59 protein-coding genes (2 of these 59 only partly in view) are annotated in these 56330 nt (G+C 71.6%); 17 read left to right on the forward strand and 42 right to left on the reverse strand.

Translation table 11 applies throughout. The annotated features are described in order from the left end of the window. Positions 1-1183: the 3' portion of an aminotransferase class V-fold PLP-dependent enzyme gene (locus ACFHWY_RS04875; RefSeq protein ID WP_416578864.1), read on the forward strand. 2 nt of this gene lie to the left of the window's left edge; 1183 of the gene's 1185 nt are visible here — the last part of the coding sequence; only part of the start codon is in view: it crosses the left edge, with 1 base visible at position 1; its stop codon occupies positions 1181-1183. Here the strand turns inward: ACFHWY_RS04875 and ACFHWY_RS04880 are convergent. Further along, positions 1071-1799 (reverse strand): murein hydrolase activator EnvC family protein, encoded by a 729-nt coding sequence (locus ACFHWY_RS04880; RefSeq protein ID WP_416578865.1) that lies wholly within the window; start codon positions 1797-1799, stop codon positions 1071-1073. The genes ACFHWY_RS04875 and ACFHWY_RS04880 overlap by 113 nt on opposite strands. 132 nt (positions 1800-1931) lie before the next feature. Between ACFHWY_RS04880 and ACFHWY_RS04885 the strand changes: the two genes are divergently transcribed. After that, entirely contained in the window at positions 1932-2585 is a 654-nt protein-coding gene (locus tag ACFHWY_RS04885; RefSeq protein ID WP_416578866.1) for a methyltransferase domain-containing protein, read from the forward strand. Positions 2586-2693: 108 nt separating this feature from the next. Here ACFHWY_RS04885 and ACFHWY_RS04890 read toward each other — a convergent pair whose 3' ends face one another. The 19 genes from ACFHWY_RS04890 to ftsY all read right to left on the reverse strand — a co-directional run bounded on the left by ACFHWY_RS04890 (position 2694) and on the right by ftsY (position 20495). After that, complete coding sequence (locus tag ACFHWY_RS04890; RefSeq protein ID WP_007075222.1) at positions 2694-3017, reverse strand: DUF2469 domain-containing protein; 324 nt, start codon at positions 3015-3017, stop codon at positions 2694-2696. Continuing rightward, a complete protein-coding gene (locus tag ACFHWY_RS04895; protein WP_416578867.1) occupies positions 3014-3826 on the reverse strand; it encodes a ribonuclease HII in 813 nt (270 codons plus the stop codon). The genes ACFHWY_RS04890 and ACFHWY_RS04895 overlap by 4 nt, the downstream gene beginning before the upstream one ends. Beyond that, positions 3820-4308: an NUDIX hydrolase gene (locus ACFHWY_RS04900; protein ID WP_416578868.1), complete on the reverse strand. Its 489-nt coding sequence runs from the start codon at positions 4306-4308 to the stop codon at positions 3820-3822. Before ACFHWY_RS04900 ends, ACFHWY_RS04895 begins: the two co-directional genes overlap by 7 nt. A 46-nt stretch (positions 4309-4354) precedes the next feature. Beyond that, positions 4355-4990 carry a signal peptidase I gene (gene lepB / locus ACFHWY_RS04905; RefSeq protein WP_416578869.1) on the reverse strand — a complete coding sequence of 212 codons (636 nt, stop codon included), beginning with the start codon at positions 4988-4990 and terminating at the stop codon, positions 4355-4357. Further along, complete coding sequence (gene lepB, locus ACFHWY_RS04910) at positions 4987-5871, reverse strand: signal peptidase I (protein ID WP_416578870.1); 885 nt, start codon at positions 5869-5871, stop codon at positions 4987-4989. Before lepB (ACFHWY_RS04910) ends, lepB (ACFHWY_RS04905) begins: the two co-directional genes overlap by 4 nt. Positions 5872-6055: 184 nt before the next feature. After that, on the reverse strand, positions 6056-6412 hold the full coding sequence (gene rplS / locus ACFHWY_RS04915) for a 50S ribosomal protein L19 (protein ID WP_416578871.1): 357 nt from the start codon (positions 6410-6412) through the stop codon (positions 6056-6058). 144 nt (positions 6413-6556) lie between these two features. Beyond that, positions 6557-7330: a tRNA (guanosine(37)-N1)-methyltransferase TrmD gene (gene trmD / locus ACFHWY_RS04920; RefSeq protein ID WP_416578872.1), complete on the reverse strand. Its 774-nt coding sequence runs from the start codon at positions 7328-7330 to the stop codon at positions 6557-6559. Between the two features lie 17 nt (positions 7331-7347). Continuing rightward, positions 7348-7914, reverse strand: a complete 567-nt coding sequence (rimM, locus tag ACFHWY_RS04925; RefSeq protein ID WP_416579025.1) for a ribosome maturation factor RimM — start codon at positions 7912-7914, stop codon at positions 7348-7350. Positions 7915-7916: 2 nt separating this feature from the next. Next, entirely contained in the window at positions 7917-8150 is a 234-nt protein-coding gene (locus ACFHWY_RS04930; RefSeq protein ID WP_416578873.1) for an RNA-binding protein, read from the reverse strand. A 1-nt stretch (position 8151) separates the two neighbouring features. Next, the gene (gene rpsP / locus ACFHWY_RS04935) at positions 8152-8613 is read right to left on the reverse strand and encodes a 30S ribosomal protein S16 (RefSeq protein ID WP_416578874.1); all 462 of its coding nucleotides are present in this window, start codon (positions 8611-8613) and stop codon (positions 8152-8154) included. 245 nt (positions 8614-8858) lie between these two features. After that, the gene (locus tag ACFHWY_RS04940) at positions 8859-9506 is read right to left on the reverse strand and encodes a DUF402 domain-containing protein (RefSeq protein ID WP_416578875.1); all 648 of its coding nucleotides are present in this window, start codon (positions 9504-9506) and stop codon (positions 8859-8861) included. Positions 9507-9613: 107 nt separating this feature from the next. Then, positions 9614-11020 carry a proline--tRNA ligase gene (gene proS, locus ACFHWY_RS04945; protein ID WP_416578876.1) on the reverse strand — a complete coding sequence of 469 codons (1407 nt, stop codon included), beginning with the start codon at positions 11018-11020 and terminating at the stop codon, positions 9614-9616. Positions 11021-11161: 141 nt separating this feature from the next. Further along, on the reverse strand, positions 11162-12241 hold the full coding sequence (locus tag ACFHWY_RS04950) for an amidohydrolase family protein (protein ID WP_416578877.1): 1080 nt from the start codon (positions 12239-12241) through the stop codon (positions 11162-11164). 114 nt (positions 12242-12355) lie between these two features. Continuing rightward, the gene (ffh, locus tag ACFHWY_RS04955) at positions 12356-13909 is read right to left on the reverse strand and encodes a signal recognition particle protein (protein ID WP_416578878.1); all 1554 of its coding nucleotides are present in this window, start codon (positions 13907-13909) and stop codon (positions 12356-12358) included. 259 nt (positions 13910-14168) lie between these two features. Further along, on the reverse strand, positions 14169-16517 hold the full coding sequence (locus ACFHWY_RS04960; RefSeq protein WP_416578879.1) for a [protein-PII] uridylyltransferase: 2349 nt from the start codon (positions 16515-16517) through the stop codon (positions 14169-14171). A gap of 12 nt (positions 16518-16529) precedes the next feature. Next, positions 16530-16868, reverse strand: a complete 339-nt coding sequence (locus tag ACFHWY_RS04965; RefSeq protein WP_170147604.1) for a P-II family nitrogen regulator — start codon at positions 16866-16868, stop codon at positions 16530-16532. Between the two features lie 25 nt (positions 16869-16893). Continuing rightward, a complete protein-coding gene (locus ACFHWY_RS04970) occupies positions 16894-18156 on the reverse strand; it encodes an ammonium transporter (protein WP_416579026.1) in 1263 nt (420 codons plus the stop codon). 281 nt (positions 18157-18437) lie between these two features. After that, on the reverse strand, positions 18438-19301 hold the full coding sequence (locus ACFHWY_RS04975; protein ID WP_416578880.1) for an aminoglycoside phosphotransferase family protein: 864 nt from the start codon (positions 19299-19301) through the stop codon (positions 18438-18440). 6 nt (positions 19302-19307) lie between these two features. Then, a complete protein-coding gene (gene ftsY, locus ACFHWY_RS04980) occupies positions 19308-20495 on the reverse strand; it encodes a signal recognition particle-docking protein FtsY (RefSeq protein WP_416578881.1) in 1188 nt (395 codons plus the stop codon). 169 nt (positions 20496-20664) lie between these two features. Here ftsY and ACFHWY_RS04985 point away from each other — a divergent pair, with 169 nt between their 5' ends. Together ACFHWY_RS04985 and ACFHWY_RS04990 are read left to right on the forward strand one after the other, a co-directional pair. Further along, positions 20665-22368, forward strand: coding sequence for an alkaline phosphatase D family protein (locus ACFHWY_RS04985; RefSeq protein WP_416578882.1), 1704 nt, complete (start codon positions 20665-20667; stop codon positions 22366-22368). Between the two features lie 75 nt (positions 22369-22443). Further along, the gene (locus ACFHWY_RS04990) at positions 22444-22965 is read left to right on the forward strand and encodes a DinB family protein (protein ID WP_416578883.1); all 522 of its coding nucleotides are present in this window, start codon (positions 22444-22446) and stop codon (positions 22963-22965) included. 6 nt (positions 22966-22971) lie between these two features. Here the strand turns inward: ACFHWY_RS04990 and ACFHWY_RS04995 are convergent, their stop codons facing one another. From ACFHWY_RS04995 to ACFHWY_RS05005, 3 genes are all read right to left on the reverse strand, one after another. Next, complete coding sequence (locus ACFHWY_RS04995; protein WP_416578884.1) at positions 22972-23592, reverse strand: HAD-IA family hydrolase; 621 nt, start codon at positions 23590-23592, stop codon at positions 22972-22974. Then, a complete protein-coding gene (smc, locus tag ACFHWY_RS05000; protein ID WP_416578885.1) occupies positions 23592-27206 on the reverse strand; it encodes a chromosome segregation protein SMC in 3615 nt (1204 codons plus the stop codon). Before smc ends, ACFHWY_RS04995 begins: the two co-directional genes overlap by 1 nt. 254 nt (positions 27207-27460) lie before the next feature. Next, the gene (locus tag ACFHWY_RS05005) at positions 27461-27655 is read right to left on the reverse strand and encodes a hypothetical protein (protein WP_092373577.1); all 195 of its coding nucleotides are present in this window, start codon (positions 27653-27655) and stop codon (positions 27461-27463) included. 357 nt (positions 27656-28012) lie between these two features. Between ACFHWY_RS05005 and ACFHWY_RS05010 the strand changes: the two genes are divergently transcribed. Both ACFHWY_RS05010 and ACFHWY_RS05015 read left to right on the forward strand, forming a co-directional pair. Further along, positions 28013-29383: a CAP domain-containing protein gene (locus ACFHWY_RS05010; protein ID WP_416578886.1), complete on the forward strand. Its 1371-nt coding sequence runs from the start codon at positions 28013-28015 to the stop codon at positions 29381-29383. Positions 29384-29532: 149 nt separating this feature from the next. Then, positions 29533-30372, forward strand: a complete 840-nt coding sequence (locus ACFHWY_RS05015; RefSeq protein WP_416578887.1) for an endo alpha-1,4 polygalactosaminidase — start codon at positions 29533-29535, stop codon at positions 30370-30372. Between the two features lie 24 nt (positions 30373-30396). On the opposite strand, the gene mutM is transcribed toward ACFHWY_RS05015, so the two are convergent. The 8 genes from mutM to rsmD all read right to left on the reverse strand — a co-directional run bounded on the left by mutM (position 30397) and on the right by rsmD (position 35772). Continuing rightward, a complete protein-coding gene (gene mutM, locus ACFHWY_RS05020; protein WP_416578888.1) occupies positions 30397-31254 on the reverse strand; it encodes a bifunctional DNA-formamidopyrimidine glycosylase/DNA-(apurinic or apyrimidinic site) lyase in 858 nt (285 codons plus the stop codon). Further along, a complete protein-coding gene (gene rnc / locus ACFHWY_RS05025; RefSeq protein ID WP_416578889.1) occupies positions 31247-32068 on the reverse strand; it encodes a ribonuclease III in 822 nt (273 codons plus the stop codon). The genes mutM and rnc overlap by 8 nt, the downstream gene beginning before the upstream one ends. Next, positions 32065-33018: a phosphate acyltransferase PlsX gene (locus ACFHWY_RS05030; RefSeq protein ID WP_416579027.1), complete on the reverse strand. Its 954-nt coding sequence runs from the start codon at positions 33016-33018 to the stop codon at positions 32065-32067. The genes rnc and ACFHWY_RS05030 overlap by 4 nt, the downstream gene beginning before the upstream one ends. Positions 33019-33147: 129 nt before the next feature. Then, positions 33148-33321, reverse strand: coding sequence for a 50S ribosomal protein L32 (rpmF, locus tag ACFHWY_RS05035; protein WP_091435485.1), 174 nt, complete (start codon positions 33319-33321; stop codon positions 33148-33150). Positions 33322-33326: 5 nt separating this feature from the next. Then, positions 33327-33890, reverse strand: coding sequence for a YceD family protein (locus ACFHWY_RS05040; protein ID WP_416578890.1), 564 nt, complete (start codon positions 33888-33890; stop codon positions 33327-33329). 124 nt (positions 33891-34014) lie between these two features. Then, a complete protein-coding gene (locus ACFHWY_RS05045) occupies positions 34015-34512 on the reverse strand; it encodes a hypothetical protein (RefSeq protein ID WP_416578891.1) in 498 nt (165 codons plus the stop codon). Between the two features lie 217 nt (positions 34513-34729). Further along, entirely contained in the window at positions 34730-35212 is a 483-nt protein-coding gene (gene coaD, locus ACFHWY_RS05050) for a pantetheine-phosphate adenylyltransferase (RefSeq protein ID WP_416578892.1), read from the reverse strand. Then, a complete protein-coding gene (rsmD, locus tag ACFHWY_RS05055; RefSeq protein ID WP_416578893.1) occupies positions 35209-35772 on the reverse strand; it encodes a 16S rRNA (guanine(966)-N(2))-methyltransferase RsmD in 564 nt (187 codons plus the stop codon). The genes coaD and rsmD overlap by 4 nt, the downstream gene beginning before the upstream one ends. Before the next feature lie 201 nt (positions 35773-35973). Here rsmD and ACFHWY_RS05060 point away from each other — a divergent pair, with 201 nt between their 5' ends. Both ACFHWY_RS05060 and ACFHWY_RS05065 read left to right on the forward strand, forming a co-directional pair. Next, positions 35974-36201 (forward strand): hypothetical protein, encoded by a 228-nt coding sequence (locus tag ACFHWY_RS05060; protein ID WP_416578894.1) that lies wholly within the window; start codon positions 35974-35976, stop codon positions 36199-36201. Positions 36202-36575: 374 nt separating this feature from the next. After that, a complete protein-coding gene (locus ACFHWY_RS05065) occupies positions 36576-38078 on the forward strand; it encodes a cell wall anchor protein (RefSeq protein ID WP_416578895.1) in 1503 nt (500 codons plus the stop codon). 93 nt (positions 38079-38171) lie between these two features. On the opposite strand, the gene recG is transcribed toward ACFHWY_RS05065, so the two are convergent. Beyond that, complete coding sequence (gene recG / locus ACFHWY_RS05070; RefSeq protein WP_416578896.1) at positions 38172-40376, reverse strand: ATP-dependent DNA helicase RecG; 2205 nt, start codon at positions 40374-40376, stop codon at positions 38172-38174. Next, positions 40373-42040, reverse strand: coding sequence for a DAK2 domain-containing protein (locus ACFHWY_RS05075; protein ID WP_416578897.1), 1668 nt, complete (start codon positions 42038-42040; stop codon positions 40373-40375). The genes recG and ACFHWY_RS05075 overlap by 4 nt, the downstream gene beginning before the upstream one ends. A 225-nt stretch (positions 42041-42265) precedes the next feature. Between ACFHWY_RS05075 and rpmB the strand changes: the two genes are divergently transcribed. After that, entirely contained in the window at positions 42266-42457 is a 192-nt protein-coding gene (gene rpmB / locus ACFHWY_RS05080) for a 50S ribosomal protein L28 (RefSeq protein ID WP_416578898.1), read from the forward strand. A 97-nt stretch (positions 42458-42554) separates the two neighbouring features. Here rpmB and ACFHWY_RS05085 read toward each other — a convergent pair whose 3' ends face one another. Both ACFHWY_RS05085 and ACFHWY_RS05090 read right to left on the reverse strand, forming a co-directional pair. Continuing rightward, a complete protein-coding gene (locus ACFHWY_RS05085; RefSeq protein WP_416578899.1) occupies positions 42555-43022 on the reverse strand; it encodes a GNAT family N-acetyltransferase in 468 nt (155 codons plus the stop codon). A 53-nt stretch (positions 43023-43075) separates the two neighbouring features. Beyond that, positions 43076-44014, reverse strand: coding sequence for a thiamine-phosphate kinase (locus tag ACFHWY_RS05090; RefSeq protein ID WP_416578900.1), 939 nt, complete (start codon positions 44012-44014; stop codon positions 43076-43078). Positions 44015-44158: 144 nt separating this feature from the next. Here ACFHWY_RS05090 and ACFHWY_RS05095 point away from each other — a divergent pair, with 144 nt between their 5' ends. Both ACFHWY_RS05095 and ACFHWY_RS05100 read left to right on the forward strand, forming a co-directional pair. Next, positions 44159-44392, forward strand: a complete 234-nt coding sequence (locus ACFHWY_RS05095; RefSeq protein ID WP_013284547.1) for an Lrp/AsnC ligand binding domain-containing protein — start codon at positions 44159-44161, stop codon at positions 44390-44392. Further along, positions 44393-45016, forward strand: coding sequence for a DUF3515 family protein (locus ACFHWY_RS05100; RefSeq protein WP_416578901.1), 624 nt, complete (start codon positions 44393-44395; stop codon positions 45014-45016). A 48-nt stretch (positions 45017-45064) separates the two neighbouring features. On the opposite strand, the gene ACFHWY_RS05105 is transcribed toward ACFHWY_RS05100, so the two are convergent. Next, a complete protein-coding gene (locus ACFHWY_RS05105; protein ID WP_416578902.1) occupies positions 45065-46171 on the reverse strand; it encodes a D-alanine--D-alanine ligase family protein in 1107 nt (368 codons plus the stop codon). Positions 46172-46317: 146 nt separating this feature from the next. Beyond that, the gene (locus ACFHWY_RS05110) at positions 46318-46548 is read right to left on the reverse strand and encodes a hypothetical protein (protein ID WP_416578903.1); all 231 of its coding nucleotides are present in this window, start codon (positions 46546-46548) and stop codon (positions 46318-46320) included. Positions 46549-46822: 274 nt separating this feature from the next. Between ACFHWY_RS05110 and ACFHWY_RS05115 the strand changes: the two genes are divergently transcribed. After that, complete coding sequence (locus tag ACFHWY_RS05115) at positions 46823-47668, forward strand: helix-turn-helix domain-containing protein (RefSeq protein WP_416578904.1); 846 nt, start codon at positions 46823-46825, stop codon at positions 47666-47668. A gap of 4 nt (positions 47669-47672) precedes the next feature. Continuing rightward, a complete protein-coding gene (locus ACFHWY_RS05120; protein WP_416578905.1) occupies positions 47673-47873 on the forward strand; it encodes a DUF397 domain-containing protein in 201 nt (66 codons plus the stop codon). Positions 47874-47934: 61 nt separating this feature from the next. Here the strand turns inward: ACFHWY_RS05120 and ACFHWY_RS05125 are convergent, their stop codons facing one another. Genes ACFHWY_RS05125 through ACFHWY_RS05145 form a run of 5 tightly spaced genes read right to left on the reverse strand, consistent with a single transcriptional unit; the run spans position 47935 to position 52745 of the window. Next, positions 47935-48999 (reverse strand): ROK family protein, encoded by a 1065-nt coding sequence (locus tag ACFHWY_RS05125; protein WP_416578906.1) that lies wholly within the window; start codon positions 48997-48999, stop codon positions 47935-47937. Positions 49000-49037: 38 nt separating this feature from the next. After that, a complete protein-coding gene (locus ACFHWY_RS05130; RefSeq protein ID WP_416578907.1) occupies positions 49038-49856 on the reverse strand; it encodes a putative protein N(5)-glutamine methyltransferase in 819 nt (272 codons plus the stop codon). Next, entirely contained in the window at positions 49856-51013 is a 1158-nt protein-coding gene (locus ACFHWY_RS05135; RefSeq protein ID WP_416578908.1) for a cystathionine gamma-lyase, read from the reverse strand. Before ACFHWY_RS05135 ends, ACFHWY_RS05130 begins: the two co-directional genes overlap by 1 nt. An 8-nt stretch (positions 51014-51021) precedes the next feature. Beyond that, complete coding sequence (locus ACFHWY_RS05140) at positions 51022-52020, reverse strand: NAD(P)H-dependent glycerol-3-phosphate dehydrogenase (RefSeq protein WP_416578909.1); 999 nt, start codon at positions 52018-52020, stop codon at positions 51022-51024. Further along, complete coding sequence (locus ACFHWY_RS05145) at positions 52017-52745, reverse strand: lysophospholipid acyltransferase family protein (RefSeq protein ID WP_416578910.1); 729 nt, start codon at positions 52743-52745, stop codon at positions 52017-52019. Before ACFHWY_RS05145 ends, ACFHWY_RS05140 begins: the two co-directional genes overlap by 4 nt. Positions 52746-52872: 127 nt before the next feature. Here ACFHWY_RS05145 and cofC point away from each other — a divergent pair, with 127 nt between their 5' ends. The 4 genes in view from cofC to ACFHWY_RS05165 are tightly spaced (at most 53 nt apart) and all read left to right on the forward strand, a layout consistent with a single transcriptional unit that may run on beyond the window. Beyond that, the gene (gene cofC, locus ACFHWY_RS05150; protein ID WP_416578911.1) at positions 52873-53502 is read left to right on the forward strand and encodes a 2-phospho-L-lactate guanylyltransferase; all 630 of its coding nucleotides are present in this window, start codon (positions 52873-52875) and stop codon (positions 53500-53502) included. Between the two features lie 23 nt (positions 53503-53525). Continuing rightward, on the forward strand, positions 53526-53723 hold the full coding sequence (locus ACFHWY_RS05155; RefSeq protein ID WP_416578912.1) for a cold-shock protein: 198 nt from the start codon (positions 53526-53528) through the stop codon (positions 53721-53723). A 53-nt stretch (positions 53724-53776) separates the two neighbouring features. Beyond that, a complete protein-coding gene (locus tag ACFHWY_RS05160; RefSeq protein WP_416578913.1) occupies positions 53777-56068 on the forward strand; it encodes an RNA degradosome polyphosphate kinase in 2292 nt (763 codons plus the stop codon). Positions 56069-56091: 23 nt separating this feature from the next. Beyond that, positions 56092-56330, forward strand: the 5' end (the start) of a protein-coding gene (locus ACFHWY_RS05165; RefSeq protein WP_416578914.1) for a CHAD domain-containing protein. It continues 811 nt past the right edge of the window; the window shows 239 of its 1050 coding nt (coding positions 1-239); it begins with the start codon at positions 56092-56094; its stop codon lies off the right edge, out of view.

The raw sequence follows: 56330 nt of genomic DNA on the forward strand, positions 1-56330 counted from the left end.
GAGCGTCCCGCCGCCGCCCGAACCGATCGCGGGTGCCCGCCTGCTCTTCTCCCTCGACGCGGCGGTCAGTCACCTCAATCACGGCTCGTTCGGCGCGGTGCCGATCGTGGCGCAACGGGCCCAGCAGCGGTTGCGTGACGAGATGGAGGCCGATCCGCTGCGGTTCTTCACCCAGGGGCTGGTCGACCGGATCGGGCACACCCGCCGGCATGTGGCGAGTTTCCTCGGCGCCGACCCCGACGGCACGGCCCTGACCGCGAACGCCACCACCGGTGTGGCGGTGGTCCTTCAGTCGCTCGGGTTGCGTCCCGGCGACGAGGTGCTCACCACCGACCACGGCTACGGCGCGGTCGACCTGTCGGTACGTCGTGAATGCCAGCGCACGGGGGCGACGCACCGGGTGCTGCGGGTGCCGCTGGCCGCCACCGACGCGGAGGTGGTGCAGATCGTACGGGCCGGGCTACGCCCGGGCCGTACCAAGCTGCTGGTGGTGGACCAGCTCGCCTCCGCCACGGCCCGGCTGTTCCCGGTCGCCGCGATCGTCGGCGTCTGCGGAGAGCACGGCGGCATTCCGGTGCTGGTCGACGCCGCGCACGCGCCCGGCATGCTGGCGGCGTCCGTGCAGAGCATCGGAGCCGACTTCTGGGTGGGCAACCTGCACAAGTGGGGCTACGCCCCGAGGGGCACCGCCGTGCTGGTGGTGGCGCCGCGGTGGCGGGAGCGGATCGAGCCGCTGGTGGTCTCCTGGGAACAGGGCTCCGGATTTCCCGGCCGCCTGGAGTGGCAGGCCACCGCCGACTACACGTCCTGGCTGAGCGCCCCGGCCGGGCTCTACACGCTGCGCAGCCTCGACGTCGACCGGGTCCGCGCGCACAACGCCGCCCTGGCCGCGTACGGGCAGCGGGTGGTGGGGGACGCGCTCGGCGTGCCGCCGGCCGATCTGCCCGACCCCGGCGGGCCGACGGTCGCCATGCGGATCGTCCCGCTGCCGACGGGCCTGGCCACGACCCTGGAGGGCGCTCGGGCGCTACAGGCCCGGATCGCCGAACGCCTCGCCACCCAGGTCGCGGTCATGGCCTGGCAGGGGCGCGGTTGGTTGCGGGTCTGTGGCCAGGTCTACAACTCGCCCGACGAGTACCAGCGACTCGCCGTCCGGCTGCCGACGCTGCTCGCCCGGGGCTGAGCGGACCGGGTGCCCCGGCGGTGATCTCACCGAGCGGGAGCAGGCGAGCCCGACCGAGGCCGAGCAGGGTCAGCGGGTCGAGGTATTCGGGCCCCCGGCGCAGCCCCCAGTGCAGGCACGCCGCGGCGGGGCAGCCCGCGTGGCCGGGCAGCAGAACACCCAGCGCCGCACCGGCCGGTACTGTCGAGTCCACCGTTACGGCCGGCTCGACCGGCTCGTAGGTGGTCCGTAATCCGTCGGCGTGCCCCACGGAGATCACCGGTCGGTCGGCGACCATGCCGGCGAACAGGATCGTGCCGGCACCGGCCGACCGGACCGTCGCGCCGGTCGGGGCGAGCAGGTCGACCCCGCGGTGCCCGGCCAGCCATGGTCGAGCCGGCGGGTCGAACCGGCGTACCAGCTGCGGCACGCCGTCAATCGGCCACCGGAAGGGCCCTTCGGTGCCGGCGGTCGGCGCGCCGGCCAGGACGGCCGGGCGCGCCCAGACCGGCGCCGCCACCGAGGCCGCCACCACCACAGACGCCACCGCCGAGGCCACCGCCGGCAGCACTGCCGGCAGCACTGCCGGCAGCCGGAACAGTATGAGGCCACCGAGTGCCCCGATCCGGGTTCGCATGCCTGGAGCCTGGCCGGCCGGACGTCTGCACACCACCCCGTGCGACTCGGTTGTGGACAACGCGGCGCCCTGTGGACGATCCGCGCAGAAGCGGGTGATCTGCTATCGGGTGCGATCCCCTAGGCTCGGGGCGTGACGCGGGACTGGTACGCCTGGCACCACCACTACGAGGATCCGACCTCGTCGTTGTCGCGGCGGCTGGTGGAGGTACGCCAACGGATCGGCGCCGCGCTGGACGAGGCACCGCCGGGGCCCCTGCGGGCGGTCAGTCTCTGCGCCGGACAGGGACGCGACCTGATTCCTGTGCTCGCGTCCCACCGGCGGGGCCGCGAGGTCCGGGCCCGACTGGTCGAACTGGACCCCCGCAACGTCGAACTCGCCCGTGCGGCGGCCCGGGAGGCCGGCCTGTCCAGCGTCGAGGTGGTACTCGGCGACGCGGCCCGAACCGACGCCTACGCCGGGCTGGTACCAGCCGACCTCGTGTTGGCCTGCGGCATCTTCGGCAACATCTCCGACGCGCACGTGCGGGACCTGGTGCGCCACTGCGCGTCGCTCTGCGCCACCGGCGGGACCGTCCTCTGGACCCGACATCGGAAGCCGCCGGATCTGGTTCCGGTGATCTGCGAATGGTTCGCGGCAGAGGGGTTCGAGCCGGTCGCGGTGAGTACCCCGGCGGAAGACATCGGTGTGGGCGAACACCGGTTCCTCGGCCCGCCCCGACCGTTGCCGGCCGGCGCGACGATGTTCGAGTTCACCATGGGCCGGCAGGACACCCAACCGGGCTGACCCGGCACCCCACTGTGGACGTCGGGGGCGTGGAGTGCGTCTGCCGCTCAGCAGCCATCCGGCGGTGGGGGTTCCGCCGTGGCCCTCGGCTGGAGGACGGTACGCGGATCAACCGCCGAAACCGGAGTCGGCGGGCAGGGAGATGTCGGGCTTCTCCAACTCCTCGACGTTGACATCCTTGAACGTCATCACCCGTACATTCTTCACGAACCTGGCGGGGCGGTACATGTCCCACACCCAGGCGTCGTGCATCTCGACCTCGAAGTAGACCTCGCCGTCGGAGTTGCGCACATGCAGATCGACCTGGTTGGCCAGGTAGAACCGGCGCTCAGTCTCCACCACGTAGGAGAACTGGCGGACGATGTCGCGGTACTCCCGGTAGAGCTGAAGCTCCATCTCGGTCTCGTACTTTTCGAGATCTTCCGCACTCATCGCACTCCGCCTTCCATGACCACATCTTCCCCCACCGGCGCCTGAGGCCTAGGCTGCTCGCCCAACGCCACGCCGACGGTACCCCGTGCGGCGGCTGAACGCTCCATCGGCTCGTCCAGGCGTGCGCCGACTGGTCGCCGCGACCGGGGTGGACGGCCGGCGAGACCGGAAACGGCGGCCACGTTGACGTAGGAAAACCGGTGTTCCCGGCACGGCCCGCGCTCCCTCAGCGCCGCACTGTGCTCCGCGGTGGCGTACCCCTTGTGGTCGGCAAAACCGTAGCCCGGATACACGGCGTCCAGGTCGACCATGATCCGGTCCCGGACCACCTTGGCCAGGACGCTCGCCGCCGCCACGCAGGCGGCCACCCGGTCACCCTTCCACACCGCCAGTCCGGGCACGCCGAGGCCGTCGACGCCGAACCCGTCGGTCAGGACGTACTCCGGCCGCACGGTCAGCGAGGCCAGCGCGCGCCGCATGGCGGCGAGGTTGCACACGTGCAGCCCTCGGGCGTCGACCTCGTCGGCCGGGATGACCACCACGGCGTACGCCAGTGAGCGCGCGACGATCTCGTCGTGGATGCGTTCCCGGCTGGCCGGGGTCAGCAGCTTCGAGTCGGCCAGTCCGTCGATCTCGCCCCGCCGCCCCGCCGGCAGCACCGCGGCGGCGGCCACCAGCGGCCCCGCGCAGGCGCCCCGGCCGGCCTCGTCGGCGCCGGCCACATGCCGGAAGCCGCGACGCTGTAGGGCTCGCTCCAGCGCGTAGAGCCCTGCCTCACGACGCACCACGGTGCGTGGCGGGGTCAGCACGGGGAGCCTCCCGTCACGACGGCCGAATCGGACAGCACCCGGGTCAGTAGCTCCGCGAGATCCGGCGGATAGCACCGCTCGTCAGCGCCGGCCAACTCCTGCCCGGACCACCAGCGGTACCCGTCGACGCTGCCCCGCTCCGCCTCGCTGAAGCCGGCCGTGTCGACCTCGTGCGCCGCCACCCGCACCAGGAAGAACTGCTGTTCCTGCCGGTACCACACGCCGTCGAACGGAAACTCGATCATATCGGCGTGGACGGGCTCACCGATCTGGGCCGGAGTCAGCCGCAGACCGGTCTCCTCGGCCAGTTCACGTGCCGCGCCCTGCGCGTACGTCTCACCCGGGTCGAGCCCGCCGCCGGGGGTGAACCACCAGCGGCCGTGCCGGGGACGGGCCGGGTCGAAGCCGCGGAACAACAACAGCCGGCCGGCGGCGTCGACCAGGAGCACGCGAGCGGCGCGCCTCGGGGTGTAGACCGTCACCGCCCCAGACTGCCAGACGCCACCGACTTCGCCCACGCCCCGGGGGTCACGGAGTCGGGATCGCCTCGAACTGCTCCGGCACGGTCAGCAAGGTGGCCCGGTCGAACGGCCAGAAGATCGTGAAGGCCCGCCCCACCACCTCCTGCTCGGGGATGGTGGCCGTGGCGATGTTCTGCCCGGACTGCTGGTAGTGCTCCAGCGAGTCGCCGGAGGCGGAGCGGTGGTCGCCCATCACCCAGAGCCGCCCCTCGGGCACCTGCACGTCGAACTCCTGGTCTGCCGGCTTGTCCCGCTGGCCGTCTATCGAGAAGATGTACGGCTCGTCGAGCGAGGCACCGTTGACCATCAGGCGGTCCTGGTCGTCGCAGCAGACCAGGCGGTCGCCGCCCACTCCGATCACCCGCTTGATGAAATCCTCCCCAGCGGGGTTGCCGCTCCACTCGACCGGCGCCTTGAAGACGATCACCTCGCCCCGGTGGGGTGATCGGAAGTTGTAGACGAGCTTGTTGACCAACACCCGATCGTCGATCTGAAGAGTGTTCTCCATCGACGGCGAGGGGATGAAGAAGGTCTGCAAGACGAAGGCGCGTACCAGTACCGCGACCACGATCGCCACCCCGAGAAGGATGGGCAGTTCCTTCCAGAAGGAATGGCGCGACTTGTCGGTCTGCTCGTCAATCACGGAAGGAGCCTACGTTGCCCGGCTGGACGCCACCGTCCGGAACGCGCGAGAAGAGACAGCGTGGTCGCGATCGGGAGCAGCAGGACCACTCCCCCGTCGGTCGTGGGCTGGACCGGAGCGGCCCCACCGGTCGCCGCGGGCGGCGGCGCGACGGTGGCGAAGGTCTCGGGCACCGGCAGCGAATGCCATCGACTCGACGGCCAGACCACCGCGAACGCGCGGCCGACCACGTTGTCGATCGGTACCGTCCCCTGGCAGCGGGCGTCCTGCGAGACCAGCCGATGGTCGCCGAGCACGAACATCTGGCCGGGCGGGACGACGATCTCCTCGAACCGCCGGGACCGGCACTCCTGCGCGTTCGGTGGAAGATCCAGTGGCGAGTCACGCAACACGTACGCCGACTCGTCCAGCGGGGTGCCGTTGACCAGTACCCGCCCCTGGTCGTCGCAGCAGCTCACCCGGTCTCCGGGCAGCGCGATGACCCGCTTGATGAAGTCCTTCTCACCGGGACGGCCCACGCCGACCAGGTCTCCGACTGTGCGTCCGAGCTTGTCGACGAACCCGGTCGGCGGTTGTGTGTCGACCTGTGGGACCCACTGGTCGGTGCCCCGGAAGACCACCACCTCGCCGCGCTCGGGCTCCCGCACGGTGTAGACGACCTTGTTCACCACGACCCGGTCACCCACGAGCAGGGTGTCCTCCATCGACCCGGAGGGGATGAAGAACGCCTGGAGCAGGAAGGTGCGGATCAGCACCGCGAGGCAGAAGGCGACGACCAGCAACAACGGCAACTCCTGCCAGAGCGGCATCTGCGGCCTGGTACGCCGGGTCTTACGGCGCCACGGATCGGCCGCGCCGCTGTCGTCAAGCGCCTGTACCACGCCCACTCCCCGGTCCGCAGATACGACTACCGCCCGGGAGCCTCGTCGAGACTCCCCGGGCGGTAGTGGAGGTCACCCGCCACGTCGGGCGGGTCGCCGCACCTCTACGCCCGTACGACCAGGGTAGTGCGGACTGGCCGGTACGACATACGCGCAGTTCGGGCGGCGTGGCGGGAGTGCGAGGTCAGCTTGGCTGCTTCTCGCGGAGCTCCTTGATCTTGGCCTTCTTGCCCCGCAGCTCACGCAGGTAGTAGAGCTTGGCGCGGCGCACGTCACCACGGACCACGATCTCGATCCGGTCGATCGCCGGGCTGTTGATCGGGTAGGTCCGCTCGACACCGACGCCGAAGCTGAGCTTGCGGACCGTGAAGGTCTCGCGCAGTCCGTCGCCCTGGCGACGGATCACGACGCCCTGGAAGATCTGGACCCGGGACCGGTTGCCCTCGACGACCCGGGCGTGCACCTTGACGGTGTCACCGCCACGGAAGTCGGGAAGGTCGGTGCGCTTCGACTGGGCGTCAAGGGCGTCCAGGATGTTCATCGCTGTGTCCTCGTGAAGCTCACGGCGCACCGTCACTCGGCGCGCGGGCGGGTGATACTGATCCCCGGATGGCGGCCGATGTTGGTCGACCCCGGTCGGGAACCCTCGCAGCCGTCCACGGCGCAGACGACTGCGGCAACCTCCCTACTTTGCCACACCCGGTCCGGGCACCTGAAATCCGGCCCGCTCCAGGGCAGTGACATCCTGTTTGTCCAAGCGCCCCGGGTCGAGCGCGGCGAGCATGTCGGGCCGGCGCAGGGCGGTCCGGGTCAGTGCCCCGTCCCGGCGCCAACGAGCGATCCGCCCATGATCGCCCGAGCGGAGCACCTCCGGCACCTCCAGACCGCGCCAGGTCGCCGGCTTCGTGTACATCGCCGCCTCAAGCAGCCCGTGCGCGTGCGACTCCTCGGCCAGCGAGCCGGCGTTGCCGAGCACTCCGGGCAGCAGCCGGGCCACCGCCTCCAAGATCACCAGCACCGCGACCTCACCGCCGAAGAGCACGTAGTCACCGAGGCTGACCTCGGTGACCGGCATCCGGGCCGCCGCGTGATCGAGGACCCGCTGGTCGATCCCCTCGTACCGGCCGCAGGCGAACACCAGATGTGGCTCCGCGGCCAACTCGTACGCCAGCGCCTGGGTGAACGGCACGCCGGCCGGGGAGGGTACCAGTAACCGCGGCGGCGGCAGCACCCCCGGAGCGAGGGCGTCCAGGGCCTCACCCCAGGGTTCGGGCCGCATCACCATGCCGGGGCCGCCGCCGTACGGGGTGTCGTCGACGGTGCGGTGCACGTCGTGCGTCCAGCTGCGCAGGTCGTGGACAGCCATCAGTAGCGTGCCGTTGGCCCGGGCCCTGCCGACCAGCGACAGATCCAGCGGGGCCAGGTACTCCGGGAAGATCGACACGATGTCGACGCGCATCAGGGGTGCTCCGCGGGCTAGAGGTCGAGCAGGCCGCTGGGCGGGTCCACCACGACACGGCCGCCAGCGAGATCCACCTCGGCGACGATCGCCTTGACGAACGGGATCAGCGCGGTACGCCCCTGCGGGCGGCTCAGCACCAGCAGGTCGGAGGCGGGACCGTGGTCGATCCGGACCACCTCGCCCAGCCGCTCACCGGCCGGGGTGACCACGGCCAGCCCCACCAACTGGTGGTCGTGGAACTCCTCCGGGTCCTCCGGCGGGTTGACGTCTGCGCTGTCGACCGTGAGCAGGGTGCCTCGCAGCGCCTCGGCCACATTCCGGTCCAGCACCCCCTCGAAGGCGACCAGCAGCCGCCCCTGGTGCCATCGGGCGGACTCCACGGCCAGCCCCTCCGGCACCTGGAACGGCACCTCTGGACCCGCTGCCGAGGGCGGTGCGCCGCCGGCGGCGCCGTTCACCCCCGACATGGTGCGCAACACCATGCCGGGAGCGAACCGCGTGTCGGGCTCGTCGGTACGCACCTCGACGGTGACCTCACCGCGGATGCCGTGCGGCCTGCCGATCCTGCCGACGATGAGCAGCATCAGTACGAGTCGACGATGTCGACGCGTACCCCACGCCCACCGATGGAGCCGATCACCTGGCGCAGCGCCTTGGCGGTCCGGCCGGACCGCCCGATCACGGTGCCCAGGTCCTCGGGATTCACCCGGACCTCGAGCCGCTTGCCCCGACGGGAGTCGACCATCCGGACGCGTACGTCATCGGGGTGGTCGACGATGCCCTTGACCAGGTGCTCCAATGCCGGCCGCAGCGCCATGTCAGGCCTGCTCGCCGGAGTCCGCGGCGGGCTGCTCCTCAGCCTTCGGAGCCTCGGCGGCCTTCGGAGCCTCGGCGGCCTTCGCGGTCTTCTTCGCGGGCCTGGCCGGAGTGTCGGCCACGCCCGCTGCGGCCTTCGCCTCAGCCTCGTAGGCCGCCTTACGGTCGACCCGCTCGGGCGCGACCTTCAACGGCGGCGGGGCAGGCAGACCCTTGAACTTCTGCCAGTCACCGGTCAGTTCCAGCAGCCGCTGCACCGCCTCGCTCGGCTGGGCGCCGACGGACAGCCAGTACTGGACCCGCTCCGACTTGACCTCGATAACCGAAGGGTCCTCCTTCGGTTGGTAGATCCCGACGAACTCGATCGCCCGGCCGTCGCGCTTGGTACGCGAGTCGGCGATGACGATGCGGTACTGCGGGTTGCGGATCTTGCCCATCCGCAGGAGCCGGATCTTTACGGCCACGGTTGTTTCGCTCCTGTTGCGATCTCACCAGCCCAGTACGGGCGGTGCACGGGTGAACGCCAACCGGCACAGTGGGGTTGGGCCGGACGGCAGCTCGGGTGGACTGGCGACGCACCCGGGTTAGAGGGCGCCGGGCGCACGCCGGATACCAGCCAATCATTCTGCCAGATCCACCCCGGAACGCTCACACCGGACCGCCTCGGATCACCCGGAGCGACCCTGGCGTGACGAACGACACACCGAACTCAACGGACCGGTGGACGATCCCAGCCGCCGGGCATCCGCTCTGGCGTGATCCACTCCAACGGAGGGACGAACTCGCACCAGGTGCCGTCGAACGGGAAGACGCCCGCCTCGGCGAGCGCGATCACTCGCTTGCCCTCGGCACGTACGGCGGCCTCGTCGGTCACCCAGTAGCTCTCCGGAAAGGCGAGCCGCTCGACGAACTCGTCCTCGTCCTTCCACTCCCAACTGCGGTCCGGACGGACCCACACATCGAGATCCTGGTCCACCATGTCGACGCCAGCCAGCTCACCGTCGTCCCAGCGGACGCCGGATTCCTCCAGGTTGACGTACCAGCCGGTGAAACGTCCCCGCGCGTCACGGAACCACCAGACCGAATGTGCCGCGCCGGTGGGCAGGAACGTCAGCAACGGCGGACCGTTCCAGCGACCCAGCACGAGACGGTAGGTCGGGGTGAGCCACTCCCGGAACGGCACCGCCCGCATGCCCAGGCCGGCCTCGTTGACCTCGGCGGCCACCGGCGACCCCTCGGCCACCCACAGCAGCAGACCCCGTTCGTCGTCGCTGATCACTCGGGCGGGCCGTACCCAGCCGATTCGTCCTCGCCGCACGTTACGGTGCACGACCAGTCGGCCGGTCTCGAATATCACGCCCCGACCCTACCGGTCACCCCCCGGACGCCCGCCGCCGCGACATCCGCCCGCCCCGGTTGGGTACCAACTGGACCGGTGTGTCAAGCAGGGGCCCCGCCTGCATCTCAGTAGGCGCGGGCGAGGATGGCGGTGAGGTCGGGCTCGTCCTCGGTGTCGGGCACCGACCCGTCGGCGCGTACCAGGCAGCGCACGGTGACACCCTGACCGTTGGCCTTCGTCTCGCCGTCGACGCCGACGGCCGACCACGGCACCCGGGCCCAGCCGGCGGTCGCCGCCTCCAGCGCCTCGTCCAGGGTCGCCACGTCGGTCGTGTGCGACTGCCGGAAGGCGAGCGCCTGGTCGTGCAGGGCCCGCTGGTCGGCGGCGAGGGCGGCACGGACCGCCTCGACCACGTCCACCACCGGTGTGGGGACCTTCGACCCATCCGTACGCCGGACCACGACCGCGTTGCCGACGGCCAGGTCACGGGGGCCCACCTCGACGCGTACCGGGTAGCCACGCAGCTCGGCGTCGACGGCCCGGCGGCCGAAGGCGGTGTCGGTGCGATCGTCGAGCGCGACCCGCACTCCCGCGTCGCGCAGCGAGTCGCGGAGCTCGGCCGCCGCCTCGGTGACGCCGTCGCCGTCCTTGACCACCATGACGTACGCCTGCACCGGCGCCAACCTCGGCGGCACCCGCAGTCCGCTGTCATCGCCGTGGCACATGATCAGGCCGCCGAGCATCCGGGTCGAGGTGCCCCAGGAGGTCGTCCAGGCGTGCTCCCGGGCGCCCTCGGCCGAGGAGTAGCTGATGTCGAACGCCTTGGCGAAGTTCTGCCCGAGCTCGTGGCTGGTGCCGAGTTGCAGGGCCTTGCCGTCGCCCATCATGCCTTCGCAGGTGTAGGTGGCGGTCGCCCCGGCGAAGCGCTCCCGGGTCGTCTTGAGCCCGACCACCACCGGGATGCCGAGCACGTTGACCATCAGGTCCTCGTACGCCTCGTGCAGGATCTTCCGCGCGTAGGCGCGGGCGTCCTCACGGGTGGCGTGGGCGGTGTGCCCCTCCTGCCAGAGGAACTCGCTGGTCCGCAGGAAGATCCGGGGCCGCAGTTCCCAGCGGACCACGTTGGCCCACTGGTTGAGCAGCAGCGGCAGGTCCCGGTACGAGTCGATCCACTTGGCCATGAACTCGCCGATGACCGTCTCGCTGGTGGGGCGCACCACGATCGGCTCGGCTAGCTGCTTGCCGCCACCATGGGTGACCACCGCCAGCTCGGGCGAGAAACCCTCGACGTGCTGGGCCTCGCGCTTGAGATAGCTCTCCGGAATGAACAGCGGGAAGTACGCGTTCTCCGCGCCGGCGGCCTTGATCCGGTCGTCCATCTCGGCCTGCATCCGCTCCCAGATGGCATAGCCGGCGGGTCGGATCACCATGGTCCCCCGCACCGGCCCGTTGTCGGCCAGCTTCGCCTTGGCGATGAGGTCCTGGTACCAGCGGGGAAAGTCCTCCGCCCGGGGAGTGAGCACGCGCGCCATGACCGCATATCCTATGCGCCGCACCACCACCTCCCACGCCCGCCCCACCACCCCCACCCGACGTTGATCACGAAGTTCGCGGCGCCGGGAACCACGAATTCCGACGCGACTCTCGAACAACGCCGCCGGCGCCGGTGGGGGCTAAGGCCGGGGGTGGCCGCGAAGGATGAGGCGGGTGGGGGTACGGAGGGCGTTCAGGTCTTCGCGGGGGTCTTCGGAATAGACGGCCAGGTCGGCCAGACCACCCTCGACCAGGCCCGGGAAGCCCAGCCAGGCGCGGGCCGCCCAGGAGGCGGCGGCCAGCACGTCGAGCCGCGACATGCCGGCCTGCTCGTGCAGCAGCAGCATCTCCTCGACCGCGAGCCCGTGATCGATTCCCCCGCCCGCGTCGGTACCCACGTAGATCGGCACCCCCGCCTCGTACGCGGCCCGCACCACCTGCGGGAAACGGTCACGCAGGGCGAGCATGTGGTCGGCGTACCCGGGGAACTTCGACCGGGCCTGGTCGGCTATGCCACCGAAGGTACGGATATTGATCATTGTGGGGATCAGCGCAGTGCCTTGACGAGCCATCAGGTCGATCAGGTCGAGGCTGAGGCCGGTGCCGTGCTCGACCGAGTCGACCCCGGCGCGCACCATGATCTCCACGGCCGACTCGCTGAAGGTGTGCACGGCGGCACGTACCCCGGCGGCGTGCGCGGCGGCCACGGCGGCGCTCAGCGTCCCCGCGTCCCAGGCGGGCGCCAGGTCGCCGACCCCGCGGTCGATCCAGTCCCCCACCAGTTTGACCCAGCCGTTGCCCGCGGCGGCCTGCTCGGCCACGGCCGCGTCGACCTCGGCCGCGTCGACCTCCACCCCGATGTCGCGCAGGTACCGCCTCGGCGGCGCCACGTGCCGCCCCGCGCGGGCCAGCCGGGGCAGGTCGGGTTCGTCGTCGAGCTGCGGGTACGGGAAGGGCGATCCGGCGTCCCGGATCGCCAGCACGCCCGCGTCCCGGTCGGTACGGGCCAGCACGCGGGCCTGGTCCAGGGAGGTGATCGGCGCCCCGCCCCGGGCGATGCCGATGTGGCAGTGCGCGTCCACCAGCCCCGGCAGGATGAAGCCGCCGTCGGCGACCGTCTCCGCGCCGGGTACCGGTTCGAAGGTCACCCGGTCGCCGACCAGCCACAGATCCCGGACCTCGTCGTCCGGCAGGAGCACACCGCGCACATGCAGAGCCATGCGCACAGTCCTACCGCATCCACCCGGTTCCACGCCCGGCACCTGCGTGCACGGTCACACTCCCTGTACCGCGACGCTCCACGTGGACGGCAGAACCTCGGTCGTACCCGGTGCTCAGCGGGGCGGTTGGCCGCCCTTGCCGAACTTGTTGAAGTCGATCTTCGGCAACTTGAACCCGGGCGGCAGACCCTGCCCGGCCGCCAGGTCGTCGGGGTTCATCCCGGGGGGAAGTTGCGGCATCCCGCCCGGGAAGCCGCCCGCCACCCCGGCGCCGGCACCGGTACGCGGCCGGTTGCCGCCCTTGGTGCCCTTGCGCTTGTTCTTCGGCGACTTGGTCGCCTTGCGCCGGCCGCCGGGCATACCCATCATGCCGCCCATCTGCTTCATCATCTTCTGCGCGTCGGTGAAGCGGTTGAGCAGCTGGTTGACATCCATCACGGTGACGCCCGAACCGCTGGCGATCCGGGCGCGCCGGGAACCGTTGATGATCTTCGGGGTGGTGCGCTCGGCCGGTGTCATCGACCGGATGATCGCGGTGATCCGGTCGAAGTGCTTGTCGTCCAGCTCGGCGAGCTGGTCCTTGACCTGCCCCATACCCGGCATCATGGCCAGCACGTTGGCGATCGGCCCCATCCGGCGTACCGCGATGAGCTGGTCGAGGAAATCCTCCAGGGTGAACTGCTCGCCGCCCATCAGCTTGGCGGTCATCTTCTCCTTCTGATCGGAGTCGAAGGCCGCCTCGGCCTGCTCGATCAGAGTGAGAACGTCGCCCATGCCGAGGATCCGGCTGGCCATCCGGTCGGGATGGAAGACGTCGAAGTCCTCCAGCTTCTCGCCGGTGGAGGCGAACAGGATCGGCTGCCCGGTCACCTCTCGGACCGAGAGCGCGGCGCCACCACGGGCATCGCCGTCGAGCTTGGCCAGCACCACGCCGGTGATGCCGACGCCGTCGCGGAACGCCTCGGCGGTGCGCACCGCGTCTTGGCCGACCATCGCGTCGATGACGAAGATGACCTCGTCCGGTTCGACCGCGTCCCGGATGTCGGCGGCCTGCTGCATCATCTCCGCGTCGATGCCGAGCCGGCCGGCGGTGTCGACGATGACGACATCCCGGGCGGCCCGCCGGGCGTGCTCGATGGAGGACTTCGCCACCTGCACCGGGTTGCCGACACCGTTGCCGGATTCCGGGGCGTACACCTCGACACCGGCGCGGCCACCGAGCACCTGGAGCTGCCCGACGGCATTGGGACGCTGGAGGTCGGCGGCGACCAGCAGCGGCTGGTGGCCCTGGGCCTTGAGCCAGCGGGCCAGCTTGCCGGCGAGGGTGGTCTTGCCGGAGCCCTGGAGGCCGGCGAGCATGATCACCGTCGGCGGCTGCTTGGCGAACTGGATCCGGCGCCCCTCGCCGCCCAGGACGGCGATCAGCTCCTCGTTCACGATCTTGATGATCTGCTGGGCGGGGTTGAGCGCCTCGGCGACCTCCGCACCACGCGAGCGCTCCTTGACGTTCGCGATGAAGCCCTTGACCACCGGCAGGGCGACGTCGGCCTCCAGCAGCGCGAGACGGATCTCGCGCGCCGTGGCATCGATGTCGGCGTCGGTGAGGCGCCCCTTGCCGCGGAGCTTGGTGAAGATCCCGGAAAGGCGGTCACTCAAGGTGTCAAACACACGAACATCCCGTTTGTCAGTGTTCCGGCGAGCACGATGCGGCCGGCAGGCACAAGACCGGCCACCCGCAAGGGTAACCGTCCCACCCGACCACCGCCTCCTGCCCGCCGGGGGGCAACCAGTGCGGCCGTCGCGGAAACCGCGCGCCGACCCGGCGACCGAGGGTTCCTTCTCGTCCACGCCGGCCGCTGCCGGCGGTTGGGGACGGCTGCTGCTGAGCGGGCCCTCTACTACCGGAGGCGCTAACAGGGCGCCTTCCCTACACGGCGGCCAGGACGGCGGCCTCCAGACGGGCCCGTTCAGGGTCGGAGGGCCACGCGCCGACGAGGTAGAAGGCATCCACCACATCGCCGCCGAGCGTCGCGATCCGGGCCGCCCGGACCTGGGCGCCGGCCGCGTCCAGCGCGCTGGTAACCCGGTACAGCAGGCCGGCGGCATCGGCGGCACGCAACTCCAGCAGCACCGCGTCGGTGGCGGCGTCGCGGTGCCAGACCACCCGCGGCCGGGCCCCGGCTCCCCGCGCCGCCAGGGCCCGGCCACGCAGCCGCTGGGTCACCGAGACGTCGCCGCCTACCGCACGGCGGAGGTCCGCGCTGAGCGCCACCGGGTCCGGCGGCAGCCCGTAACGCGGCTGCACCCGGCACTCGACCAGAGCCCGGCCGTCCACCGTCGAAGCGTCGGCGGCGAGCACCTCCAGCCGGTGCAACGCCAGGCAACCGGCCACCGTCGCGAGCAGGTTCCGCCGGTCGGCCGCGGCCACCGCAACCCGGTCCCCGGTCAGGTGTACCACCGGCAGTGGCCCGGCCACCAGCGCCGGATCCGGTGCCGGCGGCGCGGGTACGGCGCCGGTGTCGAGCGTGGTGCGGACCCGGGCGACCAGTTCGGCGACCAGCCGCCCCTTCCAGTCCGACCAGGCGGCAGGCCCGGTGGCGGCGGCGTCGGCGCGAACCAGCGCGTACAGCAGGTCGAGGGTGGTCACGTCACCGACCGCCTCCGCCACCCGGCCGATGGTGACCGGATCGGCGAGGTCCCGTCTGGTGGCCACCTCGGGCAAAAGCAGGTGCAGCCGGACCAGGATGGCGATCAGCTCCGCCTCCGCCGCCGGCAGGCCGATCCGGGCGGCCATCGCCTCGGCGATCGGCGCGCCCACCGTCGAATGGTCGCCGGGCAGACCCTTGCCGATGTCGTGCAGGAAGGCGGCGAGCAGCAGCAGGTCGGGCCGATCGACATCGCGGGTGTGCCGGCTGGCCTCGAAGGCCGTCTGCACCAGGTGCCGGTCGAGGGTGAACCGGTGCACCGGATTGTGCTGCGGCAGGCTGCGTAGTCGGGTCCACTCGGGCAGCCAGCCGTCGATCAGCCCGTACCGGTCGCAGGTCTCCCAGGCCGGGATCAGTCCCACGCCGGCGCCGAGCAGCGTGGTCAGGGCGTCCCGGGCCTCAGCCGGCCAGGGCGTCGGCAGAGGCGGGCAGTACGCGGCCAGCCACTCGCAGGTGGCCCGGGCGATCGGCAGTCCGGTGGCCGCCCCGGCGGCCGCGACCCGCAGCGAGAGGCTGGGATCGGGGCGGGCACCGATGGCGGTACGGGCCAGCACCAACTCGCCGTCGTGCTCGACCACGTCCCGGGCTACCGGGCGGCGCACCGGCCGACCGTCGGCGCCGCGGCGCCGACCGGAACGCAGCCGGTCGGCGGCCCGGAAGGCGTCGTCCAGGGCGTGGCTGACGGTCCGGGCGTCGCCGGCGACCCGGCGCAGCAGGGCGTCTCCGTCGCCCGGTGCCAGGGTCGCCCCGGTTCGGGGCCGCGGCGTCCCGGACGGTTCGGCCTCCACCCGACCGGGCGGCGCCTGCCGCAGGCCGAGCAGCGCCGCCACGCCGTCACGTTCCTGGGCCAGCAGCCGGTCGACACGCCGGCCGACCTGCTGGTGCAGCGCGTCGCGGGTGTCCAGCAGCCGCAGGTGCGCGGCGTGGACGGCGGGACGCAACGCGTCGGTGATCCCGGCGGTGGCGATGGCCCGCAGGATGCCCACGTCGCGCAGGCCGCCGGCCGCCTCCTTCACGTCGCCCTCCAGCAGAAAGGCCAGTTCACCGTGGGCCGCCCAGCGGGCGGTGGTGCTCTCCCGCAACGGGGCGAGCTGCCGGACGGCCGTGCGCCGCCAGTGGTCGGTGGCGCTGCGGGCCAGCGTGTCGGCGAGTTCGGGATCACCGGCGACGAGCCGGGTGTCGAGCAGGCCGAGAGCGACCCTGACGTCGTCCTGAGCGACCGACAGCGCCTCGGCGACAGTTCGCACCGAGTGATCCAGCCGCAGCCCGGCGTCCCAGATCGGATACCAGAGCGCGGCGGCCATCTCGTCGATCCCGGGCACCCCGGCGTGCACCAACACCAGGTCGAGGTCGCCGTAGGGTGCGCACTGCCGCCGGCCCAGCCCACCCACCGCCACCAGGGCGACGCCTGGCCGGGCCGGCAGCAGCCGGGCCAGCCAGGAGTCGTACGCCTGTGACCGGGATCGGCGCGCCGACGACCCGATCCCGGTCGGTACGCCGATGACCTCGTTGACCAGGAGTTCGGCACCACGAATCGGCTCCGAGGCTTCCTTGGCGGTCAACGAGGTCATCGATTCTGTTCTCTACAGAGCGTCCAGGCCGCGTTCGCCCGTGCGGACCCGGACGACCTCCTCGACACCGGTCACCCAGACTTTGCCGTCGCCGATCTTGCCCGTCCGGGCGGCTCCGACCACGGCGTCCACGATCTTCTCGACGTCGATCTCGTCGGTGAGCACCTCCACCCGGATCTTGGGCAGGAACTCGACGGTGTACTCGGCGCCCCGGTAGACCTCGGTGTGGCCCTTCTGTCGTCCGTAGCCCTGGACCTCACTGACGGTCAGTCCGGCCACGCCCAACGTGTGCAGGGCCTCCTTGACGGCGTCCAACTGGTGCGGCTTGATGACCGCGGTCACCAGCTTCATGTCCAACCCCTCCATTCCGAGTACGTTAGCCGGCGACCTTCTCGCTTACCGGTTTGCTGGGCTCGGCCTTCGACGTGGCCGTTCCGGCGATACCCGCGGCGGCGAACGCGCCGCCGCCACCACCCGTCGTGCTGAACTCGTACGCGCTCTCCGCGTGCTCGGCGTTGTCGATGCCCTCGACCTCGGCGTCGGCACTGGCCCGGAAGCCGATGGTCTTCTCGATCGCGAAGCCGATGATGAAGGCGACCACGAACGAGTAGGCCAGCACGGCGACCGAACCGAGGGCCTGCTTGCCCAGCAGCGCGAGGCCGCCGCCGTAGAGCAGACCGTCGTTGCCCTCCCCGGCCAGCACCTCGATGGCCAGGAAGCCGATGAGCAGGGAACCGATGATGCCGCCAACCATGTGCACGGCCACCACGTCGAGCGAGTCGTCGTACTTGAGCCGGTACTTGAGGCCGACCGCCAGGGCACAGACGACACCGGCGATGACGCCGAGCGCGATGGCGCCGAGCGGCTCCAGGAAGGCACAGGCCGGCGTGATGGCGACCAGGCCGGCGATGGCGCCGGACGCCGCACCGAGGGTGGTGGGCTTGCCGTCCCGGATCTTCTCCACCAGCAGCCAGCCGAGCACCGCGGCGGCGGTGGCGACCTGGGTGTTGATGAAGGCGATCGCGGCGGTGCCGTTGGCCGCGAGGGCCGAACCGGCGTTGAAGCCGAACCAGCCGAACCACAGCAGACCGGCGCCGAGCAGCACCATGGGCAGGTTGTGCGGCTTGAAGCTGTCCTTCGGCCAGCCGACCCGCCGGCCGAGTACCAGCGCCAGGGCGAGCGCGGCGGCACCGGCGTTGATGTGCACCGCGGTGCCACCGGCGAAGTCGAGTACGCCCATCTCGAAGATCCAGCCGCCGCCCCAGACCCAGTGCGCGACCGGGAAGTAGACCAGGGTGGCCCACAGGCCGGCGAAGAGCAGCCACGGGCCGAACTTGGCCCGGTCGGCGATCGCACCACTGATCAGCGCGACAGTGATCACGGCGAACATCAACTGGAAACCGGCGAACAGCAGGTCGGGGATCCCGCCCTCGGTGCCGCTTTCCAACATCCCGCGCAGGCCGGCGGCGGAGAGATCACCAGTGATCCCGCCGACGTCCTCGCCGAATGCGATGCTGTAGCCGTAGAACACCCACAACAGGCTGATCAGGCCGATCGCGCCGAAGCTCATCATCATCATGTTGAGCACGGACTTGGATCGCGTCATGCCGCCGTAGAACAGCGCCAGGCCGGGCGTCATGAGCAACACCAGCGCGGCAGAAGTCAAAATCCAGGCGGTGGCACCAGAATCTAGCTCCGGCACGCTGCCTCCTCTCAGGTTGTTTTCCTCCCTCCCGGCATCGCGCAGCATCGCCCGTACGCCGGTTGCGCGGAAGCCTGATAGTCGGCTGTTTCACCCAAGGTCCCCGGCTGGTTTCCAAACCGTGACGGCTTGTTTCCAACGTGTGAAGAAAGTCGCACGCATCGGTGACTTGGTGGGGGGCGGATCGGCCTTTCGGTGCGGCGGCGTAACCCGACGGATCACCGCAGGGCGTTCTCGAGGGCCTGTCGTTCGTAATCCAGCAGCCGCAGATCCCGCATCGGCCGGCGCAGGTGCCCCTTGTGCACGATCCGGACGAAGGCCGGCTCCCCCGCCGCTGCCATCCGCCGGATGCCCTCCACATGATCGACGATCCGTTTACGGATGGTCCGGACCAGCCGGTGCCGGTCACGCGGGATCAGCCCGTACGCGTCGGCGAACAGCCGCAGCCGACGCGGCCGGTCCGGGCGCTTCCAGCCCAACGTGATCGAGTCCCGGTCGGCGAAGATCGGCACCCAGGTCCAGGCCGCGTACGCCACGTCGTAGATCCGCGCGCCGGGCGAGGCGAGGTCGAAGTCGATCAGTCCAAGGGTCCCGTCCGGCCGCCAGATCACGTTGTGCGGGGCCGCGTCGTGATGGCAGACGACCTCGGTGTCCGGTGGCGGCGGGCCGAACGAACGCCACACCGCGCGCGGCGGCGGTACGAAACCGTACTGGGCGTCGTGGAACATCCGCAGCATGGTGGAGACGGTGACCAGTGCCTCGTCGGTGACCCAGTGCGGAGCCAGCGGATACTCGCCGCACTCCCCCTCCAGGTACGACAGCACCTCCCGGTTGCGCTCGTCCATGCCGAGGGCACGGGGAGCACCGGTGAACCCGACGTACTCCAGGTGACGCAGCAGGGCGTGCACCGACGGCGTCCACGGCCCGGCGTTGCGCCGCACCGTGTCGCCCACCCGCACCACGGTGCTCACGTTCCCACCGTGCAGGGGTATCTCCTGCGAAGTCACGTACGGTCTCCCGAGGCGCTGCGACGGGTGGCTCGGGTCGCGCCAGCCCGCGTACGCGCGATCGTCTCTGGTCACCCGAGGTTACGCGGCCGGACCGGAGGATTCGGTACCCAGCAGCGCGTCGACGAACTGCGCGGGGTCGAACGGCGCCAGGTCGTCCGGCCCCTCGCCGAGGCCGACCAGCTTCACCGGGATGCCGAGCTTGCGCTGTACCGCGATCACGATGCCACCCTTGGCGGTGCCATCGAGCTTCGTCAGCACCACCCCGGTGACGTTGACCACCTCGGTGAAAACGCGTGCCTGCTCCAGGCCGTTCTGGCCGGTGGTGGCGTCGAGCACCAGCAGTGTCTCGTCGATCGGCCCGTGCTTCTCCACCACCCGCTTGACCTTGCCCAGCTCGTCCATCAGGCCGATCTTGTTCTGCAACCGGCCGGCGGTGTCGACGAGGACGGTGTCGACACCGGTCTGGATGCCGCGCTTGACCGCGTCGAAGGCGACGCTGGCCGGGTCGGCGCCCTCCGCGCCACGAACCGTCTCGGCACCGACCCGCCCGGCCCAGGTCTCCAACTGGTCGGCGGCGGCGGCCCGGAAGGTGTCGGCGGCGCCGAGCAGCACGCTGCGGCCGTCGGCGATGAGCACCCGGGCGATCTTGCCGCAGGTGGTGGTCTTACCCGCGCCGTTGACACCAACCACGAGCAGCACCGCCGGTACGCCGCTCTTCGGCGCGGTGTGCAGGGAACGGTCCAGCCCGGGGTCGAGCGCGTTGACCAACTCGGCGGCGAGCAGGGCGCGCAGCTCGGCCACCGATCGGGTGCCCAGGACCCGGTTGCGCTCCCGCAGCCGGTCGACGATCTCCCGGGTGGCGTCGACGCCCACGTCGGCTGTGATCAGGCTGTCCTCGATCTCCTCCCAGACGTCCTCGTCGAGCCGGTCACGGCTGAGCAGGCCGAGCAGGCCCTTGCCGAGGACGTTCTGCGACCGCGACAGCCGGGAGCGCAGCCGGACCAGCCGGCCGGCGGTCGGCTCGGGCACCTCGACGGTCGGTGCCGGCGCCTCGACGACCGGCGGCTCGACCAGGACACCGGTGGACAGATCGGCCTCCGGCGCCTGCACCGGCGGCCCGGCGAGGTCCTCCTCCGCCCGGGTGTCGACCTCCGTCCGCGGCAGCGGCGGCCCCGGCCGTCGACGCAGCCGCGGCACGACCAACCCGATGCCGCCGAGGATCAGCACACCGAGCAGGGCGAGAGCGATGAGGAGGTATTCCGTCATGCCGGAATCCTGTCAGATGCCGACGACCGCGTCTCAGCCACCGCTCCCGGCCACGCCCGGACGGGAGCCGGCACCGGCTCGGGACGCGGCGGTAGTCTCGGCCACGCCAGCAGTGTTGCGCCGCCGGTCGGGTACTAGCGGATGAAGCTCTCTCACTTGGAGGTCCTGCATGCCCGCCGAGCTGCTTATCGGCCCCCTGCTGCGCCGGGTCGTCGGCACTCGCGCCACTGTGTGGGTCGAGACGACGGCGCCAGCGGTGGTCACCGTCCGCACAGCCGACGGTGCCACCGGCGCCGCACCCACCTTCACCGCGTACGACCATCACTACGCGCTCGTGGTGCTCGAAGGACTCACCCCGGACAGCACCACGCGCTACGAGGTGCTGATCGACGACGAGGTGGTCTGGCCGCTGCCGGACAGCCGCCTCCCGCCCAGCGTCATCCGTACCCGCGCCGCCGACGACCGCGACCAGCCGGTCCGGCTGCTCTTCGGCTCCTGCCGGGAGACCACCCAGCACGCCACCACCCGCAAGCTGCCGCCGGACGCGCTCGACGCGTACGCCCGACGGGTGCTGGCCGACCCCGACCCGGCCGCCCTACCCGACCTGGTGCTGCTCCTCGGCGACCAGGTCTACGCCGACGAGACCTCGCCGACCGTGAAGCGCCTGCTGCGCCGCCGACGGCGACGCCCCAAAGGCGCGCCCAGTGACCAGGTGGTCAGCTTCGACGAGTACACCAAGCTCTATCTGGAATCGTGGAGCGACCCGGAGATACGCTGGCTCTTCTCCACCGTGCCGAGCGTCATGATCTTCGACGATCACGAGATCATCGACGACTGGAACACCTCGGCCTCCTGGCGGGCGGAGATGCGCGAGCAACCCTGGTGGGCCGAGCGGATCGCCAGTGGCCTGGCCTCCTACTGGGTCTACCAGCACCTGGGCAACCTTTCCCCCGACGAGATCGCGGCCGACCCGGTGTTCGCCAAGGTGAGCGCCGCCGAGGACGCCACCGGGGTGCTGCGCGAGTTCGGTGAGCGGGTCGACACCGAGGCCGACCTGGCCCACGACACCGAACGCTGGCGGGCGGTGCAGTACCAGTGGAGCTACGCGCTCGACCTGGGCCGGACCCGGCTGGTGATGCTGGACAGCCGGTGCAGCCGGGTGCTGCTGCCGGGCCGGCGGGCCATGCTGCCGCCCGGCGAGTGGTCGTGGTTCGTCGACCGTGCCCACGGCAACTACGACCACCTGGTGGTCGGCACCTCGCTGCCCTGGCTGCTGCCGCCCGGCATCCACCACGTCGAGGCGTGGAACGAGAAACTGGCCGACTCATCCCGGCCCTGGGTCGCCGGGCTGGGGGAACGGCTGCGGCGCGCACTCGACCTCGAACACTGGGGTGCGTTCCGCCGCTCGTTCGACGCCCTCGGCGCGTTGTTCGCCCGCATCGGCAGCGGCACCCCCGGCACGCCCGACGACCGCAAGGGTGCCGGGCCGGCGTACCCGCCTCCGGCGTCGATCAGCGTGCTCTCCGGTGACGTGCACCATTCCTACGTGGCCCGGGTCCGCTTCGCCGGCCTCGCCGTACACACCCCCGTACACCAGCTCACCTGCTCGCCGATCCACAACCAGGTGCCGGCCGGGATGCGTCCGCTGATGCGGCTCGGCTGGGCGCGCGGGCCGGCCGGGGCGGCCCGCGCCCTGGCCCGCACCGCCGGAGTGCGCCGCCCGCTGGTCAAGTGGCGCAAGCTGGCCGGGCCGTACTTCGGCAACGCGGTGGCCACGCTCACCCACACCGGGCGCGCGGCCGAGGTGACCATCGAGGGCACCACCAGCGACGGCCACCTCCGCGAGGTCGCCCGCCACCGCCTGACGAAGTGAAAGGACCCCCGGTCAACGAGCGACCGGCGCACAAGCCAGTCGGCCGCTGTCAGACCGGGACGCGAGGATGCCCGCATGACCTGGAGAGCGTCGGAGATCGCCCGGACCCCTGTGCCCTACGTCGGCGACGAGCGCACCATGCTCGAAGGCTGGCTCGCGTACCACCAGCAGACCCTGCTGCTCAAGTGCGCCGGCCTGACCGCCGACCAGCTGCGCGCCGCGACCGTCGAGCCGTCCGGGCTCACCCTGCTCGGGTTGGTGCGGCACCTGGCCGAGGTGGAGGCCTGGTGGTTCCGGGAGAACTTCGCCGGTGAGTCGGTCGACTACCCCTACTTCACGGAGGAGGATCCAGACGCCGACCTCGACGTCAGCGACGCCGACGCCGAGGCCGACTTCACCACCTACCACCGGGAGCTGGCGCTGGCCCGCGCCGCCGTCGCCGGCCGATCGCTCGACGAGACGTTCACCGAGGTCGGGCGCAAGGGGCGGACGTTCAACCTGCGCTGGGTCTACGTCCACATGATCGAGGAGTACGCCCGGCACAACGGGCACGCCGACCTGATTCGCGAACGCCTCGACGGGGCCACCGGCGAATGACCGGCCTCAATACGCCAGTGCCGCCCGCAGGTAGCGAAGGTCGGCGGGGCCGCTCCACCTGTGTGCCGCCAGCCGCGCCACCCGGGCGCCGCTGACGGCCCGGTCCTCGTCGTCGACGAAGAGCACCCGGGAGGGCGCGGCCTCCAGCGCCTCGCAGGCGGCCCGAAAATACTCCGGCGCCGGCTTGTGCACCCCGAGCACCGAGGAGTTGACCACCACGTCCAGCTCGCCGACCAGGTCGAGCGCGGCCAGGTCGGCGTCGAGCAGGTCGGTGGCGTTGGTGCCGAGCCCGACTCGGATGCCCGCAGCCCGTACCTCGCGGATGAACGCCAGCACGTCCGGGTCGACCTCGCCGCGGTAGCGCTGCCACCGCGCGACCGCGGCACGGGCACGCGCGGCGTCGCCCACCGACGGGGTGAGCGCGTCCGCCACGCTGGTCATCCAGTCGACGTGGTTGACCTGGCCGGTCAGCGCCGGTTGCAGGCGGTCCCACTGCATGGCGATCTCGGCGAGCACGCCGCCGGAGAGCCCGTACTCACGCTCCACACCCGCGGCGACCGCCGGATCCCAGCGACGCAGTACGCCGTCGAAGTCCACCAGGAGCGCCGTCGCACGTTCCCGAACCACTAACCGTTCTCCTCGCTGCGGCCCGGCCGCTCTTCGTCCCCGTCGGCCCGGTTGAGCCGTTGACTGATGACCTGGGTCACGCCGCTGCGCATCGTCACGCCGTACAGCGCGTCGGCGATCTCCATGGTCCGCTTCTGGTGCGTGATCACGATCAGTTGGCTCTTCTCCCTCAGCTGCGCGAGCAGGGTGATCAGCCGACCCAGGTTCACGTCGTCGAGTGCCGCCTCGACCTCGTCCATGATGTAGAACGGGCTGGGCCGGGCGCGGAAGATGGCCACCAGCATCGCCACCGCCGTCAATGACCGCTCGCCACCGGAGAGCAGCGACAGCCTCTTGATCTTCTTGCCGGGCGGGCGGGCCTCCACCTCGACGCCGGTGGTCAGCAGATCGTCCGGGTCGGTGAGGATCAGCCGGCCCTCCCCGCCGGGGAAGAGCACGGTGAAGACCTGTTCGAACTCCCGGGCGGTGTCGGCGAAGGCGCTGGCGAAGACCTCCAGGATCCGTTCGTCGACATCCTTGACCACGGTAAGCAGGTCACGCCGGGTCGCTTTGAGGTCCTCCAGCTGCTCGGAGAGGAACTTGTAGCGCTCCTCCAGGGCGGCGAACTCCTCCAGCGCCAGCGGGTTGACCTTGCCCAGCAGGGCCAGTTCCCGCTCGGCCTTGGCGGCCCGCTTCTCCTGCACCGGCCGCTCGTAGCGGACCGGCTCGGGCACCGGCAGGCCGTCGCGTTCCGCGGCGGCCACCTCGGCCCCCGTCGGTGGTACCGGCTGGCCCGGGCCGTACTCGGCGATCAGCATCTCCATGGTCAGGCCGAAGTCCTCGGCCGCCTTCGCCTCCAACTGCTCGATGCGCAGCCGCTGCTCGGCGCGGGCGACCTCGTCCCGGTGCACCTGGCCGGTCAGCCGCTCCAGCTCCGCGCCGAACCGCTTCGCGGCGGCCCGCGCCTCCTGCAGCTCCGCCTCACGGGTGGCCCGCTCGCGCGCCACCGCGTCCCGGTGCTCCTCAGCTTGGGCGATGCTGGCGGAGAGCCGACCCAGCACCTCCCGGGCACCACCGGCGACCGCCCGAGCGATGGCCGCACCTCTGGTCCGGGCGGCCCGCCGTGCCGTGGCCCGCTCCCGCGCCGCCCGCTCCGCGCCGGCCTGCCGACGCAGTGAGTCTGCCCGCCCGGCGATCGAGGCGACCCGCTCCTCCGAGGTGCGCACCGCGAGCCGCACCTCCATTTCGTTCTGCCGGGCCTGCGGGACCATGGCGGCGAGTTGGTCGCGTTCCTCGGTGGAGGGCTCGGCCTCGATGGGGGTGGCCTCCGCCAGCCGCAGCCGCTCCGCCAACTCGGCCAGGGCGGTCAGGTCCCGTTCCCGGACCGCCTCGGCGCGGGACCGGGACTCGCCGAGCCGGTCGGTCTCCGCCTTCGCCGACCGGGCGGCAGCCCCCAGCTCGGCCAGCCGGCGGGCGGCGGCGTTGCGGTGGCTCTCCGCCTCCCGCTTGGCGGCGGCGGCGTGCTGCACCCGTTCCTTGGCCTCGGCCACCACGGTCCGGGCGTCGACCAGCTGGGCACGCAGCTCGGCGCTGGTCCGCTCGGCGGCGAGCCGGTTGGCCCGAGCATCCTCGACGGCCGCCTGCACCTCGATGTAGCTGGGTGCCTTGGCCGACCCGCCGGCCGCCGCGTACGCACCGACCACGTCTCCCTCCCGGGTGACCGCGCGCAACTCCGGGTTGCCGGCCGCCACCTCGGCGGCGGCCGACAGATCGTCCACCAGCACCACGTCGCGCAGCGCACGATGTACCGCAGGGCGAATCTGCGTGTCGCACTCGACCAGGTCAGGCGCCCAGTGCGCGCCGTCGGGAAGTTTCGGCCGCAGTGCGTCGGCCGAGCCGGACATTCCAGCTCCGGCGGGACTACCGACGAGCAGCCCGGCCCGCCCGGCGTCGGAGATCTTCAGCAGGCGCATCGCCTCGACGGCCTCGTCGACACCGGCGACCGCGACCGCGTCGGCCAGCCCGTCCAGCGCGGCGGCGACCGCCGCCTCGTGGCCCGGGGCGATCGTGAGCAGGCCGGCGAGGCCGCCCAGCAGACCAGGTACCTGGTCGGCGCGGGCCAGCAACGCCCCGGCGCCGTCCTTGCGGCGCAGCCCGAGGGCGAGGGCCTCCTCGCGGGCCTGCCAACTGGCGGCGTCCTTCTCCGCTGCCCGTTCCGCGTCGGAGAGGGACCGGGCCACCGCCTGTGCCCGTTCCTGGCCGGCGACGGTCTCGGCGTGCCGGGCGTCCAGGTCGGCGTTGTCGCGGTCCGCCTCGGTCGACTGCTCGGCTACCGCGTCCAGATCGGCCTGGGCCCGATCGGCCCGGACCAGCGCGTCGGTGTGCGCGGCGGCGAGCCGCTCGATCTCCTCGCCGGCGCTGGTGGTCCGCGCTCGGGCGGAGTTCACCTGCCCGGTGAGCCGGGCCAGTCCCTCCCGCCGGTCGGCGATCGCCTTCGCGGCGGTGACCAGCTCCCGCTCGGCGGCGGCGAGCTGACGTTCCAGCTCCTGCCGGTGCTCCACCGCCTCGGCCAGGCGGACCTGGTCGTCGGTGAGCGCCTCGCGCAGCTCCTCCTCCTGCTCGCGGATCCGTTCGGCCTCGGCCTCCAGCTGGTCCGGATCACGACCCGGGCGCTCGTCGTCCGGTGTGGCAGTCAGGTGCCGTAGCCGCTCCACCGCGAGCTGCTCAATCGAGCGGAATCGCTCCTGTAGGGCCGAGAGCTTGTACCAGGTGTCCTGGGCGGCGGCCAACCGCGGCGCGTCGGAGGCTAATGTCTCCTCCAGCTCAGCGAGGCGGGACTGCACCTCGGCGTGCTCGCCCTCCACCTGCTCGCGCCGCTGCCGCAGCGCGGTCTCGTCGGCGATCTCCTTGTCCAGGGTGGCCCGCAGGGTGGCCAGGTCGTCGGCGAGCAGGCGCAGTCGGGCGTCGCGCAGGCTGGCCTGAATGACGGCGGCCCGCCGGGCCACCTCGGCCTGCCGGCCGAGCGGCTTGAGTTGACGGCGCAGCTCGGCGGTCAGGTCGGTGAGCCGGTTCAGATTGGTCTGCATCGCGTCCAGCTTGCGCAGCGCCTTTTCCTTGCGCTTGCGGTGCTTGAGGACGCCGGCCGCCTCCTCGATGAACGACCGCCGGTCCTCCGGTTTCGCGTGCAGCATCCCGTCGAGTCGCCCCTGGCCGACGATGATGTGCATCTCGCGGCCGATGCCGGAGTCGGACAGCAGTTCCTGAATGTCGAGCAGTCGGCAGGAATCACCATTGATCTCGTACTCGCTCTCGCCGGAGCGGAACATCCGGCGAGTGATGGAGACCTCGGTGTACTCGATCGGCAGGGCACCGTCGGTGTTGTCGACGGTGAGGGTCACCTCGGCCCGGCCGAGCGGCGCCCGGCCGGCGGTGCCGGCGAAGATGACGTCCTCCATCTTGCCTCCGCGCAGCGCCTTCGCGCCCTGCTCGCCAAGCACCCAGGCGATGGCGTCGACGACGTTGGACTTGCCGGAGCCGTTCGGGCCCACCACACAGGTGATCCCCGGCTCCAGCTTGAACGTCGTCGCGGAGGCGAAGGACTTGAAGCCCTTCACCGTCAGGCTCTTGAGATGCACCTTCTCGATCCTCGTCCGGTGGCCGCCGTACCGTCGCCCGGCTGCGCGGACCCTGGTAAACCCGCAGACTAACCCGGGGCCGGGCCGGGCGCGCGACACGACCCGCCTGCCGGTCGCCGCGCGCCGTACGGCTCCGGCAGTGGCACCGGACGACCCATGCCGGAAGGGTGTGCACAGAGCTGCGCGCCGGCACATCGTGTCGGCGCGCTTTGTACGGTGGTGCTGTTCAGTTGTCGCGACCAGGTGGTTCGGGTTCAGGTCAGCGCGGGCTCGGCCAGACGAAGCAGGTCGTCCGCCTCCGCCGCAGCCGCCGCGAGCCGATCGTTCTCGGCGCGCAGCCGGGTGACCTCGAACTCCAGAGACTGGACCCTGGAACGCAGTCGGGTGACCTCGTCGAGCAGGCGCCGGTCGGGCGCTGCGCCTACGTGGCCGTAGAGGGCCTTCGCCATTCTTTACTCCTTGATTTGCGCTGCCGGATGGCCGGCCAACGCGCGCCCTGTATACGCGACTACCATTCCCGCGAATTCTGGGCATGGCCGGGCGCGACCGGCGACACCTCCATATTGAGCCGACAGCCCCTGCTTCGTCAAGTTTTCGCAGGCCGTAGATCATCTCGGCGTCGACCTGACCCGTCACCGGGGCGGCTGCCACGAGGCGCGGACACGCTCTGTCCGGACACCCCAACTCTACGCCGACGAACAGGGGAACACCTCACCCAGAGGTACTGACTCGCCTTAACTCTTCCTTAGCCACATTGCTGCTGCTCAAGACCACCACGTAGCGTCACCCCGGCCCACAACCGACCCGTGGAGGCGACAGGCGTGCACGGCTGGAACGATCCGATCGACCCGGACGGCGGCTCCCGCCGACCGGAACCGCCGACCCACGACCCGGCCTGGCTGACCGACCGACCGGCACCACGGTCGCCATACCTGTTCGGCGACGAGCCGCAGAGGCCGTCCGACGGGTGGGACCGCGACCAGCCGACCGAGCAGTGGCGGGCCACCGACCCGGCCGCCTCGTACCAGCAAGACACGGGACGGCACTACCAGGACGGCGGGCGCCACCACGACAACGGGCGCTACCAGGCCACAGAGCCGGCGGGCGGACATTACGAACCGTCCACCGACGGCTGGGCGACGGACCGATTCACCGGCATGGTCGACCACCCGACGGCCCCCCACGCCGTGGACCGGACCGCATACCACAGCACGCCGCAGGCCGGCGCCTACGACCTCGGCGCGTACGAGACCCCGGGTCAGCAGTACACCGGTCAGCTCGGCCGGTACGCCGAACCGGACCCCTGGCCTGGCTTCGGCACACCGGACGCCTCCACGGCAGTGGTCGGGACCGACCATCAGGACACCGAACCGGCCCGGACCCGCGGCCGGTCGCGCCGACTACGGCGCCCACTCGTGATGGGCGGAGCCGCCGCCGCGGCCACCCTCGTGGTGAGCATCGGCGTCGCGGCCCTCGCGCTGCCCGGTGACGACGGTCCGACCGGCACCACTGCCGGCGAGGCTTCCGCCGCCACCACGCCGGCGCTGCCCTCGGAGGACGAGGTGGTCCCCTTCGACTCGCTCGACACCGAGAGCCCGAGCCCCAGTCCGAGCGTCTCCCCGAGCACCGCGTCGCCGTCACCGAGCCGCACCACCAAACCCGAGCCGACGCCCGCGCGCAGCACCGCGGCCTCCCGGGTGGCCGGCGACCGCCAGGGCAGCCCGAGCCGTGGCGCCACCGCCAGCCCGTCCACCGCCAGCCCGTCCACCCCCAGCCCGTCCACCACCAGCGGCGCCACCTCGGAGACGACCCGGGTCGTCGAGCTGGTCAACGCGGAACGGGCGAAGGCCGGCTGCGAGGCGGTGAGCATCGACCAGAAGTTGACGACCGCGGCCCAGCGGCACAGCCAGGACCAGGCAGACCACCAGAACATGTCACACACCGGCAGCGACGGTAGCGAGCCCAGAGAGCGGATCGACCGGGTTGGTTACGTCTGGCGCACCTTCGGCGAGAACGTGGCCTGGAACCAGCAGACGCCGGCGGCGGTGATGGATGCCTGGATGAACAGCGACGGACACCGGGCCAACATCTTGAACTGCAGCTTCACCGAGATCGGTGTCGGCGTGGCGAGCAGCAACGGCCCGTACTGGACGCAGGTGTTCGCCGCGCCGCGCTGACCCGTGGGCCCGCCGGCACTACCGGGTGCCGATCCCGTCCGGCTGCGAGTCCTTGTCGGGTCTGTGCTCGTTTGACCGGGTGAGGTACGCCAGGTTCGGCGTACCGGCTCGGGCGGCCCGGTGCCGACCCGCGACCTGCGGAGCTGGCGATGCGGATCAGGCTGGGCTGGCGGCGGGCACCGTGGCTGGGCCGGGCATTGTCTGCCGGGCTGGCGGCCATGCTGCTCGCCCCGGTCACCGCCTGCCAGCCGGACATCACGCCGTCCGGCTCGCCGACCGACTGGCCGGCCGCCTCGGCTCGACACTGGCAGTGGCAGTGGCAACTGGCCGGGGTGCTGGACCCGGCGGTCGAGGCCGACGTGTTCGTGCTCGACCCGGTCGGTACGACGGCGGCACAGACCGCCGAGCTGCACTCGCGCGGCCGCCGGCTGGTCTGCCAGGTACACGTCGGATCGGTCCACCCCGTCGACCTGGACGCGAGCCGGTATCCGGCTCGGGTCCGCGGCGTCCCGTCGGCCGGTACCGGGCGTAGCTGGCTGGACGTACGCCAGTGGGACACGCTACGCCCGGTGCTGGCCGACCGGTTCCGGCTCTGCCGGGGCAAGGGCTTCGGTGCGGTACTGCTCGCCGACGCCGACGGCTACGACCGGCGCTCCGGCTTCCCGCTGGAGTTCGACGACCAGTTGCGGTTCAATCGCCGGGTGGCCACGCTGGCCCGTTCACTCGCCCTCTCCCCCGGCCTGCTCGGCGCCCTGCCGCAGGTCGCCGCGCTGGCGCCGGACTTCGACTTCGCGGTCAACGAGGAGTGCGTACGCCTGACGCAGTGCGCCAAGCTGCTGCCCTTCGTCGACGCCGGCAAGCCGGTGTTCCACGTCGAGTACGCCGGCGTCCCCACCGATTTCTGCGTGACCAGCGTGGGCTACGGTTTCGCCTCCATCCGCAAGAACCGCACCCTGGACGCCTGGCGCCTGCCCTGCCCACGACCGTGAGACCACCCGTCCGGGTTTCGGGGATCAGCCGCGCAGCGAGCCCCGGGGCCGCGGTTGGCAGCGCGGGCAACTGTACGACGACCGGTTCATGAACGCCTCGCGGCGGATTGGCGTGCCGCACCGGCGGCAGGGCTGCCCCTCACGTCCGTACGCGTTCAACGCCCGGTCGAAGTAGCCGCTCTCCCCGTTGACGTTCACGTAGAGGGCGTCGAAGCTGGTGCCGCCCGCGGTGATCGCCTCGCCGAGCACGTCCCGCACGTGCGCGAGCAGCCGCCGGACGGCCGGGCCGGTCAGTGCGTCGGTGGGGCGGGTGCCGTGCAGTCCGGCCCGCCACAGCGCCTCGTCGGCGTAGATGTTGCCCACGCCGGAGATCAGGCTCTGGTCGAGCAGTGCCCGCTTGACCTCGGTGCGCCGGCGGCGCAGCGCGGTGACGAACTCCGCGTCGGAGAACTCGTCGTCCAGCGGGTCCCGGGCGATGTGCGCGATCTCGGCCGGCACGGTGCCGCCGCCCTCGCTGACCGACAGTCCGCCGAACGTACGCTGGTCGACGAAACGCAGTTCGGGGCCGTCGTCGGCGAAGCGGAACCGAACCCGTAGGTGCGCCTCTTCGGGCGCGACCGCCTGCTGCAGCAGCAGTTGCCCGGACATCCCCAGGTGTCCGACCACCGCGTCACCACTGTCCAGCGGAAGCCAGAGGTACTTGCCGCGGCGTCGGACGTCGAGCACGGTCCGGCCGGTCAGGACGTCGGTGAAGTGGGCACCGCCGGGCAGGTGCCGGCGAACGGCCCGAGGGTGCCGCACCTCGACGGATGAGATCCGGCGGCCGGTGACCCACCGCGCCAGCCCCTGCCGGACCGTCTCCACCTCCGGCAGCTCAGGCACCGCGCGCCTGGAACTCGACCTCGCCGACCAGCTCCCGACCGTCTCCGGCCGCCGCGTTCGCCTGGTCGTCCGCCGGCTCCGCGGTGTCGTCCGCGCCCGTGTCGGGCTGCTCGGTGAGGATCCGCCAGGCGGACGCCGCCGCCCGCTGCTCGGCCTCCTTCTTGCTGCGCCCGTTGGCGCCGCCGTAACGGTTTCCGGCGACCACCACCCAGGCGGTGAAGGTCTTCAGGTGGTCCGGCCCGGCCCCCTCGATCCGGTACTCCGGCACACCGAGACCGAGGGCAGCCGTCAGCTCCTGCAGGCTGGTCTTCCAGTCCAGCGCGGCACCCCGGCCCGCCGACTCGGCCATCAGCGGATCGAACAGTCGATGGATCACCATGGCGGCGGTGTCCAGCCCGTACTGGAGGTAGATCGCACCGAGCAGCGCCTCCAGGGTATCGGCGAGGATGCTCGCCTTGTCCCGGCCGCCGGTGGTCTCCTCACCCTTGCCGAGCAGCATGTACGGGCCGAGCCCATCCGGACCCATCCCGCGCGCCACGTCGGCGAGCGCACGCATGTTGACCACGCTGGCCCGCAACTTGGCGAGCTGGCCCTCCGGCAGGTCGGGGTGGTTCTCGAAGAGCGCGGTCGTGATCACCACTCCCAGCACCGAGTCGCCCAGGAACTCCAGGCGCTCGTTGGTGGGCAGCCCGCCGTTCTCGTAGGCGTACGAGCGGTGGGTGAGGGCCCGCTCCAGTAGTGCCGGGTCCAGTGACACGCCGAAGGCGGCCTCCAGGTGGCCGATCGAGGGCCGCCGGCGCTTGTCATTGTTCATGATGTGCGTACCTCGGTATCGGTCGTGCGGTCGGTGCGGTCTCCGGCGATCAGCGCGGTGACCTGGTCGGTGGCGTCCTGCCGCCAGAGATGGGCGGCCAGGGCGATGCCGGAGGTGATGTCTTCGGCGCGAGCGGCGCCATGGCAGACGACCACCGTCCCGGCGACTCCGAGCAGGGCGGCCGCCCGCGGCGCACCGCCGCCGGGCGGCGAGCCGCCGGCCATGGCAAATGCGCCCTCGACGGCCTTGAGCAGCACGTTACCGGTGAACCCGTCGGTGACCACCACATCGGCGCGGGTGCCGAGGCAGACGTCGTACCCCTCGACCAGCCCGACGTAGCGGGCGTCGCCGGGTAGGCCGGCCGTGCTGAGCATGGGGTCGGCGAGCCGCCTGGCCCGGTCGCCCTTGCCGGATTCGGTGCCGACGGAGAGCAGCCCGACGCGGGGCGCGGGCACGCCGTGGGTGACGGTGGCGTACGCGGCGCCGAGCACGGCGTGCCGGGCCAGCGTCGTCGGGTTCGGCTCCAGCGATCCTCCGACGTCGAGCAGCACCACCGGCCCGGAGACGGCAGGCAGCACGGCGGCGAGGGCCGGGCGCCGGACCTGGGGCCAGCGGCCGAGCCCGAGGGCGGCGGCCGTGACGGTGGCGCCGGTGGCCCCGGCAGAGACCAGCGCGTCGGCGTGACCCGCGCGCACGGCGGCGACGGCAGCCCGAACGGTCGTCTCGGTGCTGGCGACACGGGGACCGTCGGTCATGTCGGCGGCGGTGTCCGCCGGTCGCACCGTGGTGCGGGCGCGTTGCGCCGAGTCGAGGGCGTCGATCAGCGCGCCGGCAACCAGGGTCGGGCCGACGAGAAGTAGGTGCAGGTCCGGGTCGGTACGCAGAGCCCGCAGAGCGCCGTCCACCACCACGTCGGGAGCATCGTCCCCGCCGAGGAGGTCAACGGCGATCCGTGCGGTGCCTGGCCCCCTGGCGACGCCGGCCGGTGAGTGCCGGCCGGCGTCGGCGGGAGCATCAGGCGATCGCCGGGGTGTGCGCGCGACCCGACCTGTGGTCGGAGGCGTCACTCGGCGTCCAGGTCAGACCTCGAGGACCTGGCGGCCGTTGTAGGTGCCGCAGACGGAGCAGGCGGCATGCGGCAGCTTCGCGGACTTGCACTGCGGGCAGGCCACGGTCGCGACCGCCGCGGCCTTCCAGTTCGCCCGGCGGGACCGGGTGTTGCTGCGCGACATTTTGCGCTTGGGGACGGCCACGGTTCTTACTCCTCTGTACGGGTCAGTTTCGACAGGCCCGCCCAACGCGGGTCGACCTGCTGGTGGCTGTGGTCGGCCGGCAGATCGTCCCCGTGCACCCCGCAGTCGGGGCACAGGCCGGGGCAGTCCTGGCGGCAGAGCGGATTCGTCGGCAGCGCGAGCACCACCGCGTCCCGCGACGTCGGTTCCAGGTCGATCAGGTCACCCTGCATGCGACCGACCTCATCTTCCTCGGTGGTGGCGTCCGTGGTGCTGTTCTCGTAGGCGTACAGCTCCTGGATCGTCACCGTCACCGAGTCGTTGATCTCGCGCAGGCAGCGCCCGCACTCGCCCCGGATCGGACCGCTGACGGTCCCCGACACGAGCACGCCCTCGGACACCGACTCCATCCGCAGATCGAGGTCGAGGTCTGCGCCCTCCGGCACGCCGATCAACTCCACGCCGAGGTCCGATGGTGCCGGGACCACCCGTTCGACGGTACGCAAGGCACCAGGCCGGCGCGGGAGCTCCCTCGTGTCGAGGACCAGCGGTGACCTGGGGTCGAGTGAATTGGGTGAATTCTTGGGCATAGTTCAGACTCCGGCCGGTGAGAGGCCGACAAGCGAGGTTACCTGGGCGGACACCCCAGCGTCGAACCGGGGCCGACCAGCAGCCCTTGCCGGCGCTGCGCGGTGACGGTGGCGGTGGTGCCGCTCAGAAGGGCAGCGGCCGCTCCGCCTCGTCGCCAGCGAACGTACCGATCTCGCGCAGCGCGTGCATCTTGTCCCGGCCGCGCTCTATCGAGGCCAGTGCCCGGGTGAGGAACTGCTCGAAGTTGGCCAGCGCCGTGTCGACGTAGTCGTCGACCTCCTCGCGCAGGCGCTGCGCCTCGGCCCGGGCCTCGGAGATGATCCGGGCGCCCTCGTGCTCGGCCGAGACGGTGATCTCGTTCACCGAGACCAGGCGGGCGTGTTCCGCCTCACCTTCACTGATGATCCGGTCGGCCTCCCGCTTGCCGGCCTCCATGATCTTGTCCCGTTCCTCCAGCAACGCGGCGGCCCTGCGCAGGTCGGCGGGGAGTTCGGCACGCATCTCGTCGAGTGCAGCGATCATCTCACCCCGGTCGACCATGCAGTTGTTGCGCGACATCGGGACGGAGCGCGCCTGCTCCACGATGGCGATCAGTTCCTCGATGCGGTCGAGCGGGTCCACCGGTACCTCACTCCTGTCGTTCGTCGGGCCGATCTACATCATGCGGGCCGCGGACGGTTTCCCGCCTCATCCAATGATGTCGTCCTGTGGCCAGCTCGCACCCACCCCTCCCCGGCGCGTCGCCGCGCACCATCCACCTCAGCGACCTCGTACCGATTTTCGCCGCAAAAGCCCTCAATGAGGGCATTAAGCAGCACAAGTGCGAGGAGTGCCGGACTCAGACTGGGGGGACCAGGCGGGCTTTCAGAGCCTCGCGGACCAGGTCGGGGACATGGGAGGTGACGTCGCCGCCCCACTTGGCCACGTCCTTGACAAGGCTTGAGGAAAGAAAGGAGTAGAGCGGATTGGTGGGCATGAACAGCGTCTCGACCCCGGCGAGGCCGATGTTCATCTGCGCCATCTGCAACTCGTAGTCGAAGTCGCTGACCGCCCGCAGCCCTTTGATCAGCACAGTCGCCCGCTGGGCCCGGCAGAAGTCCACCAGCAACCCGCGGAAGGACTCGACCCGGACGTTGCCGTAGGAAGCGGTCACCTCGCGCAGCATGTCGATCCGCTCCTCGACGGTGAACAGGCCGCTTTTCGACTGGTTGACCAACACGCCTACGATCACCTCGTCGAACAGCCGGCTGGCGCGGCCGACGATGTCGAGGTGACCGTTGGTGACCGGGTCGAACGAGCCGGGACACACCGCACGTCTCATGATCGGCGACCGTACCAAAGGGTGGTCTCGCCGTATCGGCGACCGCGCAGGCCAGTGACGCCTTGCACCCACTCGACCGGCCCACTGCGGCTGGACCGTTCCACCACCACCAACGCCTCCTGCGCGAGCCAGCCACCGTCGAGCAGGGCCACGAGCATCGCGGCGACGTCGCCGCCCGGCAGCGTGTACGGCGGGTCGGCGAAGACGACGTCGTACGGGTCGCCGTCCGGTCCCGCGGCCAGCACCGTGGCGACCTTGCCGGCGGCCAGCCGGGCGGCGGAACCCACCCGCAGGGCCGCCATGTTTCCCCGGATCACCCGGGCGGCGCGCGGGTCGGACTCGACAAGCAGCGCGTACGCGGCCCCCCTGGACAGCGCCTCCAGGCCGACCGCGCCAGAGCCCGCGTAGAGGTCGACGAATCGTGCGCCGTCGAGGTCCGTCTCCGCCTGCACGGCACTGAACAGCGCCTCGCGCACCCGATCGGAGGTCGGTCGGGTACCGGCGCCCGGCGGGGCGCTGATCCGCCGGCCGCCGAGGCTGCCGGCGACGATGCGGGTCACCGCTGGCTCCTGCACATGCCCCGACGCTACGCGACGGCCGTTCGAGGTCGGTCGACCGCCGAATGATCGCTCCGTAGCCAGGCCCGAACCTTCCGCAGATGGAAGATCACGGATCCACCACATGTTCCTTAGGTCTCACTGAAGGCTATGGCGCCTCACGCCGGATGGACAGGGTCTGCGCGGTGTCGGGCAGGAGTAGACGTGAACCGTCTGAACCTCCGGCGCGTCACGGCGGCCGCCGCCGGCGCGCTGATCGGCCTAGCTGGCGTCGCCACCGTCGCCGCGCCGGCCAGCGCACACCACCCTGTCATCAAGGGTGTCGGCTGCAAGCTCGACAACGGAGACGTGAAGGTCGAGTGGACCGTCACGAACAGCGAGTCCCGCTGGGTCGCCGAAGTGGCCGCGCGGGCGCGGCCCTGTTCGTGGTGACCCGTCGTCGTCGACTGCGCTTCACCGCCTCAGCTGAGCTGATCAGAGCCTGATCCGAGGGCGCGTCGACCATCCGGCCGACGCGCCCTCGGCACGTCCACGCCACGCCTCGTGCGTCCGAAGTGGAGCTGGACGCGGGACGAGATCGGGTGATCACGTAGCGTAGATCAATGATCTCACCTTCATAACATGATGCTTAAGCCTTCCTGAAGGCTGTCTCAATCCTCACGTCCTCGCTAAGGTCTGCCGGGTGCCGGCCATATCGCCGCCGGCCAACGGCACGGACAGGCACCCCTCTCTGGCGCGGCACATGCCGCCAGCGCCGTCCGTACCACCCGTGCCGACCCTGACGCATCTTCACCCCGGGAGTACGCGTGATCCGACCCAAGCTGTCGCTGCGGCGACCGCTGGCTGTCCTGGCAGCCGCCCTCATCGGCATGACCGGAGCGGCGGTGGTGGCCACCCCGGCCGCCGCCCACCACACCACCATCACCGCCACCGCCGTCTGCGACCAGCTCAGCGGCGAGCGGGTGATCACGTGGAAGGTGGTCAACAGCGAGCGCAACAAGGCCGCGACGATCAAGAAGGTGACCGCCGAGCCGTCGAGCCCGGTCCAGGTGCTCGTCCCAGGTGCCGAGGCCGTCGACCTGAAGGGCGTGGCCATCAACAGGGGCGGCTTCGTCGAGGCCGTCCAGCGGGTGCCGGGTGACACCGCGAGCGCCAAGCTCACCGTCGAGGCCCGGTGGGACAACCGACGGGTACAGACCAACAGCGGCACCATCAATCTCGACCGCGACGCCCCGTGCCAGCCGGCGCCGAAGTGCATCGATGCCAGCCAGGCGAAGTACAGCCACACCTTCGACGGCCCGAACGGCAAGGCGACCGTCAAACTGGACGGCGACCTGCCGCTGTGCGGCGAGGAGCAGCAGTACTTCACCCTGGTGTCGTACTTCGCGCCGCGCCCGCAGTTCGCCACCCCGCAGTATGTCTACGGCGAGCCGGACAGCAACTTCGTCGGTGGTACCCAGACCGAGATCGAGCTCAACGTCGGAGTCCCGGACTGCCACACGCAGGTCGATCTGATCTGGGGCGGCGTCGACGAGGTCATCGACCCGCTGGTCGACAAGGGCCCGCGCTACGGCTCGAAGAAGCTGGGCGAGAAGAAGGCGCCGGGCAACCGCTCGTCGGGCCCGCCCGGCTGGTACAACGGCGGCAGCAAGAACTGCACCACCCCGGCGTCCACCTTCGCCTCCTCCTGCGACGGCACCGTCACCGTCTCTCTGAGCAACGACGGTTCGATCTCCAAGTACCCGGTGGAGTTCGAGGTCCGGGGTGAGAACGGCTGGTCCAAGACCGTCACCGTCGCGCCGGGCGACGCCAACAACGAGACCGTCGTACCCGCCGAGAACGCCGGCAAGGTCGAGGTGCTGGTCGAAGGCAAGGTCATCGACAACGGGACGTACTCCTGGGAGCGTCCCGAGGACTGCCCGCTGCCCACGGTCACCACCGACGCCGACTGCGAGACCTTCGGGCTGACCGCCTCCAACCCGGAGGGTGGCGTACCGGTCAAGGTGGAGTTCACCTACGGCGACAAGACCGAGACCCGTACCGTCGAGCCGGGCTCCTCGGAGAAGGTCACCTTCCCGGCCGGCGAGGAAGAGGCGGCTCTGGTCGTCCTGCCCGAGCTGGGTCTGGAACTTGAGGTCATCTACGCGCCCGAGGGTTGCGGTGGCGGTGGCGGTGGCGAGGAGCCCCCGGGTCTGCCGGTGACCGGTGCCGCGGCCGGCGGCATCGCCGCGGGCGCCGTCGCCCTGCTGGCGCTGGGCGCGGTGCTGTTCGTGTTGGCACGGCGTCGGCGGGTCCACTTCACCGCCTGATTTAACCGTTGAGGTGGGGCCCCTGCTCTACCGCATGCGTTAACAGGGGCCCATCCTTACACAACGTCTGAGGGCGCGCCGGCTGGCGCGCCCTCAGCCTTTCTCGAGGTATTCGGCGCGGTCCTCGTCGACAAACGCGGCGACCGAGGCCGCCAGCGCCGGATGGCGGACCAGCGCCGGATCCTCCTCGACCAGAACGATCGCCTCCGCCCGCGCGTCCCGGATCAGGTCGGCGTCGCGCAGCAGCGACAGCAGGCGCAGGTGTGACCGCCGACCGGACTGGGCGGCGCCCAGCACGTCGCCCTCCCGACGCTGCTCCAGATCCAGCTCGGCGAGCTTGAACCCGTCCGTGGTGGACGCCACCGCGTCCAACCGGTCCCGAGCACTGGTGCCCTCGGCCGCCTCGGTCACCAGCAGGCAGATCCCCGGCGCGCTGCCCCGGCCCACCCGGCCCCGCAACTGGTGCAGCTGGGACACGCCAAACCGGTCGGCGTCGAGCACGATCATCACCGTCGCGTTGGGTACGTCGACGCCGACCTCGACCACCGTCGTGGCGACCAGGACGTCCAGGTCGCCACCGGCGAAGGCCCGCATCACCGTGTCCTTCTCGTCGGCCGGCAGCCGGCCGTGCAGGGCGCCGATACGCAGGCCGTGCAGCGGCCCCTCGGCCAGCAGCGGGGCGACCTCGGTCACCGCCAGCGGCGGTCGCCGTCCGGTGTCGTCGGTCGCCGGCGGCTCCTCGTCGGCCCCGGAACTTTCTTCGCCGATACGCGGACAGACCACGTACGCCTGGTGACCGGCGGTGACCTCCTCGCGCAGCCGCCGCCAGGCGCGGTCGAGGAAGGCCGGTTTCTCGGCGGCCGGTACGACGTGCGAGGCGATCGGCGAACGGCCACGCGGCAACTGGGACAGGGTGGAGATCTCGAGGTCGCCGTAGACCGTCATGGCCACCGTGCGGGGAATCGGAGTGGCGGTCATCACCAGCACGTGCGGCGGCTGCTCCGCCTTGGCGCGGAGCGCGTCCCGCTGCTCCACACCGAAGCGGTGCTGCTCGTCGACCACCACCAGACCGAGATCGGCGAAGTCGACTCCCTCGTAGAGCAGCGCATGGGTGCCGAGCACGATACCGGCACTGCCGTTGGCGACCTCGGCCAGCGCCCGGCGCCGAGCCACCGCGCCCAGTGAGCCGGTGACCAACTCCACCCGGGTGGCCTGGTCGGCGGCGCCCAGCTCGCCGGCCTGAGCGAGCGGGCCGAGCAGGTCGAGCATGCCGCGGTAGTGCTGGGCGGCGAGTACCTCGGTGGGGGCGAGCAGCGCGGCCTGCCCGCCCGCGTCGACCACCTGGAGCATCGCCCGCAGGGCCACCACGGTCTTGCCAGAGCCCACCTCACCCTGCAACAGGCGGTGCATCGGGTGGCCGGTGGCCAGGTCGGCCGCGATCTCGACACCCACGTCGCGCTGCCCGGAGGTCAACTCGTACGGCAACCGGGCGTCGAACGCGTCGAGCAGGCCGCCCTGGCGCGTTGGTCGGGGGCGCGCCGGCGAGGCCGCGGCGTCGCGCTTGCGCCGCACCAGGGTCACCTGCACCGCGAACGCCTCGTCCCACTTCAACCGGCGGCGGGCGCGGTACAGCTCCTCCCGGCTGGACGGCCGGTGGATCTCCCGCAGCGCGGAGTCGAGACCGACCAGGTTCCGGCTGGCCCGCACCGTGGCGGGCAGCGGATCCGCCGGTGGCGTGACGGTGTCCAGCACCACCCGTACGCAGCGCGCGATCACCCAGGTGGGTACCGCCGCGGCGGCCGGGTAAACCGGGATGAGCGCCCCGGCGAACTCCTCGATCTGCTCGCTGGCTGCGGCCTCGGTGTCGGTCTGCTCACCGAGCAGGACGTACTCCGGCCCGTTGAGCTGCCGTTTGCTCCGGAACTCGGTGACCTTGCCGGCGAACAGGCCCCACCGGCCGGGCCGCAGTTCGCGCTCCCGCCACGCCTGGTTGCCGAAGAAGGTGAGGGTCAGTGTGCCGCCAGAGCCGTCGCCGACGGTCACCTCCAGCAGGTTGCCCCGGCGCTGGCGCATCGGGCGGACCGCGGTGCGCTGCACCTGGGCCAGCACGGTGACCTGTTCGCCGACGTCGAGGGCGCGGATGTCGGTGTGCTCGCCGCGCTCGTCGTAGCGGCGCGGAAAATGGTAGATCAGGTCACCCGCGGTATGCAGGTCGAGCTGGCCGGTGAGCGCCTTTGCGGTCTTCTCGCCGACCAGCTTCTTCAGCGGCGTGTCCAGGTCGGTCGGAACGACGGTCATTCGACACCTACCAGCAGGGGGTAGTGCGGCTGCCCACCGGCATAGGCCTGCACCTCGACGAAGGGCCAGCGGCCCGTGATGTGGGTACGCACCGCGTCGGCAAGACCGTCGGGCGCGTCGGCGCCGACCAGCAGGGTGACCAGTTCGCCGCCACCACCGAGCAGCCGGTCGACCAGCGCCGTGCAGGTGTCGACCAGGTCGGTGCCAATCAGGTGCACCTCGCCCTCGACCAGGGCGAGCACGTCACCGGCGCGGCACGGGCCGGCCACGGTCAGCGCCTCCCGGCCGGCCCGGCAGACCTCGGCGTACCGGCAGGCGCCGGCGGCCTCGGCCATCGCGATGACGTCATCGGCGAAGCGGCGTCGCGGATCGCGCACCGCGAGCGCGGCCAGCGCCTGCACCGGCGACCGGGTCGGCACCACGCTGACCTCGATCCCCAGCCGGTACGCCTCCTCAGCGACCTGGTTCGCCACCGCCTGCGCATCCGGGTCGTTGGGCAGCACCACCACGCGGGCCGCGCGGGTGGACCGCACCGCGTCCAGCAGCTCACCGGTCGAGGGATTGCCCGGCGCCACCACCGCGCCCTCGCCGGCGAGCAGCTCGGCGATCCCGGCACCGGCGGCCACCACCACGGCCGCCCGGCCGCCCTGGGCCGCCCGGCCGCCCTGGGCCGCCCGGCCGCCCTGGGCCGCGCGACTGTCCTGGCCCGCGACAGGCTCCGCCGTCACCTGGTCGACGAAGCGGGTCACCGAGATCTGGTACGGGCGACCGGCCACCACCCCTGCCTCGATTGCCGCGCCGACGTCGTTGACGTGCACGTGCACCTGCCAGGTGCCGCCGGTTGTGCCGCCGTCGCCGACCACCACGAGGGAGTCGCCGAACCCGTCGAGTGTGTCACGCATCTGCCGTACCGCCTCGGGCTCGGCGTCGAGGAGGAACTGCACCTCGTAGGCGTACTCCGGGGAGCCTGTCTCCCGGGCGGCGCCGGCTGGCGGCGGCGCCGCCCGGGGCATGGTCGCGGCACGGGCCGGGACCTCTCCGGTGACCACCTCGACCAGCGCGTCCAGCAGCAGGCAGAGCCCTCGCCCACCGGCATCGACCACGCCGGCCCGGGCCAGCGCCGGCAACTGCTCCGGCGTGCGAGCCAGGGCCGTGGCGGCGGCGCCGGCCGCCGCCCTGACCACCACCGGAAGGTCGTCGCTGGTCGTGCGCTCGGCCGACTCGGCCGCCGCGGCGACCACCGTGAGCAGGGTGCCCTCCACCGGTCTGGCGACCGCCGCGTAGGCCGCGCCGGTGGACGCTCGCAGTGCGGCGGCCAACGCCCGGCCGCGCACCTGGGGAACGGTGGCAAGCGTGTCGGCGAGCCCCTGCAGGATCTGCGACAGGATCACCCCGGAGTTGCCCCGCGCGCCGAGCAGGGCACCCCGGGCCATCAGGCGCAACGCGTGCCCGTGCGGTGTCCGGGTGCCGGCCGCGTGGGTGTCGAGATCCATCGCGAGGGCCTGTTGGGCCGAAGTGAGGGTGAGTACCAGGTTGGTGCCGGTGTCGCCGTCGGGCACCGGGTAGACGTTGAGGTCGTCGATCTCCCTTTGGTGCCGCTTGAGCACGGCCAGCCCACTGGCGCACCAGCTGCGCACGGCGGCGGCGTCGAGGGTGTCCAGCACGGTGGAAGCCTACTGGCGTACGCTGACGGGCGTCGGACGCCCGGGCTGTCCCGCGCCGTGCGGGTCCCGGGCCGGCTCGGCCCGCGGCCATCGACGCGCCCGTCCGGCGCGTTGTCGCGGCAGAGCCCGGTTGGGCAGGCGAATCTGGTATCGGGTAACCTGGCCAGGTTGCCCGGGCGGCGCCTGGCGGCGACTTCATGAACGTTCAAATCCCAGGAGTATCCCGTGGCTAGCGTGTGTGACGTCTGTGGCAAGGGGCCGGGCTTCGGCCACAACGTGTCCCACTCGCACCGGCGGACCAACCGCCGCTGGAACCCGAACATCCAGTCGGTGCGCACCTCGGCCGGTGGTGGCACGACCAAGAAGCTGAAGGTCTGCACGTCCTGCATCAAGGCGGGCAAGGTCACCCGCGCCTGACGCGGCAGCACCGCTACTTCGACGCCGACGGTGCCGGCGGGCCACGGGTCCGCCGGCACCGTCGTGTCCGCACCCCTGCTGGACGTCGGGAGGGCGTCTAGAGGGTGCGACCGAACGACAGGCAGCCGGGCTCGTCGGCGTAGTAGCCGAAGTTCGGGATCCGCTCGTAGCCGGCCGCGGTGTACATGGCGATCGCCTCGGGCTGCCGGTCGCCGCACTCTAGGATGATCCGCTTGCGGCCGTGTTCGCCCGCCGAACGCTCGATCGCGGCGAGCACCGCGCGGGCCACGCCGCACCCCCGGGCCTGCGGCGCCGTGTACATCCGCTTCAGCTCGGCGGTGTGGATCTCGGCACCGTGACTGCGCCAACCGCCGCAGCCGATCGGCTGCCCGTCGAGGTGGGCGACCAGGAACGTCCCCGACGGCGGGGTGAACTCGCTGGCGTCTACCGGGGTCTCGTCGCCGCTGCCACCGTACCGGCCGCCCAGGTCGGCCAGCGCGGCGGTGATCAACTGCTGCGCCACCGGCGAGTCGAACGGTACCGGGTGGATCTCGATCTGCTGCACCTGTGCAGGGTACGACGTCGGGCACCTCGCACCGGAAAGCGGCGGGCGGCCGATCAGCGGAAGTGGTCCCAGCCGGCCGGCCCTTCGAACGGGCGGCCGTCCACGGTCACGCCGGAACCCGCGGCGACCCGACCGATCGGCCGCCACTGCGGTGGCAGCGCCGTCGCCGGGGGAAAGGTCGCGGTCAGCGCGTGGTCGTCCCCACCGGCCAGCAGCCAGGCGTACGGATCGACGCCGAGCGCCTGGGCTGCGTCGCGCATCTGCGGCGGCACCTCGAAGGCGTCCCGGGAGAGGTCGACGGCCACCCCGCTGGCCTTCGCCACGTGCCCGAGATCGGCGAGCAGACCGTCCGAGACATCGATCATGGCGGTGGCGCCGAGCCGAGCGGCCAGCGGCCCGGCCGGGTAGGGCACCTCGGGCCGCCGGTACGCCTCGACCAGCAGCCGCGGCGTACGGAAACCACGGGAGAGCACCGTGAACCCGGCCGCCGCGTATCCGGTGCGACCAGCCAGGGCGACCGCGTCGCCGGGACGGGCGCCGGCCCGGGTCACCGGCGCTCGCCCGCCCAGGTCACCGAGCGCGGTCACGGCGATGGTCAGGGTGGGGCTGGCCGACATGTCCCCGCCGACCACGCTGGCGCCGACACCGGCCGCCTCGGTGCCGAGTCCGTCGGCCAGCTCCTCCACCCAGCCGGTCGCGACATCGGCCGGCACGCAGAGCGCCACCAGCAGGGCGGTCGGATCGGCTCCCATCGCCACCACGTCGGCCAGGTTCGCAGCCGCCGCCCGGCGGCCGATGTCGTGCGCGCCGGACCAGTCTCGGCGGAAGTGCCGCCCCTCGACCAGCACGTCCGTCGTGGCGACCACCCGCGCGTCCGGCGCCGCGACCACCGCGGCGTCGTCACCCGGACCGAGCAGCACCGTGGACCCGTACGTCAGGCGGGCGGTCACCCGGTCGATCAGACCGAACTCGCCGACGCCCGCGACGCTCACGACGACACCCCGTCCCGCCTGATGGTTCCCTCGCTCCGCTCGCTCACCGCTTCTCCTTGACCACCGATAGGGATTAGCCCTGGTCCGTAAGGTACTTTCTCCCTTCGGGCCGCCTGGCAGGCGGCGACGGAGGGAGGTCGAGTCGTGGTACAGGCGTACATCCTCATCCAGACAGAGGTCGGCCGGGCACGTGACGTGGCCGGTCTCATCGCGGATCTTGCCGGCGTTGTCCGCGTGGACGCGGTCACCGGGCCGTACGACGTGGTGGTGCTCACCGAGGCGAACACCGTCGACGAACTGGGCAAACTCATCGTCAGCAAGGTGCAGATGGTGCCCGGCATCACCCGTACCCTCACGTGTTCGGTGGTGCGCCTCTAAGTGGGCAGGCTCTCCGAGTCCCCCCTCGCCGAGGCCGACCGGCCGGGCGCCGGGACGGCCACGGGACGCACGAACCGCAGCGCGGCGCTGATCGCCACGGCGGTGGCCCTTCCGGTGACGCTGCTGGTCGGCGCGCTCGCGTTCGCCAACCTCGCGCCGGACGCCCCGGCCGCCGACCCGAACCCGTCGCCGACGACGCCCCAGGCGCGGTCCACGATGCCGGTCGAGATGGCCGCGCCGGCCCTGGCCGAGCGCCCGGCCGTCGTCTGCCGAGCCCTGCTGTCGCAGTTGCCCGCGACCATCCGCGAGCTGCCCCAGCGGCCGGTCACCGCCGGCCCCGAGCAGAACGCCGCATACGGCGACCCGGCGCTGACGGTCGCCTGCGGCGGCACCGAGCCCGAGGTGGCGCCCGACGACCATCTCGTGCTGGTCAACTCGGTGTGCTGGTACGCCGTGGAAGGACCCGACGACACCGAGCTGACCACGGTCGACCGGGAGAGCGCGGTGACCGTGCGGGTGCCGCACTTCTACGGCGAGGCGTTGCAGTGGCTCTCCCCGATCTCCAGGACCGTGGCCGAGTCAATCCGATCAGCCGCCCCGGCACCCTCCGGCTGTACCTCCTGACCGGCCCACCACCCGCCCGTCCCCGCCCGCGAAGGGACGCAGGTGGGGTCAGCGGTGGTCGGGGCCGCGGGTCAGGGCGGTGCGGAGGAGCCGGTCGATCAGCTTCGGGTACTCCAGGCCGGCCGCCGCCCACATGCGGGGGAACATGGACGTCGGCGTGAAACCGGGCATGGTGTTGAGCTCGTTGAGATAGACGTCCATTTCCGGGGTGACGAAGAAGTCGGCCCGGGCCAGCCCGGCGCAGTCAAGTGCGGTGAAGGCACGCACGGCATGGTCGCGTACCTGCCGGGTGACCGGCTCCGGCAGGTCGGCCGGGATGTCGTACTCGCAGGCGGACTCGGCGTCGATGTACTTGGCCTCGAAGTCGTAGAACTCGTAGTCGCCGACCACCCGGACCTCGGCCAGCACCGAGGCTTCCGGCACGCCGCCGGCCTCGCCCTCCAGCACACCGCACTCGATCTCCCGGCCGACGATCGCGGCCTCGACCAGCACTTTGCTGTCGATCGCCCGCGCGGCGGCGACCGCCGCGTCCAGATCGGCCCAGTCGGTGACCTTGCTGACGCCGAAGGAGGACCCGGCCCGCGAGGGCTTGACGAAGACCGGCAGGCCCAACCGCCGCTTGTCCGCCTCGCTCAGCGTCGTTCCGCTTCGCAGCACCGCGTACGGGCCGACGGGGATACCTTCGGCGGCGCAGAGCTTTTTGGTGAATTCCTTGTCCATGGCGGCGGCGGAGGCGAAAACCTTCGCTCCGACGTACGGGATGCCGGCCATCTCCAGCATGCCCTGGATGGTGCCGTCCTCGCCGTAGGCGCCGTGCAGTACCGGAAAGACCACATCCACGTCGGCGAGCGCCCGCGGCCCCCCGGTCGGGTCGAGCACCAGCAGTCCGCTGCCGGTGGGGTCGGCCCGCAGCACGATGTCCGTACCGGACTCGGCGGTGATCTCCGGCAGCTGGCGGGAGTTGATCGCCAACTGGCTGGGATCACCGCTGGTGAGCACCCACTGGCCGGCCCGGGTGATACCCACCGGCACCACCTCGAACTCGTCCGGGTCCAGGGCACCGAGCAGGCTGCCGGCGCTGACGCAGGAGATGCCGTGTTCCGGGCTACGGCCGCCGAAGACGATCGCCACGCGGGTCTTGCCTGGGGTGGTCACTGCGGTCACCTTTCCGGGACGCACTGCTGGCGCTCTCCCGAATGACCTTACTGTGCGTGGCGGGTGCGGGTAGCCCATACCCTGCGGGAACGCGGCACGGCCGCATTCCGTCAACGCATCATATACGGTGCGTTATCGGACGCGCCCTAGCTGGCCAACTCGCCGTACGCGTGCCGCCGGCCGATGGCGATCACCTTGACCCGCTGCCGGCCGGCCCGCACCATGCCCAACGCCATGAACGCCCCGGCGATCCGGTCGGCCGCCTCCCGGCTGCTGGCGCCGACCACCTGGCGGCGGCGCTCGGGGGCGGCCCGCTCGTTGCGACCGTCCATCTCGTTGGGACGAACGTCGGTCAGCACCACCAGGAAACGCGTCATCGCCGGCCGACCCGGCGTTCACCGATACTCCGCTGACCAGTTCGCACGTCGATTCCCTTCCGGCAGCCGACAACTGATGCGGCACACGGCGGTCGGGTACGGGGGAAAACCCGACCGCCGCGTGCCCCATCCCCTCCGGTCGCTCACCACCACCGTCGCCACGACAACCGGCGGTGAGGACGCGCTAACAGACTGACAGCTCCATGGGCATGAATGCAACTCTCACCGACGTTCTCTCATGTACAGGTTCCCAAATACGTGCGACCATCGATACATGGCTCCGAAGACCGCACGCGCCCGTCGGTTGGGCATCGCGCTGCGCCACCACCGTGAGGCCGCCGGCCTCACCCTGGAGGCCGCGGCAGACGAGATCAACAGCACCCGCAGCACGCTCTCTCGCTACGAGAACGCGCAGACCCTGGTCAACCCGGCCACCGTGCGCGCCCTGCTCACCCTCTACGGAGTCGACGCGGACGAGGTCGCGGCTGCCGTCGGACTGGCCAAGGACGCGCGCAAACCGGGCTGGTGGGTGTCCTACTCCTACCTGCTCGACCGGCGCACCATCGACTTCATCGCGCTGGAAGCCGAAGCCACCGGCATCGCCAACTTCGAGCCCTCGGTGGTGCCGGGCCTGCTGCAGACCGCCGACTACATCCGGGGCGTCATGCGCGGCGGCCCGCACACCCTCAGCGACAACGACGTCGAAGAGCGGGTGCACCTGCGGCTCGACCGGCAGCAACGCCTCACCGGTGAGGACCCGCCGATCTTCGACGCGATCCTCGACGAGGCCGCCCTGCTACGCCCGGTCGGTGAGGAGTCGGCGACCGAGGCCCAGCTGAGCCACCTACTCAAGGTGGGCGAGCTGCCGAACATCACCGTCCAGATGATCCCACTGGCCGCCGGCTACCACCGGGGCACCCGAGGTTCACTGCACATCCTCGAGTTCGCCGACCCGGAGGATCCGATCATCGCCTCCGTGGAAACGGTCGCCGGGCAGATGGTGCTCGACCGTCCCGGCGACCTGCGTACCTGCACCAAGATCATGGAGCATCTGCGAACGGTCGCGCTCAGCCCGGCGGCCAGTCGCGAGGCAATCTTCAAACTCCTGAAGGGACGGTAATGCGATGACACCGATGACCGAGGTGGCGGTGGCCGGGTACGGCTGGCGCAAGAGCAGCCACAGCGGCGACGAGGGAGCCTGCGTGGAGGTGGCTGTCGTCCCCGGGACGGTAGCCGTACGCGATTCCAAGGATCCGCACGGCCCGCTGCTGATCTTCCCGCCGGCAGCGTGGTCCGCCTTCGCCCAGTCGCCGCCCATGCACTGAACCACACCAGGAATCACCCCCAGTGCCGCTGACCGGGCCGGTAAGGGCACCGCCGGCCCGGTCAGCCCGACGGTACGTCGCCGACCAACGGCGGCGGCGCCGGCACGGCGCGTACCGTCTCCAGCGCAGCGAGAGCGGCACCCCGGGCACCGGCCATGTCACGCTCCGGCACCAGGGCGAAGGTGGCCAGCGCGGCCTGCTCGGCCCGGAGCACGGTGTGCTCCCGCACGGTCGCCAGGAACCAGTCGCGGAACTCCGGCGCCGTCTCCACCACCCCACCACCCACGAAGTACGCGTGCGGATCGGTGAAGTTGGCCGCCACGGTGAACAACGCGCCCAGCGCCCTCGCCTGCTGGCCGAAAATCTCCCGGCCCAGTTCGTCGCCCCGCTCGCCGTAGCCGCGGACCAGTTTCGCCGCCCGACCCGGCGGCTCGGTGGCCAGCGGGTGCCCGGGAAAGCGGGTCAGCCAGTACGGCAGCAGGTTGCGCTCGATCGCGGTCAGCGAGGCGAGGCTCTCCGCGTCACCGGCGAAGCCGCAGGCGCAGCTCGGAACGGGCTGCCCCGGCGCCAGCACCTCCGTCAGCGGAATGTGCACGTGCCCCAGCTCGCCGGCCATCCCCGCCGCACCAGCGATCACCCGGCCGTTCTCGACCAGTCCGCCGCCGAGCCCGGTGCCGACGATCGCCGACACCGACGATCGCCGCATCGCGTCGGCGCCGAAATAGACGTGGTGGGCGTAGAGCGCGGCGGCGTTGCCGTCGTTGTGGTAGACCACCGGCAGTCCGAGCCGGTGCGCCAGCGCCCCCCGGACGTCGTAGCCCCGCCAGACCGGCTGGGAGAAGTTCGTGGACCCCTTCGACGAGATCACCCCGGTCGCGCTGGCCGGACCGGGCGTGTCCAGACCCACCGCCCGGACCAGCTCGCGGGCCACCCCGGTGCGGGTCAGCACGCGCTCGAAGGCGTCCGCCATCGCCGCCACCGCCGCCACCGGTCCGGCCTGCACCCGGCTCGGCGTCTCGACCAACCGGTCGACCAGGAACCGCCCGTCCAGCGTCAGCACGGTGGTGTTGTTGCTCGTACCGCCGTTGTCGATCCCGACGACCACCGGCACCGTTGCGCTATCCACCCGAAATTCGCCTCCCGCCGTCACGACCTGACGTGAGGCTAGTTCTCGTCCGGCCCGCCCGCCACGGCAGTCCGCCGACAGGCCGTCATCGCGGTGGCGTCCAGGGCTCCGTCGTTGGCCACCGCCGGCACCAGTCCGGCATCGGTCAGCACCGCGCGAAATTCGTCGACCTGCGCCTCGCCGACCTCCACCACCAGGTGTCCGCCCGGCGCCAGCCAATTCGACGCTCCGGCGGCCACCCGACGCAGCACGGCCAGGCCGTCAGGCCCGCCATCCACGGCCACCGAGGGCTCGTAGCCGCGCGACTCCGAGGGCATCAGAGCGATCGCGGCCGTCGGCACGTACGGCGCGTTCGCCACCACCAGGTCCAGGCTGCCGCGCCAGGCAGCCGGCAGCGGACCGAACAGGTCGCCGGCGAAGACCGGCACCGCCAGCGCGGCCAGGTTCCGCCGCGCGCAGGCCACCGCCACCGGGTCCAGGTCGACCGCGGCCCGCAGCCGGGGCGCGACGAGCCGGCGCGCCAATGCCCTGGTCACCGCGCCGGAACCACAGCACAACTCCACCACCGTGGCCGCCGGCCCGGTCACCGCGGCGGCGGCCGAGACCAGCAGGGCGGTGCGCGCCCGGGGCACGAAGACTCCCGGGTCGACGCCGATCCGTTCCCCACAGAACTCCGCCCAGCCGAGCAGGTACTCCAGCGGCTCACCGGAGACCCGCCGGTCGACCAGCCCCGCCAACCTCGCCGGGCTGCCGGCCGCCGCCACCAGCAGCCGCGCCTCGTCCTCGGCCCAGACGCAGCCGGCCCGCCACAGCCGGCCGACCAGGGCGTCGTGCTCGGCCGGGGAGACGGACATCATCAGGCGGCAGCGTCCAACGCGGCCGTGACGTCGGCGACCAGATCGACGGTGTCCTCCACACCGCAGGAGAGCCGGACGAAACCGGGCGCGGTGTCGTCGCCCCACTGTGCCCGCCGGTCAGCGGTGGTGTGCAGGCCACCGAAGGAGGTCGCCGCCGCGACCAGCCGGGCCGCGTCGAGGAACCGGGCGACCCGCTCGGCGCTGCCGAGGTCGAAGGAGAGCACCCCCGGCATCCGCCGCAGCTGCCGCGACGCCACCGGGTACGCCGGGTCGTCCGGCAGGCCGGGCCAGCGCAGCCCGGACACGTCGGCGCGGCCGGACAACAGCCGGGCGAGCGCTTCGGCATTGGCGCTCTGCCGGCCCAGCCGCAGGTCGAGGGTGGCCAGCGACCGGTGGGCCAGCCAGGCGTCGAAGGCACCCGGCACCGCGCCGGTCACGGTCCGCCAGCCGGTGACCTTGTCCAGCAGCTCCGTCGACCGGGTCGCCAGGTAGCCGAGCAACAGGTCGGAGTGGCCGGTCATCGCCTTGGTGCCGGAGGCGACGACCAGGTCGGCACCGAGGTCCAGCGGACGCTGCCCGAGCGGGGTGGCGGTGGTGTTGTCCACGGCCAGCAGGGCACCGGCGGCGTGCACCCGCACGGCCAGCGCCGGCAGGTCGACGACGTCCAGTCCGGGGTTGGCCGGCGTCTCCACCAGCACCAGGCGCGCCCCGTCGAACGCGGGGTAGGGCCCGGCAGTCGGCGCGAACACCACCCGAACGCCATTGCCGGCCAGGGTGTCGGTGGCGAATGCGCGTACCGGGAAGTAGCCGTCGGCCGGCAGCACCACCGTGTCGCCGGCCCGCAGCACCGCGAGCAGCAGCCCGGTGATCGCCGCCTGACCGCTGCCGAAGACCCGGCAGGCACCGCCCTCCAACTCGCCGATCGCGGCCTCCAGCAGCCGCCGGGTCGGGTTGTCGGGGCGCCCGTACCCGTCGGCCGCCGCCGTCGGCCCCTGCCAGGGGTCGAGGTGGTACGGCGCGGCGAAGACCGGGCCGGGCAGGAAGGGCGCGCCGGGTGTGGGCTCGGGCAGGCCGGCGCGTACGCACCGGGTGCCGTCGCCAGTCACGGGATTCAGCAGCTCGTGCTGCTCTGGTGCGCCGTACTGGTTCTCGCTCATGGTGCTGTTCACTCCGGCTTCGTGGTGCGGCTCATCAGGGCCTGGACGGCACGCCGTGGGTCGACACCCTCGTGGCAGACCAGTTCGACCTGCTCGGTTATCGGCATTTCCACGCCGCGCGCGCGGGCCAGGTCCCGGATCGCCAGCGCGCTCTTCACCCCCTCGGCGGTCTGCCGGGTGGCCACCCGCGCCTCCTCCAGGGTGGCGCCCCGACCCAGGTGCTCCCCGAAGGTGCGGTTGCGTGCCGACGGCGACGAGCAGGAGGCGACCAGGTCGCCCATGCCGGCCAGGCCGGCGAAGGTGAGCGGGTCCGCGCCGAGAGCGACCCCGAGCCGGGCGGTCTCGGCCAGCCCGCGGGTCACCAGCATCGCCCGGGTGTTGTGGCCGAAGCCCATCGCGGTGGCGATCCCGTACGCCAGGGCGATCACGTTCTTCACCGCCCCGCCCAGCTCGCAGCCGATCACGTCGTCGTTGGTGTAGGGACGGAAGTACGGCGTGGTGATCGACCGCTGCACCAGCGTGGCGCGCTCCGAGTCGGTGCAGGCCACCACCGTGGCGGCCGGCTGCTCGGCGGCGATCTCCGGCGCCAGGTTCGGGCCGGAAACCACGACCACCCGGTCCGCCGCCACCCCGGCGGTCTCGACGATCACCTCGCTCATCCGCTTGGTGGTGCCGAGTTCGATGCCCTTCATCAGGGAGACCAGGGTGGCGTCGGGGTGCAGGTGCCCGACCCATTCGGCGAGGTTGCCGCGCAGCGTCTGCGAGGGCACGGCCAGCACCACCATCTCGGCACCCTTGATCGCCTCCACGGCGTCGATGGTGCCGGTGACCCGCCGTGGCAGCACCGCCCCCGGCAGGTACTCCGGGTTACGCCGCTCGGCCCTGATCACCTCGGCGATCGGCCGCCGCCGCGCCCAGATCGTCACGTCCCGGCCGGCGTCGGCCAGCACCTTCGCGAAAGCCGTCCCCCACGACCCCGCCCCGAGCACCGCCACCTGGCCGCTCACGCCGCCGCCTCCGGATCGGTCCTCGCCCGGGTGGCCCGCTGCCACAGCGGTGGCGGTGTGCCGCCCCGAATCTCGGCGAGCATGTCCCGCAACCGCAACATGATCACCTCGGTCATCTCCTCAAGCACCTGCCGGCTCGGTCTGGCCCCGGCCCAGCGACTCAGGTCGATCGGCGGCCCGGCCACCACGGTCACCGGAATCCGGGGTCGGGGGTTGATCCGGGCGCGACGCGGATCAAAGATCTGTTCCGGCCCCCACATCGCCAGCGGCACCACCGGGACACCGGTGGCCAGCGCCAACCGGGCGGCTCCGGTCTTGCCCTTCATCGGCCAGAGATCCGGCTCACGGCTGGTGGTGCCCTCCGGATAAATGATCACCGCGCCGCCTTCGTCGAGCGCCTTCACCAGGGCATCCAGCGACTTCACCGCGTCGACCGAGCCCCGCTCGACGGGAATCTGCCGGCACCGGTGCAGGATCCAGCCGATCACCGGCACCTTGAACACACTCGCCTTGCCGAGGAACTGCGGCCACCGCCCAGCGTCGTAGACGAAGTGCGCCGAGACCAGCGGATCGGCGTGCGAGATGTGGTTCGGCACGATGATCACCGGACCGTCCCGGCGCAGATGCTCCATGCCCAGCCAGGTACGCCGGGTCCATACGGTCATCACCGGCTTGATCAGCACCACGGCGAACCGTTGCCAGAACCCCAGCCTCCGCCGAACCACCGTGCCTCCTCGTGCCCGCCCCACCCGCCACCGGAGAAGTCCGGTGAGGTCCGCAGCCGAAATCATGCCTGCTCGCCCCGGGTACGGCCAGTGAGGGTACCGCCGTCGGGCTGGCAGGATGACAGGTGTGACTCAGCCGTGGACCGTGGTGCTGCCGGTCAAACGCCTGGCGAACGCGAAGACCCGGCTGCGTGGCGGGCTGCCGGGCGTACCGCACGAGGAGCTGGCGCTCGCCCTGGTCGCCGACACCATGGACGCGGTGCTGGCCTGCCCGGGAGTGGCAGAGGTGTTGGTGGTCAGCGACGAAACCCGGCTGGGTCGGCTGGCCCGGCGCCCTGGTGTCCGGCTGCTGCCGGACGTCGCGGACGCCGACCTCAACGCCGCGTTCCGGCACGGCGCGGCCGGCATCACCGGGTGGGTGGCGGGGCTCACCGCCGACCTGCCCGCGCTGCGCCCGGTCGAGCTGGCGGCGGCGCTGTCGACGACACTGGCCGGCCCGCCCGGCGTACGCCGGTTCGTGGCCGACGCGCCCGGTACCGGCACCGTGCTGCTGACCGCCCCGCCGGGTGTGCCGCTGGATCCCCGGTTCGGCCCGTATTCGGCTGTCGCGCACGCGGCGAGTGGAGCCGAGCCGCTCACCGGCGACTGGCCGAGTCTGCGGCGCGACGTGGACACCGCCGAGGACCTGGCGGTGGCGGCGCGCCTGGGGCTCGGGCCGCGCACCACGGCGCTGGCCGCCGGCTGCCTGACGGGCTGAAACCGCCGGTGTACGGTGCTGGCATGCAGGGCACGGTGGCGACCTTCGACGCGGCGACCCGCAGCGGACTGCTGCTGCTCGACGACGGGACGGAGCTGTCCTACCCGGCGCGGGCGTTCGACGCCTCCGGGCTGCGAATGCTCCGCCTCGGCCAGCGGGTTCGGGTGGAAACTGACACCACCGGGGCCGTCGTACGCGTGACACTCCCGACGATGACCTGACAAACCGCTGCAAGTTCATTTTGCGTTAACCGTGATCGGGTGATTATGAGCAGGTGAGCACCCCTCGCGAACACCTCGCCCGCCCCGCCACCGACGACCCCACCCGCCGTGACGGAGGCCGCCCTCGGGGGGCCGACGGGCGATTCCTCACCCGCCCACCCGTTTCCGACGAGATGTCGGACACCGAATCGGCAGCCGCCTCGGCGGGTGTGGAGGAGGTGCTGGACCCGGGGGCCGAACCGGGCCCGCCGCAGCCCACCGACGAGCCGCGGTCCGCCCCCGTCCTGCCGGAGGACCGCTTCCTCAACCGGGAGCTGTCCTGGCTCGACTTCAACGCCCGGGTGCTCGCCCTGGCCGAGGACCAGCGCAACCCGCTGCTGGAGCGGGCCAAGTTCCTGGCCATCTTCGCCAGCAACCTCGACGAGTTCTACATGGTGCGGGTGGCCGGGCTGAAGCGCCGACTCTCCGCCGGCCTCCCGGTCCGCGGCGGCGACGGGCTGCCGCTGCGTACCCAACTGGCGCTGATCGCCGAGAAGGCCGCCGCCCTGGTGACCCGGCAGGCTGCCTGCTACGTCGACGACCTGCTGCCGAAGCTCGCCGTCGAGGACATCCGGGTGCTGCGCTGGTCCGACCTCGGCGACCCCGAGCGGGAACGGCTACGCACCTACTTCCGGGAGCACATCTTCCCGGTGCTCACCCCACTCGCGGTCGACCCGGCACACCCGTTCCCGTACATCTCGGGCCGATCGCTCAACCTGGCCGTGTCGGTGCGCGACCCGGACGGCGGACCCGAACTGTTCGCCCGGGTGAAGGTGCCCAACAACGTGCCCCGCTTCGTCCGGGTCGACCGGGACCAGCCCGGCGTCCGCATGCTGCCGGTGGAGGATCTCATCTCGGTGCACCTCGGCCAGCTCTTCTCCGGCATGCAGGTGGTCGAGTGCCACCTGTTCCGGGTCACCCGTAACGCCGAGGTTGAGGTCGACGAGGACCGCGACGAGGATCTGCTCCAGGCCCTGGAGCGGGAGCTGGCCCGGCGCCGGTTCGGCCCGCCGGTACGGCTGGAGGTGGCCGCCTCGATCTCCGACCACATGCTGGAACTGCTCGTCCGGGAACTGGACATGGACACGCAGGACGTGCTGCGGGTCCGTGGCCTGGTCGACCTCTCCGCGCTGTGGCAGGTGTACGGCGAGGCCGACCGGCCGGACCTCAAGGAGCCGCCGTTCGTGCCGGCCACCCATCCCCGGCTCGCCGAGGGCGAGGTGCCGCGCAGCGTCTTCGCCACCCTGCGCGACGGCGACGTGCTGGTGCACCACCCCTACCACTCCTTCGCCACCAGCGTGCAACGCTTCGTCGAGCAGGCCGCCGCCGACCCGAACGTGCTGGCCATCAAGCAGACGCTCTACCGCACCAGCGGCGATTCGCCGATCGTGGACGCGCTGGTCGAGGCCGCCGCCGCAGGCAAGCAGGTGGTGGTGCTGGTCGAACTGAAGGCGCGCTTCGACGAGGTGGCCAACATCGGCTGGGCCCGCACCCTGGAGCGGGCCGGCTGCCATGTGGTCTACGGCCTGGTCGGTCTGAAGACGCACTGCAAGACCGCCCTGGTGGTACGTCAGGAGGGCAACCAGATCCGGCGCTACTGCCACATCGGCACCGGCAACTACCATCCGAAGACCGCGCGTCTCTACGAGGACTTCGGCATGCTCACCGCCGACCCGGAGATCGGCGCCGACCTGACGGACCTGTTCAACGTGCTCACCGGATACAGCCGGCAGACCGCGTACCGGCGGCTGCTGGTGGCGCCGCAGGGCATCCGCAGCGGACTGATCGAACGCATCGAACGGGAGATCACCCACGTCCGACTCGGCATGCCGGGGCTGGTGCAGTTCAAGGTGAACTCGCTGGTCGACGAGGAGCTCACCGACGCGCTGTACCGGGCTTCTCAGGCCGGTGTGCACGTCGATCTGATCATTCGTGGGATGTGCACCCTGCGGCCCGGGGTGCCCGGGCTCTCGGAGAACATCCGGGTCCGCTCGATCCTCGGCCGCTTCCTGGAGCACTCCCGGGTGTTCCGCTTCGGCAACAACGGCGATGCCGAGTTCTGGATCGGCTCGGCGGATCTGATGCACCGCAACCTGGACCGGCGGGTGGAGGCCCTGGTCCAGGTCAGCGACCCGGTGGCCCGGGCAGAACTGGATCACGTCTTCGGCGCCGCGATGAGTCCTGACGTCGACGCGTTCGAGCTGTCCGGCGACGGTGCCTGGACGCGGCGCGGCGGCCCGCCGGAAACACCCCTGACCCACCTGCAGGTTCTGCTGCTGCGCCGCGTCGGCAGCGCGGCCGGCTGAGCGCCCGGGCATAGGCTGAGCAGATGGTCGAGGAGGAACGGAAGTTCACGGTGGAGCCCGAGTGGCTCATGCCAGACCTCTCTCCCGCCGCCCCGGCCGGCGGGAGCCTTCGTGGGCTGCCGCCGGCCACCCTGGTTGCCACCTACCACGACGCCGTGGACCTGCGGCTGGCCCGGGCGGGTGTCTCGCTGCGCCGCCGGGAGGGTGACGAGCTGCCGTGGACGGTGAAGCTGCCCACCGGCAGCCCCGGTGTCCGGCACGA

This window comes from Micromonospora sp. LOL_024, assembly GCF_048060415.1.
GTDB lineage: Bacteria > Actinomycetota > Actinomycetes > Mycobacteriales > Micromonosporaceae > Micromonospora.

Coding starts and splice junctions, on each gene's coding strand:
- ACFHWY_RS04880 (WP_416578865.1), bottom strand. CDS start 1,799: ATGCGAACCCGGATCGGGGCACTCGGTGGCCTCATACTGTTCCGGCTG.
- ACFHWY_RS04890 (WP_007075222.1), bottom strand. CDS start 3,017: ATGAGTGCGGAAGATCTCGAAAAGTACGAGACCGAGATGGAGCTTCAG.
- rplS (WP_416578871.1), bottom strand. CDS start 6,412: ATGAACATCCTGGACGCCCTTGACGCCCAGTCGAAGCGCACCGACCTT.
- trmD (WP_416578872.1), bottom strand. CDS start 7,330: ATGCGCGTCGACATCGTGTCGATCTTCCCGGAGTACCTGGCCCCGCTG.
- ACFHWY_RS04930 (WP_416578873.1), bottom strand. CDS start 8,150: ATGGCGCTGCGGCCGGCATTGGAGCACCTGGTCAAGGGCATCGTCGAC.
- proS (WP_416578876.1), bottom strand. CDS start 11,020: ATGGCGCGCGTGCTCACTCCCCGGGCGGAGGACTTTCCCCGCTGGTAC.
- ACFHWY_RS04950 (WP_416578877.1), bottom strand. CDS start 12,241: ATGGCTCTGCATGTGCGCGGTGTGCTCCTGCCGGACGACGAGGTCCGG.
- ACFHWY_RS04960 (WP_416578879.1), bottom strand. CDS start 16,517: ATGACCTCGTTGACCGCCAAGGAAGCCTCGGAGCCGATTCGTGGTGCC.
- ACFHWY_RS04965 (WP_170147604.1), bottom strand. CDS start 16,868: ATGAAGCTGGTGACCGCGGTCATCAAGCCGCACCAGTTGGACGCCGTC.
- ACFHWY_RS04970 (WP_416579026.1), bottom strand. CDS start 18,156: ATGACGCCCGGCCTGGCGCTGTTCTACGGCGGCATGACGCGATCCAAG.
- ftsY (WP_416578881.1), bottom strand. CDS start 20,495: ATGACGGAATACCTCCTCATCGCTCTCGCCCTGCTCGGTGTGCTGATC.
- ACFHWY_RS04985 (WP_416578882.1), top strand. CDS start 20,665: ATGCCCGCCGAGCTGCTTATCGGCCCCCTGCTGCGCCGGGTCGTCGGC.
- ACFHWY_RS04990 (WP_416578883.1), top strand. CDS start 22,444: ATGACCTGGAGAGCGTCGGAGATCGCCCGGACCCCTGTGCCCTACGTC.
- ACFHWY_RS05005 (WP_092373577.1), bottom strand. CDS start 27,655: ATGGCGAAGGCCCTCTACGGCCACGTAGGCGCAGCGCCCGACCGGCGC.
- ACFHWY_RS05015 (WP_416578887.1), top strand. CDS start 29,533: ATGCGGATCAGGCTGGGCTGGCGGCGGGCACCGTGGCTGGGCCGGGCA.
- rnc (WP_416578889.1), bottom strand. CDS start 32,068: ATGAACAATGACAAGCGCCGGCGGCCCTCGATCGGCCACCTGGAGGCC.
- ACFHWY_RS05040 (WP_416578890.1), bottom strand. CDS start 33,890: ATGCCCAAGAATTCACCCAATTCACTCGACCCCAGGTCACCGCTGGTC.
- coaD (WP_416578892.1), bottom strand. CDS start 35,212: ATGAGACGTGCGGTGTGTCCCGGCTCGTTCGACCCGGTCACCAACGGT.
- recG (WP_416578896.1), bottom strand. CDS start 40,376: ATGACCGTCGTTCCGACCGACCTGGACACGCCGCTGAAGAAGCTGGTC.
- ACFHWY_RS05110 (WP_416578903.1), bottom strand. CDS start 46,548: ATGACGCGTTTCCTGGTGGTGCTGACCGACGTTCGTCCCAACGAGATG.
- ACFHWY_RS05115 (WP_416578904.1), top strand. CDS start 46,823: ATGGCTCCGAAGACCGCACGCGCCCGTCGGTTGGGCATCGCGCTGCGC.
- ACFHWY_RS05120 (WP_416578905.1), top strand. CDS start 47,673: ATGACACCGATGACCGAGGTGGCGGTGGCCGGGTACGGCTGGCGCAAG.
- ACFHWY_RS05130 (WP_416578907.1), bottom strand. CDS start 49,856: ATGATGTCCGTCTCCCCGGCCGAGCACGACGCCCTGGTCGGCCGGCTG.
- ACFHWY_RS05135 (WP_416578908.1), bottom strand. CDS start 51,013: ATGAGCGAGAACCAGTACGGCGCACCAGAGCAGCACGAGCTGCTGAAT.
- ACFHWY_RS05155 (WP_416578912.1), top strand. CDS start 53,526: ATGCAGGGCACGGTGGCGACCTTCGACGCGGCGACCCGCAGCGGACTG.